We start from the raw sequence: 57671 nt of genomic DNA on the forward strand, positions 1-57671 counted from the left end.
TTAGTTGAGGCCGTGCCCACGGAAAGCGAAGTAATTAGTCGGAGCATTGCCAATATACATCAAACATTTCAAAATAACTACTTGGCTTAACGCAGTCATTGCACTGATTTTATACTTTCTTAACTTACAAAAAATAACTGCCGAGAAAGTTCCTCGACAGTCTAGCTACCTGCACATATATAAATACATCGTCTTACTTCATTTGTTGTAAATCTTGAAAGAACCTAGGATAAGAAGTTGAAACCGGGGAGATATCATCAATCACTACTTCACCATCTGTTATTAATGAGGCAATGGTCGCCATCATAGCCATCCGATGATCGTGATAAGATGCTACTTTATTACCGGTTAGCTTTGACTTACCTTCAACAATTAGTCCATCTTCTCTTTCCTCAATCCTAGCTCCTAAGCTTGTTAAAACTTCTGTAACTGCTTTAATTCGATCTGTTTCCTTTACTCGAAGTTCTTTCGCATCTTTAATTATTGTTCTTCCCTTTGCCTGCGTTGCTAGTAGTGCAATTACTGGTATCTCATCGATTAATCGTGGAATCATATCACCTTCGATAGTCGTAGCGTGTAAATCCTGATAAGTGATTGAGATATTTCCTAATAATTCTCCACCTTTTCTATGGATATTTCCCACTTCGACAGCCGCTCCCATTGCTTTTAATACATCTATAATGCCTGTCCTGCTCTCGTTTAAACCTACATTTAGTAATGTCACATTACTTCCTGGAACAATCGCAGCTGCCACAAGGAAAAATGCAGCAGAAGAAATGTCCCCTGGTACATATATATCGGTAGCAGTAAGCGGTTGTTTTCCTTGTAGTGAAACGGTACTACCTTCAATTAGTATTGACGCTCCAAAGGCTTGAAGCATTGTTTCTGTATGATTTCGCGAAACCGTCGATTCCTCTACAGTTGTTTTCCCATCTGCAAGTAGTCCTGCTAACAATACTGCTGATTTGACTTGTGCACTTTTTACAGGTAAACGGTACTCAATTCCTGTTAAACCATTTCCTCTTATGGCTAATGGAAGTTTACTCCCTTCTAATCTACCATCAATAATGGCTCCCATTAATCGTAAAGGATCAACCACACGATTCATTGGTCTGTTTGTTAGAGATACATCACCGTATGCCGTTGTAAAGAAAGGAAGCCCCGCTAAGACACCTATCATGAGTCTTGCCGTTGTACCAGAGTTTCCAAAATATAAAGGTTCCTTCGGCTCGATTAACGCTTCAGGACCTTTCCCATCAATCAATAAAGAATTTCCTTGCTTTTCAATAGAAACACCCATTTCACGAAAAGCAGTAACTGTGCGCATACAATCTTCACTATCTAGAAAATGACTTACCCTTGTCACTCCATTTGCTAAAGCTCCAAAAATAACGGAACGATGAGAGATTGACTTATCTCCAGGTACCTCTATTTCTCCACGTAGCGGATTTTCAGTAGGAAGTAGTTTTTGCTCCTTCAATCATTCTCACATCCTTTTCTTTAACTGCTGATTACTTTTCAATCATCGTTTCATATCCTTGCTGTTTTAAAATATGTTCACTTGATTTTTGTAACTGCTGAGTAGCAAAACTTAACCGCAATGCTCCCATGATACCTTCACGGATCTCCAGGATTTGTATATTATTGATACTTATACTTTCGTCGGCAAGCAATTGCGTTACCTCTGCTAACGCCCCAGTCTGATCACGAATATCGACATATAAATCATAATACGACGGAATAATCCCTTTATCAGAAGTACCCAATCCATCTCGATAATTTTTAGCACGATCTAAGTATTGAATCATTTCTTTTTTACTGCTAGTATCCACAAGATTTTTGAGAAATTGCATTTCTGTTATCCATTCCTCCAAAAGCTGTGACATTTTCTTACGATTGTGATAAAAAATATCCTGCCAAAGTGTCGGATTACTTGAAGCTATTCGCGTAATATCACGAAACCCACCAGCGGCAAGATTGGGAAGATAGCTATGCGTTTTAGCCCAATGTTCTGCTTGATGCACTAAAGAGGATGCAATTAAATGCGGAAAATGGGATACGACACCGGTCATCTCGTCATGCTCTTCAGCATTTAACGTAATAAATTTACTTTTGGTTGGAAGTAATATTTCTTTCAGCTCTTCTACCTCATTATTTGTACTATTGACAGTAGGTGTTAAAACATAGATTGCATTTTCAAATAAATGGGATTTAGCTGCTTCAATTCCTTTTTTATGTGAACCTGCCATTGGATGGCCGCCAATAAAGACGATCTTCTTATTTTTTAACTGATTTGCTGTATGGATAACTGATTGCTTGACTGATGAAACATCACTTATAATAACTCTATTTGGAAAAGGTACTTCATCTAGCTTTTGCAATAAAGCTATTGTTTCCGATATAGGTGCTGCTAGGATAATATAATCGGCATTGATGGCATCCATAGGGAATTCTGTTATTACTTCATGAACAATATTGTTTTGCTTGGCATATTCTAGAGTGGCTGTATTGATGTCGTAACCAATAATATGATGATCAGCTACCCTAGCCAATCCTTTTGCTATGGATGCTCCGATCAGGCCAAGACCTGCTATAACTATTCTTCGTTTCACATTATGTCTCCTCATTGTTATAAGTTAAAAGTAGTTGCTGTAACTGTTCCATATCCTTTTCTAACCCTAATGTTAAGCGAATCGTATTAGGGATACCTAATAGCTCGCCTGGTCTTACAATAAATCCATGCTTTATTAAATACTCAAATAAATCTATTCCACTCTTAGGTGTGCAAACGAGCAGAAAATTGGTTTCCGATGGATAATATTCCCAACCAATTTGATCCAAAAAGTATTGAAAGGATCGCTTAACACGATTGTTATTCGATATCGTTTGATTTAAAAATTCACCATCTTTCCATGCAATTAATGCTAATTTCTGGGCAATGGAAGTTGTATTAAAAGGGCCTCGAACGACATTTAATTTAGTGATAATTTGCTCAGCTGCTAAGCCATAGCCAATCCGTAGTCCAGCGAGCCCATATGCCTTTGAAAACGTACGTAAAATAATTAAGTTCTTAAAATTGGGCAGTTGTTTTATACTTTCTAAGTCTCTTACTGGATCTAAATATTCATAATATGCCTCATCGAGAACTACAAGCACATGCTCAGGGCACCTTGTTATAAAATCATAAAAGTCTTGTTTTGCCATTGCATTACCTGTGGGATTATTTGGTGAACAAAGCCAAACAACCTGTGTATCATCATCGACAGCAGCAAGTATTGATGCTAAGTCAAGATAGCCACCTTTTGTTGGAATTTCTTTTATTTCCGCCCCTTCAATCACGGCATTATGCTTGTACTGTGGAAAAGTTGGCTTAGGCATAACCGTATTTACTCCCGGATATAAAAACGCGCGACAAATCATTTGAACAATCTCTTCAGAACCACTTCCAAAAACAATCTCAGATTCTTCCACCTTTAACTTTAGAGCAAGAGCAGTGCGTAATTCAGCAGTGTAACCGTCTGGGTACATATCGAAGCCTAGTCTATGTTCCAATAGAAATGCATCGATTTTACTCGAATAACCATACGGATTTTCATTGGATGATAGTTTTACAATTCGATCTATTCCGTATTGATCTTTGATATCCTGTATCTGTTTACCTTGTTGATATGGTTCTAATAACTCAAGTGCCGCTTTACCTTTCATTCTTTTACTCTCCTACCTTTTCTGTTAAATCTGGACGTAAGTTGACTGCTTGATTGTGAAATACATGATCAATTTTATGTTGTGGTGTATCGGTATTTACAACCATCATGATACGTATACAAAGCTTTAAACTATTTGGAACATCAATCTCTGTCATGCACATAACTGGTACATAAGTCCATCCAGTTAATTTTCTTAGTGCTTTTGCAGGAAACGTAGCAGTTATATCCTTTGTTACAGAGATAAAAACATGAGATACCTCTGAGGGATCGATCCCGTTTTTGCTAACCATTTCCTCTATTAATATTTTTGTGTTTTCAATAATAACAGTCGCCTCATTTTTTGGAACCGTTGTCGCCCCTCTAACTCCTCTTGTCACTTAGCCACCAGCTTTCCTACAAAAGATTTTAAATAATGCTCCACTTGCTGATCCGTTACTTCTTTTACAATTGGTTTTCCTATTTCTTCAAGAAGTATCATCTGAATCATGTTTTTCACGTTCTTTTTATCTTTTTTCATTTTCGTAATAATTGATTGCATATCCTCATACTGAAAGTTCAGTGGGTAATTATTTTGTTGTAGCCATTGGAAAAGTGCTTGATACGGTAGATTGCTTGAAAATAGATCTTCACTTACATGTAGCGAAAATAATAGACCGATTGCAACAGCTTCACCATGTGCTAGCGAGCCATAGCCTAATTCAGCTTCAATGGCATGACCAAGCGTATGACCTAAGTTTAAAAATTTGCGAATGCCTGACTCCTTTTCATCGGACTCTACAATCCTAGCCTTTATTTGTATACCTATGCGCAAATGCTCTTGAAGTTCCTCTGAAGATAATGCAAGCAAATTCGTTTTTAAAAAAGAACGAAAAGTGAACTCATCAGAGATCAATGCTTCTTTTATTAACTCTGCATAACCAGAGCGTATCTCTTTTTGATTTAATGTCCGCAATGTTTCCACATCATAGATAACACTTTTAGGAGGGTAAAAGCTGCCAATCAGATTCTTCCCCATTTGATGGTTAATAGCTACTTTTCCACCTACACTACTATCATGAGCCAAGATAGTAGTTGGTATTTGTACAAAATCAATACCACGCATGAATGTAGAAGCTACAAATCCAGTCAAATCTCCAATGACTCCTCCGCCTAAGGCAATCATTAATGACTCCCGATCAAGACCATACCTTATCGCTTCTGTTTGAAGTTGATAAAAATACTCGATACTTTTTGTTTTTTCACCTGACGGAATGATCGAATGAAACACATTCTCCGTGGAAAGTCCGCTTAGAACATCCCTTAAATACAATTTACCCACTTGCTCATCCGTAACAATTAATATGGAAGTATAATCTTTTTTAAGAAAAGATTGTACTTCATAACGAATACCTTCACCTATAATAATAGGGTAGTCATGCGAGCTAGAATGGACGATGATTTCATCTGTTTCCATACTAAAAGCACCTGATTTCTTCTCGATACGCTTCAACAGCTTGTTGTAACTGTGGAAATTGATCGCTTGAGAATTGTTCTGTAAGAGCCTTTGCTAATTCAAAAGCTACAACATGTTCCATAACAACCGCTGCCGCAGGTACAGCACATGCGTCTGAGCGTTCGACAGTTGCTTTGAATGGCTCTTTTGTTTCAATATCGACACTTGTTAATGGTCGCTTCATTAAAGTTGGAATAGGCTTCATAACACCTTTAACAATTATTGGCATGCCGGTTGTCATACCACCTTCAAAGCCGCCAAGTCGATTTGTCTTTCGATAATATCCTTTGTCTTGATCCCAAGCTATTTCGTCATGCACATCACTACCATTTCGCTTCGCTGCTTCAAAACCGATTCCAAATTCCACACCTTTAAATGCATTAATACTAACAACACTTCCTGCAATTCTGCTATCTAATTTACGATCATAATGAACATATGAACCAATCCCAGCAGGCATCCCTTCGACATATACCTCAACAACTCCACCAATAGAGTCTCCTTCTTGTTTTGCTACATCAATAGCATGCATCATATTCTCTTCAACCTGTTTATCTAATACTCTTACAGGGGAATCTTCAGAGATCTGTTGTCGTTCTTTTGCAGTATAATTCGCTTGCTCCACTGCTTCAATACCGGCTATTTCTTTCACATAACCTGCAATTTCTATACCAAGATGCTTTAACAGCGTTTTAGCTACGGCTCCTGCCGCAACACGTGCTGCAGTTTCACGAGCTGAGGAACGCTCTAAAATGTTTCGAATATCCCTATGTCCATATTTTAAAGCACCATTTAAATCTGCATGACCAGGTCTTGGTCGTGTAACCACTCTTCTGATTTTTGTATCAGCTTCGATTGGGTCTTCTCCCATAATGTCTATCCAATGTTTATAATCATCATTATGTATAACGAGTGATAAAGGGGAACCAAGTGTATATCCATGTCTTACACCACTTGTAATTTCCACAAGATCTTTCTCGATTTGCATTCGTTTACCTCTACCATATCCCTTTTGTCTTCTTAAAAGGGAGCTGTTTATATCATCTTTTAACAGTGGCATTTGGGCGGGTACGCCTTCTATAATGGTCGTTAGCTGTTTTCCATGCGATTCTCCTGCAGTTAAATAGCGCACATTACATTCTCCTTTATGAATTTTTCTAATTACTATATCATAACTTATTGTGTTTTTGGAAATAAATTTGAGAAAAAGCATAAAATATCTAAGAAAGAATGAAAAATAAACTCTTATCAAATCGATAAGAGTTTATCTTCGTCCTTTTTTTGGTAAAAAAAGGTATCCAATAATTGCAGATCATAATTATCAGGACTAAATATCTGCTCTGTACTTCCTACGAACAAAACACCGTTATTCGTTAAAGCTCTACTAAAATTACGATAAATCATTTCTTTCGCCTGGTCGGTAAAATAGATCAGTACGTTTCTACAAATAATTAAATCTACATTTGCTGGATACCTATCTGCTAATAAATTATGTTTTTCAAAAGTAATCGAATTTTTTAATTCATCTTTTACATAGTACAAGCCGTGTTCTTGCGTGAAATATTTATTTACAAGCCCTGATGGTAATTCTTTAAGTGCTTGTTCTTGATATACAGCTTGTTTTGCTTTTCCTAATACAGCATTGTCGATATCAGTAGCAATGATTCGATAGTTTATACTTGGAAAGTACTCCTTAAGCATGATGGCAACACTATATGGTTCTTCTCCTGTTGAACAAGCAGCACTCCAAATCGTGAGGGAATTCCTTTCCAAAAGCTGAGGAATAATGGAGGTTTTTAATACCTCCCACCTCTTTGGATTTCGATAGAACTCCGAAACATTAATCGTTATACGATCTAGTAGTTCCTCTAATAGATGTTCATCATTTCGCATCGCCGTAAAGTATTTTGAAAAGCTCGAATATCCTCGTTTATTTCTTAATGAGGTTAGCCTTCTCTTCATTTGTGTTTCTTTATATAAATTCAAGTCAATGCCTGCCATGTTTTTTACGTTGGCAATAAACTCCTTATAGTCTTGTTCCACCTTCTCCCGCCTCTTTCACCTAATTAAGAATCATATAATAAAACCTCCGTCTGTAACGGAGGTAATGGTGTGTCATTAGTATACCCAGTCACTATCCTGTTTTGTATAGGAAGTAAGCTCTTTCTTTTCAAAAAATAGTCCGAGTTCTCGTTCTGCACTTTCCGGAGAATCTGAACCGTGAATGACATTTTTACCTACTGTCATACCATAGTCACCACGAATCGTTCCAGGAGCTGCGTCCACAGGATTGGTTTTACCCATCATCTCACGAGCGATTGCGATTACATTTTCACCTTCCCAAGCCATGGCAAAGACTGGGCCGGAAGTAATGAAATCTACTAATTCTCCAAAAAATGGCCGCTCTTTGTGTTCACCATAATGTTGTTCAGCCAACTCATTTGGTATAACCATTAATTTTGCACCCACTAATTTAAACCCTTTTGATTCAAAGCGATTTACAATTTCTCCAACTAAATTACGTTGAACACCATCCGGTTTAACCATTAAAAATGTTTTTTCCATGCTACACACCTCATCAATTATGTATTTTGTATTTGTCTAACCGATAAAATTCTATCAAAATTATGTAAAAATTACAACGGGACAAGGTGATTATGATCGTCGCTTCCCAATATATTTTCCAATATCCATCAACGTATTTTTTGATCTGCTATCCGGAAGCTCGCTAAGTTTTTGCAAGGCTTTATTTAAATAACGGTTGCTTAATGCATAAGACTCCTCAATTGCATCTGAATTTCGGACATCTTGAACAATTTCTTGAATCTTTTCCTCATTAATCGCCTCTGAATGATTAAATAAATGCTCTATTTTTTCATGAAATGTTTTATTTTTCATCGCTAAAAACACTGGTAATGTTAGATTTCCTTGTAAAAGATCATTTCCAGCTGGTTTCCCTAGTTGTTTTGGTGATGCTGTAAAATCAAGAATATCATCAATGATTTGATAAGACATCCCAATATTATAACCATATTGATAGAGGCGATGTGCATCTCTCTCATTAACACCTGAAGCTATCGCTCCCATTTTACAGCTGGTAGCAATTAATAATGCCGTTTTCCTTTTAATCCTCCGTAAATAATTACGTAAGTCTTGATTCAAGTTAAACTTGTCTCGAATTTGTTCTATTTCTCCCCTGCACACCTCTACAATTGTCTTGGATAAAAGTTGGTGAATTTTTGGATCCCGTAGCATAGTTATCTCTTCTAGTGCTCGAGCTAGAATATAATCTCCCGTGTACATGGCAACACGATTACCATATAGCTGTCTAATCGTTGGTTTTCCACGACGAATTTCTGCATCATCAATAACATCATCATGGACTAACGTTGCCATATGAATGAGTTCTAAAGAAACTGCTACTGTCTTCAATTTTGTTAGATCATACGTACCTACTTGACCTGATAGTAAGACAAATACGGGGCGTATTCGTTTACCACCAGCTTTAAGCAATTCTGTTGATGCTTCGCGCAACACGGAGTGATCTGCTTGTATGACTTGATTTATGGTTGCTTCTATATCTTCTAAATCTTTTCTTAAATATCCATAAGCTTTAGCTAATTTCATGTATGTCACCTTTTTTACTTATTCAACAGTTATCATTTGAAAGCCATATGCATTGCCGCTACACCACCAGTATAACTTTTAACCTGTACTTCAGAAAATCCCGCAGCTAAGAACATTTGCTTTAATTTTTTCTTTCCAGGAAATTCCTTGGCAGACTCTTGTAGCCATGCATACTCCTTATAGCTTTTTGCAAATAGCTTACCAATCAATGGCATCATATAACTAAAATAAAAATAATATAATTGCCGATAAATAGGTATGGAAGGTTGGGAGGTTTCTAAACATACTGCTATACCGCCAGGCTTTAATACACGATACATTTCTTGTAAGACAGTCATGTAATTCTCCACATTTCGAAGTCCAAAGCCAATGGTCACATATTCAAAAGAATTGTCTTCAAATGGTAAGTCCATTGCATTTCCTTGCATAAAACGCAGCTGACTTATTTGTGCTTGCTGTTGTTTCTTCTCTTCGGCAACAGACAACATATTCTTACTAAAATCAAGCCCTAAAACTTCTCCAGTAGGACCAGTTTCTTGAGCAATAGCTAAGGACCAATCTCCCGTTCCACAACAAATGTCTAGAGCTTTAGATCCAGCTTCTACATTCATTCGCTTCATGACATCTTTTCGCCATGCTTTGTGACGTTGAAATGAAATAATCGAATTCATGGAATCATATTTGGAATAAACTTTTTCGAAAACGTGATGGACACGCTCTTCTTTTGATTGCTCTGACATACCTTTACCCCTTTTCCGCAATAGATGTCTTCGTATGAAACACCTCAGTCAATTGTTTTCTGATATGCACAGCTAGTTGCTGGTTACTTGTAAGATTTTTTACTTTCTGGTTAACATGACATATTTTCTTTTGCAAATACTTATCTAAATAACTTATAAGCAATGTTGAATCACTGTCACCATTAGCCCAATTTTTAATTAAAGAAGAAGACTTCCCGTTTTTTAACCGTTTTATATCTTCAACAATATTTCCTACAATTAACCAATCTTCCGCAAGTTGTTCCACTGTAGGAACCTGTAAATACGCTGCAATACGCACAATAAGTAAGGCGTCTATCCGTTTCGTTAATTTCATATATTCTTCGAACGATAAAGCTTCTTGGTAATATAGATCCATTTTATATTCATTGATTTCCTTAATTGCTGTTGCTAATTGATGGATTAAATCAAAATCATCGATTTCGGCTAAGAGCAAATAGTATAGTCCACTATAATAATCGCCAGCTAAAACACGTAATTGCTTTTGCAGTTTCACAGCTGGACTTTCATCCTGTTCTGTTATACTTGGAACAAGATCATGTGTATCTAAAGCTACTTGAACAAGCATTGTCGTTACAATATATCTTTCCTTCTGGTATTCGGATAGTGATGTAGCATTTATGATTTCGTTCAATAACCTTAATTTTTCTTCGTTGATGACGGGCTTGTTTATATATGTTTCTAAAAATGTGTGCTGTAACTCATCTTCTATGCGTGCTTTGAGTTTGTTTACGTCTAATCCAGATGTATTCAAAGAAATCACCTTAGCCCTTTCATCCATTCTCATCATGCTTTAGCTATTATAGCATAATTTATGTAGCATCGTTAATCAAGCATTCTGTTATAAAACGAACTATTCATTTTCAATTTGACCATGGCTTGTTTGAATTATTGCTTTACCGCGAACTTTTACAGCAGACGTATGTTCTGTAAATTGCGCAATCATTACCTCCCCTTTATCTAGCTTTTCAGAATGATGGAATCTTGTATCTGTACCACGTGTTAAACCAATCACATTAACACCGTCTTCTAATGCTTTTATTACAAAAAAATCTGATGTAACACTCGTTTTATCCATTATGCGTCCTCCTTAGTAATCTCTTAATAAATAATGAATTATATATGGGACAATGTCAATCAAGCAATTATCACTAAATAGACAAGAAAAAAAGGATACGCTAATGCGCATCCTTCGCCCTATGTAAAATATTATTTTACGCTATCTTTTAGGGCTTTTCCTGGTTTAAATGCAGGAACTTTACTTGCTGGAATTTCGATCTCTTCTCCTGTTTGAGGATTACGACCTTTACGAGCTGAACGCTCACGTACTTCAAAGTTACCAAATCCGATTAACTGTACTTTTTCACCTTTTTGTAGTGAATCCATGACAGAATCGAAAACTGCATCAACCGCTTTAGTTGCATCCTTTTTAGAAAGTTCGCTTTTTTCAGCTACAGCATTCACTAAGTCTGTTTTGTTCATGACATTCACCTCCTCCCATTAATCATCAATCGACATTGGAACAAAAATGAAACTATCATCATTTGTTCACCATTTTGCCAGTTTTTATACTTCATGTCACATGTTTCTTTAGTGACAAGGCTTATATTAACCGAGTTTGCAGCAAAATTCAACAGTTAGCACCCAATTTTTACTTATTTCTTTATGATTTAACTAGATTTTACAGTAAAATTGGTAATTAATACCAAAAAAATTAAAAACTGTTCTATTCATTGCCAGCAATACATTTCGGCTTTAATAAAGATATACGACACCTAATAGAAATATCCTGCTGTTGGAAAAAATTTTTTTTTAGAAATTGACGATTTTGCTAGAATAACTAATAACCAAGTGAAATAGAAGGTAGCATAAATTAGTCTATTTAAGTGAGATAATTATACCATCTGATGTAGCTTTGCTATTCTCATTAATCCAACCTATGAGGCAAAGAACACAAGCGCCAGATTATAAACTTAGCGACTGGAGCGAGTCAACGGAGAAAAAGGAATCACGGTGTGCTTGCGGAGCCGATGATGAGATTCGTGAAGTCGCATCGTTTCTGGGCGCTGGAGCTGGCTCAACATGCCCATATCTATCCATAGGTTCCAATTTCATAATTTCCTAAACCAATAAAAAAGCAGCCTTTGATCAGCTGCTACAGTATAATCGCTATAAGTCCACCTGAACCTTCGTTAATTATCCGTTCAAGTGTATCTTTTAATTTATATCTTGCATTTTCTGGCATTAGTGCTATTTTTGCTTGAATACCTTCCCTTACAATAGAGCTTAATGACCTTCCAAAAATATCTGATTCCCAAATGGATAAAGGGTCCTCCTCGAAATCCTGCATTAAATATCGAACGAGCTCTTCGCTTTGTTTCTCGGTCCCAATGATTGGGGAGAATTCCGATTCTACTTCTACTTTTATCATATGAATGGAGGGCGCTACTGCCTTTAGTCGCACTCCAAATCTAGACCCTTGTCTTATTATTTCCGGCTCATCCAGAATCATGTCTTCTAATGCAGGTGCAGCTATGCCATATCCAGTTTGCTTGACCATTTGTAAAGCTCCTGAAACCTGATCATATTCACGTTTGGCATGAGCGAAATCCTGCATCAGCTGCAAGAGGTGATCTTTTCCTCTAATTTCTTCACCAACAATTTCTTTTAATACTTCATCATACAAATGATCAGGAGCATGTAAGTCAATCTCTGCTACCCCTTCTCCCATTTCCATTCCAGCCAGACGAGCCTGATCAATATATTCGAATTCAGAAAATTCTCCAACAATATGATCTACATCTCGTAATCGTTTGATATTTTTAACTGTGTCTTGAATGGCGTCTTGATAATTTCTTCTTAACCAATGATCTTCATTAAGAACCATTACCCAGCTAGGTAAGTTAACATTAACTTCTAGGACCGGAAATTCATAAAGCGCCTCACGTAATACATTGTTAACATCATGCTCTGTCATTGATTCAATACTCATAGAAAGTACAGGAATATCATATTTATCCGATAGCTCTTGCCGTAACAGCTCTGTCTCCTGACTACTTGGTCTTTGAGAATTTACAACCATGATGAACGGTTTTCCAACTTCCTTTAACTCATCAACTACTCTAGCTTCTGCATCAACATAATCATTTCGTTCTATTTCACCAAATGATCCATCGGAGGTTACAACTACACCGATTGTTGAGTGCTCCTGAATAACCTTACGCGTGCCAATCTCAGCCGCATCATGAAAAGGAATAGGTTCTTCATACCAAGGTGTATGAATCATTCTCGGACCGTTCTCGTCCTCAAATCCTTTCGCTCCTTCAACCGCATATCCGACACAATCGACTAGGCGCACATTGACATCAAGCCCCTCATCCACATTGACTGATACTGCTTGATTGGGAACAAATTTTGGTTCTGTTGTCATGATGGTTTTCCCAGCTGCACTCTGCGGTAATTCATCATGCGCCCGAGCCCTTTCACTCTCTTCTTCAATGTTAGGCAGGACTACCAACTCCATAAATTTCTTAATAAAGGTGGATTTTCCTGTACGGACTGCTCCTACAATTCCAAGATAAATATCTCCATTCGTCCGTTTCGAAATATCTTTAAAAATATCAACTCTTTCCAAAAGATCCCCTCCCGATCTCCGTTCTTTTTCATTACGAACAAACTACGAATAATTGACATTACAAGTCTATGATGTTGTCCTATCAAAATATGCCTTAAATATGTGCAAAAGATTAAAAAACATAAACGTTCAACCTGTTCGTAAAAGAAAAGACAAATAAACCCTTGAAACAATATATGTTACAAGGGTTTTAATATGATATATTTTTATTTATTTTCAAGTTGAAATACTGGTTCACCATTTTTTATTGTATAAGGGAACGAATATACAGGTACAAACGGCGTGTTATCAGCTAGTATATACCTTATATCATCACCAGGTTTAAAACCATGCTCATACTTATTTAATGCATTATTTAAGTCTATTCGATAGTCAACATAGAGATTACCCTCTACATCCATGATGATTGGTATATGCTGATTAGAATATGGACTAACAACCGTTGGCGACTTATCTAAACCTAGTTTTTCATAATCAATAGAATACACGCCTTCTTCGATTTCTTCACCAAACGGCGGATAAATATGTTCATTTCGGTATATATCTAACTTAACATTTATACTTCGTATTGCTTCAGTAACTTGTAAATCAATTAACTTCACACGTGGGTTATTATCAGGTGTAATTAGTGTATACTGATATATCCCACCATTTTCATACGCATTACCAGGAATTTCAGTTAAAATATTTTCTTCCTTTAACTTTGAAAAATCAACTAAGTATTTTTCGAAAATTGGTGTATCACTACCCTTTGTTCTTATTGGAACCAATCCCTGTGTCTTCTCCTTAAACTGATCGACCGCTGATTGAACCGTTTCCAATTGATCTTGATTTGGCGCTTGATTTTTGGATAGCTGATTCTGCGGGTATAAACACCCAGTAAGTAGGATGGTAACTACTAACACGATTAACATCTTTCCATATGTATACTTCACTATAAAGCCTCCTTGCCTTACACTGTAGGACCGCTAAAAACAATGTAAAAGATAATTAAGCCACCGGTAATTAATGATAAATAGGCAAAAATTGCAACTATTCCGGCCAAAACACCTTTTAGCTTATATCGAGATAACAGAATAAGACCAATTGCTACTAGCAGTAATACCATACCTGCAAATGAAATATACATTTTTAGCATTGATTCCGACATGACACCACTCCTATACAAACAAACTGAACAATATCATTGCAACACGTATTATAACACAAAGACATATACACTCGTCCAAAAAATACGTATTCAAAATATTTCGTCGATGCTACAGACATTTTCATTTGTAGCATAAAAATCCGAGATGAAGGGGGCTACTCCATCTCGGTTTGACTAAATAATTATCCACAGCAACTCTATCCATGAATGCTTGTGCGATTTATTTTATGCGAGTATACGGCTGAATGTATCCTCACTTGCCCAAGTACGCTTATTTTTTAAATAATTGGTTTAACGAATTCATATCCATTGGTACATCATTTTTGACAATAGACTGTACAATTTTATCTTCTTTTTCCTTTGATATAGGCTTATTAGCTAATTTACTTAAATGACGAACTAGCTTTCTAACTGTTTTCTCGTCTTTAAAATTAGCATGTTTAACCGAATCAGCAACTTTGTATACGTCATCAGGATTAATATTTGCCTTTTGCTGTATTTTGTCAAAAAGACCTTTTTGGAAATTATTCACGTACTCGCCTCCCTGCTAAGTTAACTCAACACATTATATGCAGGAAGGAGTTTACGTGTTATCAGGAATACCTCTCCATTAATAATTTAGCTAGATCGTCCATTTCCTCTCTTTTCGTTCGATTCATAAGCTGCTCTACAATGTCCTTCGGATCCTTCTCTTCAAATAAAACTTGATAAATTCCCTTCGTAATTGGCATCTCTACCTGTTGTTCTTCAGCAAATTGATATGCAGCTTTCACCGTACGAACTCCTTCAACTACCATGCCCATCTGTTCAAGCACATCATCTAATTTATGTCCTTTACCTAACAGGTTGCCTGCTCGCCAATTACGGCTATGAACACTAGTACAGGTAACAATTAAATCGCCAACCCCTGGTAATCCTAAAAAGCTTAACGGATTTGCTCCCAGTGAGGTCCCCAATCTCGCAATTTCTGCTAACCCTCTTGTAATTAATGCTGCCTTCGCGTTATCTCCATAGCCTAAACCATCAGAAATACCTGCACCAAGTGCAATAATATTTTTTAGAGCACCACCTAATTCAATCCCTAAAATATCTGGGCTGGTATAGACGCGAAATGATTCATTAATAAACAAATCTTGCGCAACCTTAGCTTTATCCATCTGAACCGAAGAAACTGTAACAGTTGTTGGTTGACGTAAAGCAACCTCCTCAGCGTGGCTAGGGCCAGATAATACAACAATATCTTCTTCCTTATAATTTACTAGCTCCTCAGCAATCATTTGTGATACACGTTTTAACGTCACCGGCTCAATTCCCTTTGACGCATGGATGATTGTTACATCATGATTATGATTAAGCACATCATTCAATGACTTACAAACTTCTCGAATTGCCTTGGTTGGTACTACTATAACAACCGCTGTAACGCTATCCATGGCTTCAGTTAATATATCATATGCCTTAATATTGCTTGGAATTTCAACATCTAAATATTTGTCGTTTCTTCTTGTTTCATTGATTATAGCAGCTTGGTCTTTTCGATGCGTCCATAAGTTTACCTCATGTCCATTATCAGCTAATACAATACTTAAAGCTGTTCCCCAGCTTCCAGCTCCCAATACAGCAATCTTCGTCACAAACTTCTCCTCCTCTATTGTCTTCTTCTCGCAAATAACTTAATTGGTGTTCCAACAAATCCAAATGCTTCTCTAATTTTATTTTCTAGAAATCGTTCATATGAGAAATGCATGAGTTCTGGATCATTCACAAATACAACAAAGCTAGGTGGTTTTACAGCCACCTGTGTAGTATATAAAACTTTTAATCGTTTCCCTTTTAAAGTTGGTGTAGGATTCATTGCAATTGCGTCCATAATCACATCGTTTAGCACATTTGTCGGGATCCGCTTCGCGTGATTCTCACTAGCCAATTTAATCGCAGGAATAAGCGTATGTAGACGTTTTTTTGTCATTGCGGATAAAAATACAATTGGTGCGTAATCCAAATATTGAAAATGAGCCCGTACGTTTGCTTCAAATTCTTTCATGGATTTTTCGTTTGCCTCAACCGTGTCCCATTTATTAACAACAATTACGATAGCACGTCCCGCCTCATGAGCATAGCCGGCAATTTTTTTGTCCTGTTCTCTGATCCCTGTTTCAGCATCAATTAAAACCAATACAACATCAGATCTTTCAATGGCTTTCAATGCCCGCAAAACACTGTACTTTTCTGTAGTTTCATAAACTTTCCCACGTTTTCGCATACCGGCAGTGTCAATAATTACAAAGTCTTGGTCATCCTTATGGAGCTTCGTATCAATGGCATCTCTCGTCGTACCCTCTATCTCACTAACAATAACCCTTTCTTCATTTACTAACGCGTTTACTAATGACGATTTTCCAACATTTGGTCTTCCAATCAAACTAAAATATATTGTGTCCTCGTCCTCATCGATATCTTCCCTTTCAGGAAAGTAGTCAACAACTGCATCTAATAAATCACCTAATCCCAGACCATGTGAACCAGAGATAGGATAAGGCTCGCCAAATCCAAGCGAATAGTATTCATAAATTGATTCACGCATCTCAGGGTTGTCAATTTTATTTACCGCAAGTACAACTGGTTTATTTGATTTATATAATAATTTAGCTACCTCTTCATCTGCACCAGTTATACCTTCTCGTCCATTTACAAGAAATATAATGACGTCTGCTTCATCAATTGCAATTTCAGCTTGCTGACGCATCTGAACAAGTAGCGGTTCATCTCCCATTTCAATACCACCAGTATCAATGATGTTAAAGGTAGTTGCTAACCATTCAACTTGTGCATAAATTCGATCTCTTGTTACTCCAGGAATATCTTCTACGATGGATATCCTTTCGCCAACTAATCTATTAAAAATAGTTGATTTTCCAACATTTGGTCTTCCTACAATTGCTACAACAGATTTCCTCATGAAAGGAACATCCTTTCTCTTTACGTTCAATTTTAATGTTATACCATTTTTTATTGTCCAAATAAGCGATATTGTCGTATCGATAATTATATATTGCAATCATTGAAATAGTTATTTCTATATTTATCGTCACTGCTCTATGACTTTTGAACAATTTCTATAATAGCAAAAGTAGTACATATTAACAATGAAATTCAAAATCGTTAATGCCTGACGATAATAAATAACTCTTCACTTAGCTCATGGGCAATTCCATCGGTGATTGCTTCTAGATTAGCAGCTGTATCCTCAGCTTCCTTTCTATTCTTACAGATGAAAATAGGAGCACCACCATCAATAGCTGATCTATTCGTAGTAATAACAGCCAAAATCGCCTTTTCAATTTGCATTTATGAATTTCCTCCCTTTTTCACCGAACCTGATTCTGAAGGCATGCGAATTGCATTCTCTAATACTGGTACTGCTCCAATGACCTTAATTGCCTTATCAACCTCACGAATTTGTGGCAAAATGAATACGCCTATTCGACCATCATCTAAATCCCTTTTAATCAAAGGTGTAAGTGCTGGTGTACCGGAATCACGGAAAACGCCAAGGGTTACAGATACATCATGTAATATTGCTTGTCGTTGCCCTAGATTTGCAATTGTCGTAATGACATTCATATTCTTAGGGGTTAAGACAAACCCCATACCATACTTCAATATTTCTTCCTGTCTTTCTGGAAGCCCGATATTCATAATATAAATGTTATCGACATAGAGACCGGCCCCTTCAAAATGGAGTTGATGATGTTTTATGTCGACAATATCCTTTATCGTCGATCCACTCATTAATATTCTGCTTATTATTAAACAAGCAATTGCTGCAATCATTGCATAGTACACGTTCCATACAAGAAAAACAAGTGTGCTTATAAAGGAAGTGATAATAACTAAGTAATTTCTACTTTCGAATGATATAGCTATCCCTTCAATATATGTTTTTCCTCTTGGTACTAATTCAAAACTATCTACTTCGGTTAAGGTATTCCGCTCCATATTTCTTACTTCTCTAAACTGGGTTGCTGCAACAGTTAAAAATGTAACTGCAGTAAATTCCAACTCCATGATTGCCGGAATAGCTACCGACCCTAATGCAGCTGCAATAAAGCCCAATGATACATGAATTACCTTTCCATGAAGATATGTAGGGTATTGACGATAATCGGTACGTAACATTAGTATTCTTGCTACAGTTCCTATGATGACACCAAATAGAATTGGTAACGTATATTCATTCATTCTGACACCTCATGCATGCTTTGATTTATCCCGCATATAACTGGCAGTAATTACCCCTACTTCAAGCAATAGAGTGAAACCAATATTGGTAAAAGGGGATTGAACTGTGAGTAAATGTCCGATGGGTTTAAGGGCCTCTAGGTCATACCCTTGTGGTACTAACAATCAATGGGGATAAACAAAACCCTCACTGATTGAAGTTTTACTTTATGACGAAATAATTTACTTCTTCCTTTTTGTAGTATGTCTAAAATTGTTTTTATTACTATGACAAATAGGAGAATATCAAAAAATTGAATGTCGCCAATTTTTTCTAGAAAACCATATGTGGGATAAAATAATAAGCCGCTGTGCACAATTACCGCTTGCTATTAGCATCATAGCTATTTTCAAATAGTGGTATAGAACAAAAGAGCAACCGTCCGATTAGAATCGTATCGACTGGAGCGAGCCAACGGATATAAAAGAATCACGATGAGCTTGCGGCCGATGATGACCTAGATTAGGGCGATTCGTGAAGTCGCATCGTTTCTATTTCCTAGACTACAAAAAAGGTTCTTTCTAAATTAAAGAAAGAACCTTTTTAAACAGCATCTCTATTTATTTGTATTTATTTAATTTATCACCAATAAAGTCTCCTAGTTGAAATCCAGACTGATCTTCATCCTTTTCATATTGCTTATATTCTTTTGCTTCTTGCTCTTGCTCAAGTTCTCTTATACTTAAAGAAATACGCTCTTCTTTTTCATTAACATCGAGTACTTTCACTTTCACGTTCTGACCAACTTCTAATACTTCCTGTGGTGTTCCGATATGACGGGTAGCAATTTGCGAAATGTGAACAAGCCCTTCTACACCAGATTCTATCTCTACAAATGCTCCAAAATTAACTAATCTTTTAACAACGCCTTCTACAATAGCTCCTCTTGAAATACGTTCCTCAATACCTGACCACGGACCTGGAAGTACCTTTTTACGAGATAGTGAAATACGTTCGCTATCTCTATCAACAGATAATACTTCTACTTTAATTTTATCTCCTTCTTTCACCACTTCCGAAGCATGATCAACATGCTCATGGGCAAGTTGAGATATATGAACAAGACCATCAACGCCACCAATATCAACAAATACACCAAAATTAGTTAAACGCTGTACCGTACCCTCGATTACTTGTCCAGATTCCAGTGATTGAAGTAATGATTTTTTCTTCTCTTCTAGCTCTGCTTCCTCGACAGCGCGATGAGATAAAATAACTCGATTTTGCTCTCGAACTAGATCAACAATTTTTACAGTAAGGGTCTTATCTTTATAATCACTAAAGTCTTCTACGTAGTGTGTTTCGACTAGGGAAGCAGGTATAAATCCACGTAACCCTACGTCTACAACTAAACCACCATTAACAATTTCTTTTACCTCTGTTTCAAAAACTTCATTATTTTCATATTTTTGTTGTAAGTCTTCCCATGCTTTATCTGCATCAATTGCTTTTTTAGATAAAATTACATCCTCTTCATCTATTTTTTTAACCTTTAGTGTTAGCGTGTCTCCTTCAGTTACAACATCGCTAGCTTTTTCAATATGAAGATTAGATAGTTCCCCAATTGGCAATATCCCTTCGGCTTTGTATCCGATATCAACAAGAACCTGTTTTTCATCTACTTTAACAACCGTTCCTGTTAGTGTATCTCCTACATTAACATTTGATACTTCATTTTTTGCTTCACTCATATCCATAGCCCTCCTAAATACAATTCGAAACAGAATAACTTATCTTTATTTTTGTTATTCACGTTTCCGTCATTCACCCTAAAACTAATAGAATAATACCAAAAAAAATCCCTTTTTTATAACTTCTAATAATTATAATTATTTGTCAAGTAAAGTAGTTTTAATTATTTTTTTCAATTAGTATGCTTATTTCTTCCATAATTGCATTGGCAGCTTCTTGTGCAGAAGCCTTTTTGATTCGTAATTCTTCCATTCGAACAGGCTCTCCGTATATAACCTGTAATTTGTGAAACGGTTTATATGTGCCCACAATCGCACAGGGAACAATAACTGCCTTAGATCGTAGGGCAAAAAAACCAGCCCCAGCCAGCGGTTCTCCTAGTTTACCCGTCTTACTTCTCGTCCCCTCTGGAAATAATCCAAGTGTACGCCCTTTAGAAAGTATTCCTAACCCTTTGCGAAGCGCATTGCGATCACTCATACCTCTTCGAACTGGAAAAGCTTGGATGCCTAATAATAATTTCCCTAAAAATGGTTTTTCAAACAATTCCTCTTTCGCCATAAAATGAATATCTCTAGGAGAAGTTATTCCAACAACAGGAGGATCTAGGTTGGAAATGTGATTAGAGCATATTATAACTGGACCTTCCTTTGGCACATTTTCTTTACCAGTAACCTTGATTCGATATAGAGGATAAAATATAAGCGCAACAACAAATTTAGCGAATTTATATAACATGAAAGTTTCCCTCTATTTCGTATGTTTTATTTTTTTGGCTTGCTCGAGTATTTGCTGTGCTACCTCGTTTATGGTAAGTGATGTTGTATCAATTTCAAGAGCATCCTCTGCTTTAACTAAAGGTGATGCTTCCCGTTTAGAATCAATTTGATCTCTTTGCTCAATTTCTTTTTTCAATTCTGCTAAATCAGAAGCTATTCCATTTTTTATATTTTCTTCATGCCTTCTTTTTGCTCTTTCTTCAACAGTAGCTACTAAAAATATTTTAACTTCAGCATCTGGAAGTACATGAGTCCCAATATCGCGACCATCCATAACCACATCTCTTTTAGCGGCCAAGGCTTGCTGACGATTAACCATTTCACTTCGGATCTTCGGATGTTTAGCAACATAAGAAACCGTATTAGTGACTTCAAGTGAACGAATTGCTCCTGTTACATCCTGATTGTCAATAAATACCTTTTGTCCCTCTATGGTTTGCTTTAATTCAATAGTTGTTTTTAGTAGTAGTGCCGTTAGAGCTTCTTCATCGTTTACATCTACTGAATGGTTCATTGCTTGTAATGTTAAAGCGCGATACATTGCTCCCGTGTCTATATAAATACAAGCAAGTTCCTTAGCTACCATTTTTGCTACCGTACTCTTTCCTGCTGCAGCAGGTCCATCAATTGCTATTGTTAATGTATCCTTTTTCATGAAATGACTGTCATTCCTCTCATAACGATAAGTTCTATTAAAATAGGTTGAAAAAACTTGGCTAATGCCAAGTTTAAGAAAACAAACCTATTTATTATAATAACATACCCCACAAATATAGGTCTATTTCAAAACGGGGTTAACATGCTGTTATTATTCTAACGACATTTCTTTTTTTCTAGCCTCTCGCTGTTTTTCAAAACAATAACGGATAATATTTTGTTGCTCACTCGTAGACAGTGTCAAAAATTTTAACGCTGCTATTTTTATACCATGTTTTTTTTCCTGTTGAAAAGAAATAAATTCTACAATCGATCGCACATAATAATACGTACCATTTGAGAAAGGGAGCGTAAGCCAAACCTCCGCCTGACATCCAACTATTTTTATATGTTTTGGAATAATAATAGAAATTCCCCCTGCACTTAAATCAGAAGTAATCGTCGTAAATGGTTGACTGTTACTATCGATCATATGCACCGCTACATCAATTGCTGTATTAACTCTAACAAAGGTTCGTCGTTGAATTCGCTTCATATTTTCGTCAGGTAACGCAATTGCCATAGCAGGCACATTAAGCTTTACTCTTGCTATAATTTCTGAATTAAAGTGATAGATAATATCTTCTTCATCACTATAAGTTACCGATAACAACGTACCTTTTACGAATAATGTCGACTTCTGCGTTTTCATATGAACTGGATAGTCAATAAACAAATAGTTTTCGTTTTTTTCAATTACTTTACATCGGTATTTTTCTTTTTCTGTATTCCCAGCTATGGCTATTTCAATATTCAATACCGTACCAATTTTCATATTAACTCACCCTATTTCACTATAATGAACCTTTATACCTATTATTACAGAAAAATCCGAAAAGAGGAAGACAATTTTGTCCTCCTCCTACATACTACTTGCATAGTTTATTTCCGAACCACTCAATTTCTCTACTCTTTCTTCTTTTCCATCCATAGCATTAATAAATATTCGGTACGTTTCGTTTCCTAATATACCAAGAAATTCATAGGTTAAGACTTCTTCACCAAGATCATTATCAATTACGGCTAGAAATTCTTCCTGGATATCGACATTAGGATTAACCATCTCTTTTGCTTCTTCTTCACTGAGCTCTGGCGTTGGTTTTTCTCTCTCTGTATGGTTCATAAAGTAATCATTTGCTGTTAATCCAAGAATATCACCGTTATCTAACGCCACTTTAACTTCCATCGCATCGGAATAATAACGGACCCCATCTTCACTGTATAGGAAAGAGAATGCACCAATATTATCAAATTGCGTACTTTGAAATACAGTCATATTTTCAAAGTCAAATTGCTCTAAATATTTTTGCGCTTTTTTCATGCCTTGATTCAAGCTAATTTGTTTATCATTTACCGGTCTATCTACCAACAGCGTAATTGGATGTCCGCCTTTTTGCGAGAGATCCATATAGGCATTTTTCTTATCATTACGGTAGGAGATGCTGTAAACTGGGACATCTGCGCCTTTTCCGCTCTTTGTTATATTTATTTTTTCATTATTTTTTACGTTAAATAATGATTTAGCTTTTGCCAATGCTTCATCTTCACTTATTTCTTCTCCAGTTAGAAACTTATACTCATGTTTTTTGACGGAGGTATTTGAGATAGAAGCACCACCATTACCCTCTGAAAATCCTTCTACCGTTTTTTCCACAGTCTTAAACCCATCAATAATCGTGTTATCCATCTGTTCATCTTCATTCGCCATTGCTAACTGAACATCCATCCAGCGTAAATTATTTTTTAAAGCTACATGTTGAACTTGCCTTAATTCGTCTTTAATCTCACCTGACTGCTTGTATAAACTTTCTAATGATTTGGTCTCCTTATCTGACAACGGATCAGTCTCTAAATTCCTAACCGCTGTACGATAGGTAAAGTCGCCAATCTCTGAAAGAAATTCTTCCGTTTTATTAAACGGTAGTAATCCTAGCGGTAATTGACCGACATCAGAGAGTGCCTCTGATGTTATACGCCATATTTCTACGAGCTGTGGCGATAATCGTTGATCTGAATTCATAGCTAATGCAGAGCCAATTTTATCATTCAGTAGATCTACGTGATAGGTGAGCTCATGAAAGGCTCGTTGATACGTATTTTCAGCTTGGATAAGAATTGCGTTTTTTTCCTGATGTTCTTGGTAGCCCCAGAAAGCTGTACCTGCAATCCCAATTGCTAAGACAGCGATTAGTATCCAGCGAAACATAATAAACACCCTTTCTATTTACAAAATATATGTTTTCCTATTTTCTTGATTTGTGGTCGTGACCATATCCACGCCGATGTTGCTGTATCTGGATTAAAATAATACTGTGCATTCCCTGATGGATCCCAGCCGTTTATCGCATCTAGCACTGCTTTCCTTGCAGTTTCATTTGGTGTTAACCAAATTTGTCCATCTGCAACAGCAGTAAAGGCTCGAGGCTCAAAAATTACACCAGAAACATTATTAGGGAAAGTAGGACTTTCAACCCTATTCAAAATTACTGCTGCCACTGCAACTTGTCCGACATATGGTTCCCCTCTTGCTTCACCATAAACAGCATTTGCCATTAATTGAATATCATTTTGTGAATATCCCTGCGGCACATTAACAGCTGTATTGCTATCGGCTTGATTACCACCAGTAGCACCTCCACCAGTATCCTGGTTTTTATCTGTTCCACCATAATGGGTAAAGTCTTTTCCTTGATTAATTTGTTGCTTGACATACGACTCATCATATTCACTGGCTTTTACTAGTTTTGCCTTTGTAGCAGCACCGGCAAGCCCATCAATTTCCATACCAAATTCATATTGAAAATTCCGTAAAGCCCAGTATGTTCCCCAGCCAAAAACACCATCAATTTTCCCATTATAAAAACCTAAATATTGTAACCTAGCTTGCAATTCTATAACGTCATCACCGACTGCACCGTGCTGAATTACTTGTGAACTGAAAGCATGGACAGGTTTATCTGGTTGTGATACTTGTATTCCAATAAATAAAAAACATATAATAAATAATGTAATCGGTCGTTTTTTATTCCTCATCTGTTATCCTCCTGCTATCTCATATTGTCTATCTATTTTTTGACTAAATCATGTTTTTATTCATGAATCGTTCACTTGGACTAATACCGGACTTTGAAGTGCATAAAATTAGGAGAAGCACAAGTAAACGTAGCATAACTGTACTTAAAACGCGTGACGTTTTATAAAGTAGCTGAGCCTTGTATTTAATACAAAGAAATACAGACACATCGAATTCTGATATAATTATAAGAAAAACTGAGCAAAATTCGCTCAGTCCTTATCACTACATGCTCCGATTTACGCTCCCTCTAGTAGCTATTATGGAATAATAGCTACTGCTTGACCACCACTCCGGCTGCCCACTTCCCTTTCCGTGGGGGTTGTCCTTCAGCTAACTTTTTTAGCAAAACCCGCTTAAAAAAGTGGATCTTCAGGTCAAACATTTCCCACAGGAGTTGAAGTGGCCGCCCTTCGCTATCATCAGGCTCTACAACGCTAGCATGAAGTAACACAACTGCTTTTATACTCACGGATAGCGATTTTGACTTTACCCATTGTAAAAAAAGTCAATCTATTACTTATGAGCAAGAATTGTTGCACCTTCGCATAGCGGAGACTAATTACGTAGACTCCTGCGGGATTAGCGCGAGCCGAAAATCCACTTTGCAAACGTGTTCTTCTTTGCAAAGTTAGTTGAGGCCGTGCCCGCGGAAAGCGAAGTAATTAGTCGGAGCATTGCCAATATACATCAAACATTTCAAAATAACTACTTGGCTTAACGCAGTCATTGCACTGATTTTATACTTTCTTAACTTAGAACAAAAGCGCAAGCGCCCGATTCGAAACATAGCGACTAGAACGAGTCAATGGAGATAAAAGAATCAAGGTGCTCTTGCGAGCAGATGATGACTTATCGGTGCGATTCGTGAAGTCTCCTAATTTCTAGGAAACTGGAGCTGAACGCGCTCAGCACGCCCATATTTATCCACGTGGAATAATTTTATATTTTCCTAAACTAAAAAAATCCTCTTTACTTAACGTATAAGAGGATTCTTAGCCTTCTTTTCTATTTTGTACATCGACTGTAGATGCTTTATGATCTGTATCTATTAAAAGATAGTGATTCATTGGTTCATTAGCTAATTTTACTCTGCGTAATCCTATAATCCATAGAATAATCATAAATGGGGCAAGCAAAACTACCCAATTACTAGCGACTTCGACAAGAATATAATTATAGGTGCCGTGCAATAAAAAAGGAAACAAAAATGCGAGTAGTAAATTTTTTGGTTTTTGTAACGGGTAAAGCTTCGCCTTCCCAAAATAATAACCCATAATCACTCCAAATAATGCATGAGAGGAAACTGGAAATAAGGCTCTTGTAAATGCATAGCTTATTCCATTTGTAAACAAATATAATACATTTTCAAGCGTCGCAAAGCCAAGACTGATGGCTACTGCATATACAATTCCATCATAATGAGCATCGAATTCTGAATGATGAAATATAGCATACATGAAAATAAACCATTTAAAGAACTCTTCTAATAAAGAAACAAGAAAAAAAGACTGTAAAAAATTATTAGTAATCAACTCTTCAGATTGAAATACATATTGAATAAACATGATTGGAAACACAAGTAACATACCTAGAACAAAGGTACGAATAATTAATGGCAAGGGTTCGCTATAACGATCCTTTAAATAGAAAAATGACATTAAAGCTAATGCTGGTGCTATTCCAGCAGATAAAATTGAAAACATAGCTTTTAACCTCTTTCACTTCCAATACAATAATCGTATCATTAAGTATAGTGAATGAAAATAGAAAATTATAGCAGGTGATTAAAATGAAGAAAATACTTATCCTCCATACTGGCGGGACCATCTCAATGGTTGAAAATAAAGAGACAGGTGCAGTAAATACAACTAGCCAGCATCCACTAACAGATTTAACCCACCACTTAAAAGCATATGCAAATATCGATGAGCGTATTGAGCTTTCATTACCCTCACCACAAGTAACACCGAAGCATATGTTACAATTAGCCAAAATAACAGAAGAGATGCTACCGTTCTATGATGGTATTGTAATTACACATGGAACAGATACATTGGAGGAGACTGCCTATTTTATTGATCTTTTACTCGATACTGATAAACCAATAATAATAACTGGTGCAATGCGTTCAAGTAATGAAATTGGTTCAGATGCTCTATACAATCTAATTAGTTCAGTTAGAGTTGCTGTATCCGATCAGGCGTCTAACAAGGGCGTGTTAGTAGTTATGAATGATGAAATTCATACGGCTAAAAATGTGACGAAGACTTCAACTAGTAATGTAGCTACCTTCCAAAGCCCACAATATGGGCCGCTTGGAATAATTACTAAAGACTCTATTATTTTTCATCACACCGTCATTAAACGATATGCTTATCCAATTAACCAAATTGAGAAACAGGTTTTTTTATTAAAAGCTTATGCTGGTATGGACGCAACAATCCTTGAGGCTATTCATAAAATAAATCCAGACGGTATTGTAATCGAGGCATTAGGGCAAGGAAATCTTCCAAAAGAAACAATTGTACCAATACAGCAAATGGTCCAGCAACATATACCTGTAATTTTAGTATCTCGATGCTACCAAGGTGTTGTACAGGCTACATACGGATACGATGGCGGCGGAAGACAATTAAAGGATATGGGAGTTATCTTCGCGAATGGCTTGACTGGTCCAAAGGCTAGAATTAAATTACTCATTGCACTAGAAACAACTAAGAATATGGCTGAATTACAATATATCTTTGAAAATGAATTTTAGCTTTCTACAAGTCAGGAACCTACATTGTCGGAACAGAACATAATAACCCAAAGCCGAACGAAGAGGTAGTTACCCCAGAAGTTAGACTTTTCACACTAATTTCTGGGGGCGTACCAATCCATTCGGCTTTTTCTACTCAAAGCTATTTTATGGTAGTCTAGGAAATGATAAAATTTGCCCATGTGGATAAAAGGGGCGTGTTGAGCAGCGTCCTTCAACTTACACACAGTGCCATTATTTTATAATTTCTTTCCTGTTCTTGTTCGTCTATAGAGAGGCGAGCATTGATGTTGTTCCCATCCTCAACTTTTGCTGTGGATTGATTTTGCAATTGCTTCTCCATGGAAACGTCCATTTTCAATAAAGATTTTATTATTATTAAATCCTGCTGCAACTACGCCAGCTATATAAATACCGGGTATATTAGTTTCATAATTTCTTTCATTAAACCTCGGCATCCCTGAATCTTTATCTATTTCTACTCCCATAGAAGTAAGTAAAGAAATATCAGGTCGATATCCTGTCATTGCAAAAACATAATCATTCGGGATAGTTTTAGTTTCCCCATCCACTTCATATACAATCGCTTCCTCAGTTACGTTACAAACCTTACCATTAAAGATCATATTCACTTCTTCTTTTCGAACAAGTGAATCAAATTCTGGCAAAATCCAGGGCTTAATACTCTCCGAATAATTACTACCTCTATATATAACGGTTACTTCTGCACCTGCTTTATGCAATTCAAGTGCTGCATCTACGGCTGAGTTCTTTCCACCGATCACTACTACACGCTTTCTAAAATAAGGATGACCTTCCTTGAAATAATGCATCACCTTATCCAACTCTTCACCTGGAATGCCCATCATATTTGGTTGACCATAATAACCAGTAGCAATTACAACATTATCTGCTTCATACTCTTGTTTTTCGGTTCTCACATGAAATCCATTATTCGTTTTCTTAACGGAGGTTACCTCTTCAAATGTATTTATACGTAATTGCTTACGCTCCGCAACAGAGCGATAATAAGCTAATGCTTGATTGCGGACTGGTTTGTGCTTTTCGGTAATGAAAGCTACATCGCCTATTTCTAGCTTTTCACTTGAGCTAAAAAAGGTTTGATGCGTTGGGAAATTATAGATAGCATTGACGATATTTTCTTTTTCAATTACTAGTGGACGATATCCAAATTTTTGAAGTTCAATAGCACAGGACATACCACAAGGTCCAGCACCTACGATAATAACTTTTTCTTGTTGCATGAATAAAACACTTCCTTCTAACTAGAATTCCACGAGAATATTCACGAATAATGAGAAAAACTCTTACCTTACTTACTTGGATAAGAGTTTTCCGTCATTAATCATCTACTCATGGTTTTCTTTTTTATACCCAGCCGCGGAATCTCGAAGCCTCAGCCATTTTTCGAACACCAATCATATATGCAGCTAAACGCATATCTACTCGTCTCGTCTCAGCTGTATTATAGATAGAGTTAAAAGATTTAACCATAATTTCATGAAGTTTCTTATCAATTTCTTCTTCTGTCCAATAATAACCTTGATTATTTTGAACCCATTCAAAATAAGAAACAGTTACACCACCTGCAGAAGCTAATACATCGGGTACTAACAATATGCCTCGTTCACTCAGTATTCGTGTACCTTCCATTGTGGTAGGTCCATTTGCAGCTTCAACTACAATGCTTGCTTTGATCTTATCAGCATTCTCTCCAGTAATTTGATTTTCAACAGCAGCTGGTACTAGGATATCACAATCAAGCTCTAATAGATCTTTATTTGAAATTGTATTATTAAATAATTTGGTAACCGTTCCAAAACTGTCTCTTCTATCCAGCAGGTAATCAATATCAAGTCCTTCTGGATCATAAAGAGCTCCATATGCATCGGATATACCTACAACTTTCGCACCAGCATCATGCAAAAATTTAGAAAGAAAGCTTCCCGCATTCCCAAATCCTTGAACTACTACTCTTGCTCCCTTAACATCTATTCCTTTTTTCTTTGCAGCTTCGTTAATACAAATTGTAACACCTTTCGCAGTTGCAGATTCCCTACCGTGTGAACCTCCGAGAACAATTGGTTTACCAGTTATAAACCCAGGACTATTAAATTCATCAATACGGCTATATTCATCCATCATCCATGCCATAATCTGAGAATTTGTAAAAACATCTGGAGCAGGAATATCTTTTGTAGGACCTACAATTTGACTGATAGCTCGTACATATCCTCGACTTAATCCTTCTAACTCACGGAAGGACATTTCACGGGGATCACAAATAATTCCACCTTTTCCTCCTCCATATGGTAAGTCTACAATACCTGCTTTTAAACTCATCCATATAGATAATGCCTTCACTTCTTTTTCTGTTACATCCGGGTGGAATCTTACCCCGCCCTTTGTAGGGCCTACTGCATCATTATGCTGTGCACGATACCCAGTAAAAACCTTAATTGACCCATCATCCATACGAACTGGAATTCTTACTGTCATCATTCTGATCGGGTCTTTTAACAACTCAAAAACTTCATCAGGGTAACCCAATTTCTCCAATGCAGTTTTTACAACAGTTCGTGTTGAACTTAATACATCCATTTTCTTATTCGTGTCTTTGGTAGAGTCTGCTGCGTTATCGGCTACCATGAATTTACCTCCTAGAATATCTATAAATATTTAGTAATAGCTGTACTCAGAGATTAGTATACACCTTCACTACAAATATGCAATAAAATCACTTCATTTTTTATAATAATTATCCTCTTGTCGGAATTGACTGATTATTCTTATGCAAAATAAAAGAAAACGCTTTACTTTTTCAAAAAATAATTGCCGAAGCTCTCTATTTTAGCTGTAAATTACTGTAAAAGCTTCGGTATATATTTTTGATCTAATTAAGTAGCACATTAAAGATTAAAAGCACTTTTTTCTTCCACTTCTTTGTGGGTATATTTTCCTTCATATCAATTTATTTAAATTTAGCTCTAATTTGTTCGACCGCATGAGATGGAAAAATTATCTTACCATACTCTTTTAAGCGATGTGACGTTATAATACTTGGATAGGCATATTCTGACATGACAGCTATAATATCTTCACGGTTATGATTCTCTAAATCATCATCTTGAAGTAGCATATAATATGTGCTATCCATATGATAAACTTGGCCGCCTTCTATGGATAGTGCGGACAAATTATTAGAAACATGTATGACATCTTCGAAATCTAAAAATGAGAAAAGTAGCTCTTTACTTTCATCTAACGTAACTTTCATCTCAATGAAATCATCATCCCAATGCAGGGTTTCGATATTTTGAGTTACAATTACATGCATCCCTTGCGCCTGCATTAAATGCACTTGTACCAGTAGCATGCCTTCAAGTTCAAAACCCAGCTCCGAGCTTGCTTCATACATCATATCACTAAATAAATTTCGGACACCTGATGCATCATACCATAAATCCTCTTTCGTAAATCCTCGTTCAATTAAATCATCAAATGTCAAAAAAATTGTAAACTGATTATCGGACACTCGTTCAATACGCATATAGCATCCTCCTTTATGAGCTGTATTTTCATTTACAAACATAACTCCATGCTATTTATAACATACGTTACTAAGCTGCACAATACAATATAATCATTCTATTGTAGTTCTTTTATACACTATATGCTAATGGAGTTATTCTTGAACTTGACAACGTCACTTTTACGTTAATTTTTCAAATGTAATCACATGACATTGAGAATTGGTTCCTAATCGAAAAGGTAATGATGAATAACCATATCCTTCACTAATTAATATCTTCGTATTTTTATATTTATCTAAGCCTCCGCGTTCATATGGTCCAACTCCCATTATTCGAATTTGTCCTCCATGTGTATGCCCCGCTAACGCAATATCAATTGATTGTAACTCTTGATCAGATAAGAGGTAGAAGGCCTCAGGATCATGGGTGAGTAGAATCATAAAGCTTCCCTGCGCGCCCTGCATCGCCAAATCTAATCTCGGCTCTCCATATGTAAAACAATCTAGTCCAAGTATGCTAATTGTTCGATTACCCCGAATTATGGTATCATTCGAATTCGTTAAAATGATTACATTTTCTTGTCTAAGCATTCGTTCTAATCGATCTGGTTGTGCTTCATAATCGTTATTTCCCCAAATGAAATAAATAGGTTGTTGCCATTTTTTTAAACGCCTAATATTTTTTATTGTTCGCTGCAATGGTACAAATTTTTCTGTAATGTCTCCACCAATAATGATAATATCAATAGGTTCTTTTATTTTCTCAATCGTTTTTTTATTTATTCTTCGACGATGAATGTCAGATATAAAAAAGATACGAAAATTAGTGAATTGGTCTGGAATTTGCTTATCTGTTACATGGTGATACAGCAATCTATCGTGATGTGCTAAAAAGATCATTCTAAAAACAAGAACCAAACCCGCACAAATAATTATCCCAAGAATAGCCAATCTCTCATACCCCTTTACGTTTACCGTTAGCTAAAAAATCAACCTGTTTTATCCCGCATATAACTGGCAGTAAGCCCCCTCTTCAAACATTTAAGTGAAACCAAGGATGGGTTAGTGAGGGTTCAACTGCCAGTAAATGTCCGATTGGTTCTACTTACCATCCGTGGAAAATACAAAATCCCACGGATGGAAGTTTCACTTTACCCCGCATATAACTGGCTGTAAGCCCCTCTTCAAACATTTAAGTGAAACCAAGGATGGGTTAGTGAGGGGGCAACTGCCAGTAAATGTCCGATTGGTTCTACTTACCATCCGTGGAAAATACAAAATCCCACGGATGGAAGTTTCACTTTATCCCGCATATAACTGGCTGTAAGCCCCCTCTTCAAACATTTAAGTGAAACCAAGGATGGGTTATGAGGAGGCAACTGCCAGTAAATGTCCGATTGGTTCTACTTACCATCCGTAGGGAAAAATAAAACCCCACGGATGGAAGTTTCACTTTATCCCGCATATAACTGGCAGTAAGATCCCTCTTCAAACATTTAAGTGAAACCAAGGATGGGTTAGTGAGGGGGCAACTGCCAGTAAATGTCCGATTGGTTCTACTTACCATCCGTGGAAAATACAAAATCCCACGGATGGAAGTTTCACTTTCTTAGTTAATGGTGCTATCCATGACATTATTCATGAGCTGTGGTATATCTCCCCCAAATAGATAGTATACCCCAATTAGGATTATGATTAATAGGAATATAATTAAAATAAATCGTCTGAATGGTAAACTTATTTTTATATGTGTATGCTGCTTTTTATTTCCGTGAACTTCTTTGCGGGGAGGTAAATTAAGGATATCTACTTCCCTTTGTTCAAGCTGTACTTCTTCTGATTCTATAGATTTATTCATTTCAGGATCTTTAATACTTTCTACTTCATTTAATAATTTCCTTAATTCTTCCGCCTGATCTTCTTGTTTGCTTAATTGCTGGCTCATTGTTTCCACACCTCACTTTTAAAACGTATAAATAACCCCAGTAAACTATCTATTAGAAAATGAGTAACAATGGTTACTATTAAATTTTCGGTTACATAGAACAGATACCCAAGATAAAAGCTAACAATGACTACGGAGATAAGAAGTACAGGTTTTTTTAGGTATCTAATGTGAACGACTGCAAAAATAATGCTTGCACTTATGTAACCAAAGGTGGTTTGCAGCAAACCGCGAAAAAGCAATTCCTCCGCTATAGCTACTAGCAATGCTATAAAAAAAATAAAGAAAATGGGCTGCTTATGGAATAGTTTGTAATTAATACCACCATCATCATAATACGTTGTAGGAAGGATGACGATTAGTATAATTTCAATTCCAGCAATTAATAAACCAGATAATACCCCATAAAAAACGATTTCTGAAAAATCCCAGCTAAATAATTCACGCCATTGCTCTTCAATAGGATCGAATACGAAGACACTTCCAATAAAAGCAATAAGAAGTAATAGAAGCTGCGATATAACTAGGTGCTTCCGTAACGATTTATCTTCCATCTGTAATATCAATTGTTCACGTTGTTTCATGTATATCTCCATGTAAAAGCTTTTCCTGTAATTTTTCTCTCCATGTTTTTGGTTCTGTACGTTTGATTGTCGTCTGTACCGGATTCCATTCATCCCAAGAAAATCCACAATTGCTACAACATAGAGAAGTCGGGGTTGCATAAGATGTCTGGAACTCTTGGTATAAATGCTTGCGAAAACACGCTTTTTGCTGAATCCAATGAATCATTTTTGTTAGCTTCTGTTCTTTTAAATGTGTACGACTGTTACGATGTTCAATTATTTTGTGCAAAGCACGCTGCCAATTACGTTGATCATAAAAAATACGATTTTTTTTAATAATACCATGTTTTTCTAATTGATACTGCATAAATCGCCACTGTACTTCATTCATTTGAAAAATCCCCGCTCGTTCGTCCATCTGTTCTGGTAAGCTTTGATTTGATGAAAATAACGTGAATAGTCGTTTAAATACAGAAGTGATATCGGATTCCAATGGCAATTCTTTCTTTATTATATTCTTCGGCAAGTGAATGTCTTTTATGGAGAATAATAGTAAACTTATACTTTGCTCACCATCTCTCCCTGCTCTTCCCACCTCTTGAATGAATGCTTCCATTTGTGGAGGCATGTGGTAATGAATAACCAAACGTATGTTAGACTTGTTTATCCCCATTCCAAATGCACTAGTGCAGCAAACAATATCTAATTGATTGTTCATAAATTGCTGTTGAATGGTAACTCGATCATGCTGTTCCATTCCACCATGATAAACAGCTATTTGATAGGAAAGCTTATTAGATAGCTCATGTGCTACGTCTTCAGCCACTCTTCTACTGGAAAAGTAGATTAGTGTTGGAACTCGGTATCTCTTGAATAAACGAGCCATCGTATCTAGTTTTTCGCTATCATCATTTACATGCTGGATATAAAACGCAATATTGTCTCGATCCATGTCATGAACATGTTTAATCGTTCCTTTTCTACCTAATGCTTCAATAATATCTTCTTGCACTTTTGGTGTGGCGGTAGCACTCAAAGCTAATACTGGTGGATTTCCATAACTTTCTATACTCTGACTTAACTTTAAGTAATCTGGTCTAAATTCATGTCCCCATTGCGATATACAATGCGCTTCATCGATAACAAATAAGCTGATTTGCAGCTGACGAAGCTTCCTTTGTAGCTTATCCTGTTGCAATAGTTCAGGAGATAGGTAAATTAATTTATATGTATGTAGTTGATTCCATACAGTATACCGTTCAGACCTATTCATAAAACTGTTAATAGCAACTACCTGCTTAAAATTCATAGCCTTTAGATGTTTTACTTGATCAATCATTAAAGATATGAGAGGTGACACTACAATTGTTACTCCATCCAGCAGTTTAGCTGGAAGCTGATAGCAGATCGATTTGCCAGAACCAGTTGGTAATATGCCTAATACATTCTCCCCCCGCATAACATCTTCAATTATTTCACGTTGTCCTTTACGAAAAGCATCATATCCAAAGTGCTTCTTCAACTCATGTCTTAAATTTAATTGATTTTCTACATTATTCACCTATTTTCACTCCATGGTTTAAAACTGCTAATACTAATCGAATTTGAAAATAATCGATACGATTAGGAACATGTTCTTTAATTACACTTAATTTATACGAATTAGTTTCAACATGAGCATTAATAATTTCTTGTTGATCTGCTTGGGATACGTACTTTTCTATAGGGAAATGAACGTCGTACAAGGCAATTTCCACAATATGATCCTGAATCGTATTTATTTTAAGATTTCTGATACGTGCTATCCTCTGCACCGGCATTCCGTTTTTCAGTAATTGATAAGTAGCTTGAGCTGTCTTTGTTAATGATGTATTCGCTGATAAATCATCTGCTATACTGGCCAGATAAGGGAAACAATCTTTTTCTCTTTCAACGGTTTCCAATATATAGTGTAAGTAAGCTGTAATTTGGAGCTGTATCTCATCTTTTTGTACACCATACTGCTGTGCTAATTGATAAACACTTTTGCCAAAGTTCTTATACCCTGTTAACCGATCAACAAACATTTCGGCAACAATATCAGGAAATCGGCTAAGCAACATTTCTAATTCCTCATAGAAATGTAGTAAGACCTTTGATCGTGTTGGCTTTATTTTTATATAGTACCACTTCACCCATACTTCCACTTCCTTATTTTCAATTACAGGGATAAAGTTAAAATTGCTCATCCTACTATTTATCAATGTTTGGAGTAATAATCGTAACCTATCGAAATAAATTTTTTCTAACCTGGCAAAGCGAAAACCGTTCAATAATTTTAACGTTGAGCTTTCTCCCACCTCGTTTAATCGCCTGCTTCCTACAGGAGTCAGTTTATATATTTGTTTTTCTTCATTACATATCCTTAAACAGTCTTCCTTTATTAAATAACGTATTTGTTTTTGGAAAACCGCTTTATCCAAACTGGGATAAACACCATAAAAACTTTTTAATTGGTACATGTGAATATCTTGTACAGTCTGAATCGATTTTTTACCTGTTATAATGTGAAAGATAGCTGATATGGATCGCTCTTTGTTTAAATATGAGGTGCTCGTCAAAATGATCCCATCTAGTATCATTTTTATCCCCCCTTTTTCAATCGATTCTTCGAACGATAACATTATAGGTAATGACACTATTTATTTTCCAGTTTACACTATTGCAGGAGAAAGATAGCATACTTCAAAGAGCTAGGAGATATAAATCATTGCAAAAGTAGATAGAGAAAATATACTGCTTGTGGTACAGTAGTCACCTGTGACTATGATTATGATAAGGTAAGTATCCCTTATGTTGGACATGGCGAGAATCGTGGCATTCTTCCATTACAAGCATCATCTATTAGATATTTACTAAGCTACATCTCACCTATCCAACCGTTTCGTAACTTCTGTTTACAGAAACTCTTTACAGTAGATAGACTATACATATAGTTTACAACAACCCAAACCATAGAAAAAGGGCTGTCCCAAAAGTCATGAAATAGGAGGTAATCCAAATAAATGCAAATAAAGAAGAAAACCGACCTGTTAAAATTATCACGATCGGTTTTTAAGATTTAAGACAGTGTCTTTATTTTTTTATTGGATTTGCGGCAACAGGTACCGGAATTGGCTTTGTTAAATCATATTCCCCTACACGTTCTATAGAAGCATTTTCAAATTGCACTTCCACATATCCATAGCTCTTGGCTGTCATTAATATTGATTCAATCATCGTTATTCCTTCTTCATTATTTGTCAAGCTAGAGTCATTTCTAAACTCCAACCGTAAAGACTGATCATTTGAATGGATCGAGAATTGCATATCTTTAGGAATCGTTCGCTCAACATGATACGATTCTTCACTTGTTTTTAGCTTATTAATCGCATCAATAATTGTTTCATGTTCCTCATTCGGTACTTGTATAAGCCTTTTTTGTGCTGCTTGATCGTATAATTTATAACTAAACGTTTTCGTTTCTTTTATCGACATTTCCTTCACTCGGCCCATCTCACCAAAGTCCACGTTATCTAAATTCCCAGTAAATTTAACCCTTTCTATTTGGTAGGGCTGAAACATTACAGCTAACATTCTCTGGAACATTCCAGCAGTAGCTGTACCATTACCAAGTGAAAAGCCATTCGGTAAATTTAAGCTAACTTGATTATTCTCCTCATCAAATTGGTACTTGATATCCCGGAATAAATAGATGTCGTTGTCTTGATTAGTGGTTGCTATCAACTGATCCAATTGATTATAAGCCTCATTTACACTTGAGTCAGGAACAATGAAGGTTAGAGGAATGATATACTGCATTTGTTTTTCTGCGACAGCTGCATATACGAGTTGATCTGAAGATTCCGTTTCATTAACAACTAACGAGCTATTCACAGTTGAACTATCTTGTTTCTCCAATATATTTCCTTGACCAGCCATGCCTTGCTCCTCTCCTTCTAAGCCTAAACCACTTTCCTCTTTGCTTTCCTGATTAAATTGCTTTACATCGTTAACAGATTTATCACTCATCTCTTGCTGGTTCCTATCCATGATCGACGGAGCTATCATGAAAAACAGGATAGCTACTGCTGTAACAAGGCCAAGTACTGGAAAAATTTTATGTGACTTTTTAGTATGTTGCGCAGAGGAAATACGTTGATAAATCTCTTCTTTAGATCGTTTATCTTCAATTTTAGGTAATTGGTTAAGTTGTTCAATTAAGTGTTTATCCCGATCATCATTGTGATTCATCTACGTTCTCCTCCTTCATCTTGATTTTCTATATATGTACGCAATGCCTTTAAAGCACGATGCTGGGTTGTTTTCACTTTACTTTCACTAAAATTTAATATTTCCGCCGTTTCCTTTATAGAAAATGACTGCATGTATCGTAAAATAATGACACTCTTTTGATCAATTGTACATTGATCTAAACAGTTGTAAATTTGTTTCAGTTCCTCACTCTGAATCGCTACTTCATCAGGCAATGGATGAACATCCTCGATTTTTTCTCCTTTTGTTGTCCAATCAAAAAACGTAAGTATTCGTTTTCTTTTTCTGTTTTGCGACCGAAAATAGTCAATGGTTACATGTCTCGCAATAGAAAATAACCAAGTTCTAACACTACTATCACCTTTAAAATGATGGTGTGATTTTAGTACTTTAATATATACTTCCTGAACGAGATCTTCAGTTGTCAACCTATCCTTTACCATATAAAAAACAAACTGATATAAATCTTTATGATACTTTTCATACAATTCCTCAAAAACGATCTCCATTAAGATCCCCCGTTCACCTTCAATAGTCGCTTAAACCAATAAAAAGGTTACATTCAATTATCTATAACTATAAATTGACAGGAGCATATGTGCAAGGATACACGACATAATTTTAAAGAGAACAAAAGCACAGGCGCCAGATGAGAAACGTAGCGACTGGAGCGAGTCAACGGAGATAAAGGAATCACGGTGTGCTGGCGAGTCGATGATGACTTAGATTAGGGTGATTCGTGAAGTCACCTAGCTTCTGGGCGCTGGAGCTGGACGCGGCTCAACACGCCCATCTTTATCCACTTGGGCTAATTTTATAATTTACGAGTCTATAAAAAAATACTGACTCAACGGTCAGCATTTTTCTTAGCAAATGTATCTGCTGCATATTTCTTTACTAAATAGCTAATAAAAGGATAAAAAAACATCATAAACACGGCATTACCAATTGCGTGGTTTGTATCAAATAAAAGACCACTAAAATAGTAAGCCCAAAACTCCCCACTTATCTGATAGTTTGTTAATGAAATAATCAAACCATAAAAATACCCACAAAAAATTGAAAAAAATACAATAAAAGGAAAAGATATGCGGGTGAAAACATTTCCGATAATTCCACTTATTAAACCGATAATCCCCCAAGCAACGGTTTGCCATATCACCCAAATCCCCATACCCAACAGCATATTAGAAACAAATGTTATAAGTAACGATAGTATTACAGCAGCACCCGGCCCCAAGATCAAACCAGTAATAATTATAATGGACGTAACGGGCTGTACATTTGGGATAAAAACGAAGGCGTATCTCCCAACAATAGCTAGTGCTGCTAAAATCGCTAATAAGGTTAATTTATATGGGTTCAATTACATCATTCCCAAGCTTGGAAATCAAAAACGACCTTATCATCAGGCTTTAGTTCATACTCAGCAGCACCTACCTTTGCCATTTCTCCATTAACTGTATAAATCCAGCCCTTCTTTTCTCCTTCTTTAGCAGCTACCCTTTCAATTGAAGTAATGAACGTACCATTCTGTTCTGTTTCAATGTAGAAGTTCTCCTCCATGACATCCATTAAGATATCACCTTCTTCAATGGGTACCTCCTTTTCGTGAATATATTCCTCACCATGATCTTTTGTAATGGTTATTAGGACTGTTTCTTCAGACTGCTCTGTGTTACTCCCTTGATTTTCTGTTGTATTATTTGCTTCTTTCTGTGTAGCTTGATCTGTTGAATCTTCAGTACCACATCCAGCTAATAATACAACAACCATAAACACAGCTATCAACCGAAACATCCATTGCTTCATTGTTATCCTCCCCATTCCTTCCATATTTGCAAACATATCATAACATAAATTTAACTTTCCTTGTTTTTCGGTATTTTAAAACTAAAGGCTGTACCTTGATTTATTTTACTATTCACATTAATGATTCCATTATGTGCATCAATAATATTCTTTGCAATGGCTAAGCCTAAGCCAGTACCTTTTTTCTTCTTATCTCTCGTTCTTGATTTATCGGCTTTATAAAAACGTTCAAAAACAAAAGGTAAATCTTCTTCAGGAATTCCGCTACCACTATCTTCAATCTCAACCTGAAGTCCATGTTCATCATTAGAAACTTTTACTTTAACAAATCCCTGTTCACTTGTATGACGAATTGCATTATCAATGAGATTTGTAAAAACTTGTTCAATTCTGTCTGGATCAATTTGTACATATGCTTCACTTAGCTGCTTATCTAGCGAGAGAGTAATTTGATTATCTAAAGCTAATCCATTAAATTTCTTTAGGATTCTCTCTACATATTTTTCTACTTCTACGGTTTCTAAATTTAAGTGAATATGACCTGCCTCCATTCGGGCAAGATCCAATAATTCATTGACTAGTCTTCCCATACGTAAAGACTCTTCATGAATGATTTGTGCGAGCTCATTCTTTTCTTCTTTTGATTCAGCTATATCATCTACAATGGCTTCACTATACCCCTGAAGCATCGAAATCGGCGTACGTAATTCATGTGAGACATTAGCAATAAAGTCCTCCCTAAGTTTATCCATTCTTCTTTCTTCTGTCATGTCACGAATCACGGCAACCGCTCCTCTTACATAGGATTGATCATATAATGGGGTCATTACCATTACCCAATTTCTACCTTGTAAACTAAGCTCGTGAATCGCTTCCTTTTCACCCTCTATAACTTCTTGTAAAATCTCATTTAATTCGCTAGGAAGCTTTCGTTCTTCTTGCTGATTTTGCATATTATTTTCATAATACCAATCTTCGATAAATCGTTCTGCAGGTGAATTTGTTACAATCATATCTCCACTACGGTTTAGTGTAATAACACCATCTGCCATAGAACTTACGATACTTGATAATTGTTCTTTCTCTTGCCGTAATGCATTTAAATGGAATTTCAATTGTCTGCCCATACGATTAAATGCTAACGCTAGTTCTCCAATTTCATCATGTGTTAGTATTGGGACCTTTGTATTAAATTCTCCTCTAGTTAAATCAAATGCTGCTTCACGCATCTTGATTAACGGGGAAGTTATTCTCGTCGATAAGAAAAAGGCAAAAATAGTAGTCAAAACAATTGCAATTCCTGCTGCAAGAAATATTCTTTTTGTCGTCTCTGCTTTCGTTTGATCAATTACATCTAACGATTGATATACAAAAACTGCACCCTCTTGGTTTTCTATAGGAATTCCAACAATCATAGCTTCCATTTGATTCCCTGGTAGAAAGAGTTGTTTTCTTACTTGCCTATTCGTGGTTAAAACTTCTGATAAGTCTTCTTCGCTTTCAATCCACTCTTTTTGTAATTTTAACAGATTTTTATCTTCACTATTCGACACCCATAGTTCCCCATCTTCAAAAACGATAGCAACTCTGCTTGCTGGGTCTTTTACACGTTCGGTCGTCTCCATAACATTGGACTTTTGTTGGGATTGAACAAGTACAGATACCTTCGTTGCTGTTTGGTGCATATCTTGCTCTGCTTCCTGAATATGAAAATCCTCAAAAAATTGTAATAGTAAAATAGTCAAAATAAACAATACAAAAGAAACTAGCAATAGGATGGTTATTGCTAGTTTACCAACAACACTTCGCCAAAACATTATTATTCATCCACCTCAAATTTATAGCCTACACCCCATACTGTCACGATCATTTTTGCTGCCTCTTTAGAAACATGATTCAGCTTCTCTCTTAATCGTTTAACATGGGTATCAACTGTCCGTAAATCTCCAAAGAATTCATATTGCCATACTTCCTTTAGCAAATGTTCACGATTAAATACTTTATCAGGAGATTTAGCTAAAAAACACAATAACTCATATTCTTTTGGAGTTAGACTTACTTCTTTTCCGTCAGCAGTTACTCGATGTGCATCATGATCAATCGTAATATGTGGGAAGACCATAATATTTTTTGTCGCAGATTCTGTTTCATTAAACGATGAACTGGTCACCCTACGAAGGATTGCTTTCACACGTAATACCACTTCACGTGGACTAAACGGTTTAACAATATAATCATCAACACCTATTTCAAATCCTTGGACACGATTAGCTTCTTCCCCTTTTGCCGTCAGCATAATAACAGGTGTGTCTTTTTCTTTCCTTAGCTCCTGGCAGACTTCGATTCCATCCATTTCTGGCATCATGATATCCAACAGAATAACATCATAGTCATTATTTAATGCGAGCTCTAATGCATCCGTTCCATTTTCTGCTTCTTCCACAGTAAAACCATCACGCTCCATATACATACGTAATAATCGTCGAATTCTTTCTTCATCATCTACTATCAAAACTTTAGCTTCTATATCCATGCTAGTTGATCCCCCTTAACGTTACCTATTCTATTATGAGTATAAACGAAGATGTTCAAAAAGTATAAGAAAAAACAAGGCATCACTAGAAGTATAATGATGCCTTGCTATCATTTCATGTTATGCATAAGAGTGTAGCCCTGCAAGTACAAGGTTTACAACAATTAAATTAAACATAATGATTGCAAACCCAACCGCTGCTAACCAAGCGGATTTTTCTCCATGCCATCCTCTTGATAATCGTAGATGTAAAAACGCTGCATAGAAGAACCAAGTAATGAGAGCCCAAACCTCTTTCGGATCCCAGCCCCAGAATCTACCCCAAGCTTCTTCTGCCCAGATTGCCGCAAAGATTAGTCCACCTAAAGTGAAAGCTGGGAAGCCAATTGCGACCGCTCGATAACATATCTCGTCAAGTAGATCTGGTCTTGCATTTTTAAGTAACGGTTGGATTACCGCACCAATCCTTTTTCTGAAAACAAGAAATAATAAAAGATAGAGACCTGTACCGAAGATGAATGACCAAATAAGCGTGTTTAATTTTCTACCTGCATCAGCTCCATGCATCCATTCCGGTGTCTCAAACCACGGGTTCATGACATCTTTTGTAATTAATGTACTATCATTCGGACTAGCTATCGCCGGCATATGATATTCTACTTCAACAACATTATTACCAGTAGTAGGTTGTTCAAATGAAACATTGTAATTCATCACACTAAATAGGGTCGAAGCTAGTATAAATCCTACAAAGAGTATTAATGAATAAAGAATAACTTCTAATGAAAATGATCTTCTTGTAAGTTTGGTTTGATCAATTTGTCTTATTAAATAAATTAATCCCGCAACAAAGCTGATCGTTAATATTCCCTGTGCAAGTGACACAGTTGTTACATGTATATATAACCAATGACTTTGCAGTGATGGAATAAGAGGCGATACCTCGGTTGGGAACATACTCGCATACGCGATGATAATTAGTGCTACTGGTAGAGCAAACAACCCCAGTACAGGAAGTTTGTAAATAAAATAAATAATGATAAACCCTAACACAATTGCCATACCAAAGAACGTCATGAATTCGAATAAGTTACTAACAGGAGCATGTCCACTCCCCATCCATCTTGTGATAAAGTATGACACCTGTGCTAAAAAGCCAATTATTGCTAAAGTAATTCCTATTTTTGCTGCCTTTCCATCTGATTTCCGTTTACTCCCAATTGTAAAAGAGAAAAACACCGTTGCTATTAAGTAAAGGAAAAAAGCAGTATAAAGCAGCGTACTGCTTAATTCAATGAAATTATTACTCATATAAACCCTCCTTATAGCTTATTAGCTATTCATCCAGTTCTTGCTGATCTGAAACCATTTTTACTTTCGTACCTGCAATTACCTTTTCTATATCTTTTTTTACTCCATGCCAATTTTTGTTCGTATGTGCAGCTAGTAATATTCCACCATCTTTAGGCCGAATCCAGATTCTCCGATGTTGCCAATACATTCCTTGTATAACTCCAATCATAAAAATTACTGCCCCAACCATGAAATACGGTAATGAGTAATCACGTCTAATCCGTAACCCACTCACATCATGCATTTCAAAATCAGTAATTCCTACGTTGTAATCATTTTCACCTGTTGCATCAATATTTTTACCAATCCCTAAGAAGCTAATTTCTGGCTCTTCCCCGTTTGGAGGATGTACTAGCATAACAAACGCTGGATTTCTAGGATAATTCGTTTCTGAGGCTGGTACACCATCATCATCCAAATAATAATCTGGATAGTATTTATTAATTTCTACTCGAAAGCCATTTTCTAGCTTGTATTCCGACTTAGGGGAAGTTAAATCAATAGTAAACGAGCCCAGAGCCTTTTCATCAGGATCATCTGTTTTATGCACCTTAAACGACATACTAGTAAATTCGTTTAATTGATAGCCTTGTTGATAAACAGCATAACCATCAAATTTAACAGGCTTATTCATGCGAATGTCGTCCTCGATAATTTTTTCTAATTCAGGTTCTGCCCCAGTTACTTCTGGTTGCTTTGCCTTATAAATAATGACGTCAGTTTGGTAATTACTAGGTACTTCTCCCCCCTCTTTGGAGATTGCCTCTTTAAAACGTGTATCATTCGGATCATGATTATCAATGATAAAATCTTTATTCTTTATATAATATTCCTGATCTGTCCCTGGCAGCACGAGCTGTTCGCCCTCACGTATCCATACATATTCATCCATATAAAAAAGCGGAGTTGTTCGTAGCAAGGCTGCAAGTAGAATAATGATTAAACCGATATGATTAACATACGGACCCCATCTCGAAAATCTCCCCTTTTCCGCGAGAAGATGTCCATCTTCTTCTGTCATTTTATAGCGTTGTTTCTTTAAGCCTTCTTTAAGGGCAGCCCAGTCTTCAGAAGATACAGTTTCTGTTTCACTAAATAGCCGTTGCCTGCTTAGAAAAGTCTCATGCCGTTTCGCCCGTTGTTTTCGAAGTGCTTTAAACAATGGCACGAACCGATCGAGACTACAGATTACGAGTGATACACCAATCAAAGCGATTAAAATCATATACCACCATGAGCTGTATAGATTATGAAAACCAAGTTGATAGAATATTAATCCAAAAATGCCATAGCGCTCTTCATAAAAAATAGCGGGATCACGTGAAACTGCATTTTGAGGTATGTACATTTCTTGCGGAAATATGGAGCCAATCGCCGATGCTACTAAAGCAATAACAATTAGCCAAACCCCTACCTTCACCGAAGAGAAAAAGCTCCATATCTTATCCACTATCGATTTATTGTATGTTTGTGATCTGCGCGCGGTACCATCATAACGCATGTTAAGTAATTTTTTCTTATCATTGCCGTCTATGTGTTGGTTTCCTTCTATTGGTTTACCACATGCCTCGCAAAGCACAGTACCTTCTGGATTTACATGACCGCATTCACATTTAATTTTTTTCATTTAAATCTCTCCATAATTATAGACTCTGTTGCTATTTCGGCTCTATTTCCTGAAGGTATCCTTCTAATCGATCTAATGTTAAAGCACCGTTCACTACTTCTTCAATCTTTCCTTCTGGATTAATGAATACAGTACTAGGAATCGGACCTACTTTATACAAGTCCCTTACTTGTCCACTTTTATCAAAAGGAATAGGGAAAGTTAAATCATACTCTTCTATAAATCGATCGACAACCAATTTTGTCGAATCTAGACTGACTGCTACAATCTCTACTCCCTTCTCTTTGTATTTAGGGTACAATTTCTGCATATAGGGCATTTCGGCTTTACAAGGTTCACACCACGTACCCCAAAAATTAAGCATTACACCTTTTCCTTCTAGGTCACTTAACCGAATCGTTTCAGTCTCGTTGTTTTTATTAATTTGCTGCAACTGGAAATCAGGTGCATCGTCCCCTACTTTATAGATAATCTTATCCTCTTTTAGATTTGATATCACAGCAAAAACAACAGCAGCTACTAATATTGCTAAAATAACAGACCTAAAAATTAAGCGGTTTCGCTTTTTGCTCTTCTTCTTTTTTTTCATTTCTTCAAGACTCAAACGAATCAACTCCCAGAGTCATTATATCATTTTGCTTGCTATTATTTTTTGACTATTCTTCAACATTTTTTGTTGCCAAATTACGCATTTGCTTTACTTCCTTAGGGGTTAATGGGCGATATTCCCCTGGTTTTAATCCATCCAAGGTTAAAAGCCCATAATTTTCCCTCTTTAGCTTTAATACAGGGTATCCTAACCCATCCATCATTCTGCGTACATGTCTATTTTTGCCTTCACGTAAGGTTAGTTGCAAAATCATATGATTATTTTTCCTGTCGGTAGATAGTACGCGATACTGGATTGCCTTCAATAGATCACCATCTGAGCGTACTCCTTTTCTTAATTGAGCTAATTCCGATTTCTCTGGAGTACCTTTGACTTTTGCTATATATACTTTGTCAACCTCATAACGTGGGTGCATTAGAAGATTAGCAAATTCACCATCATTCGTTAGTATCAGTATTCCAGATGTATCATAATCTAATCTTCCAATTGGAAAAACACGCTCGTCTACTTCACCAAGTAAATCGGTTACCACTTTTCTTCCTTTATCATCTTGTAAGCTGGATATTACTCCTCTTGGCTTGTATAACATAAAATAAACTGGAGCTTCTTTTTCCAACGGCATACCATCTACCTCTATTTCATCATTTGCAGTCACTTTTGTTCCAAGCTTCGTCACTACTTTTTGATTCACCTTAACTTTTCCTTCTTGTATTAACTGTTCAGCTTTACGCCTTGAGGTTATACCGCTTTGTGCAATTACTTTTTGTAAACGTTCTTTGGAATTTGACATTTTATCACCATTACCTATATATTTTCAACCATTATAATAGCGTTAACAAGAAGTTAACGCCACTCTTAAGTCTTATCCAAATAATATGGATACAATAACGATTGATGCTATTATACCAATTAAATCAGCTAATAGTCCAACTTTCAACGCATATCGCATCTTTTTAATTCCAATAGCACCAAAATATATTGTTAAAATATATAGTGTTGTATCCGTACTGCCCTGCATCGTTGATGCTAACCTACCAATAAATGAATCGGGGCCGTGTGTATCAATTAATTCTGTTGTCATTCCCAGTGCAGCAGTACCTGATATAGGTCTTACTAAAGCTAGGGGAATGATATCGGGTGGTATCCCAACCATCGTTAACAAGGGGGATATCAACTGAATAAAAGCTTCTAGTGCACCAGAGCTACGAAGTATGGATATTGACACAATCATACCAACTAAAAAAGGAAGTAAGGAAAATGCCATTTTGACTCCTTCCTTTCCTCCTTCAACAAATAATTCATATGAGGGAACTTTCTTAAACGTAGCTGTAACCAAAACAATTGCAATAAAACAAGGGATTAACCAGGCGCTCACTGTCGTTATTAATTCCATCACTTATGTCCTCCACTTGCTCTTATAATGAAAAATACGATCAATTACTATGGCACTTAAAGAAGAAACCAATGTAGCTAATATCGTTGCCCCTACAATTTCTGTAGGAGAAACGGAATTGTACTGCATTCGAATAGCAATTACCGTAGTTGGTATTAACGTGAGGCTAGATGTATTTAAGGCCAGAAATGTAATCATCGATCGTGAAGCAGTATCATCTCCACTTAATTGTTTCATTTGCTCCATTGCTTTTATTCCCATAGGAGTAGCTGCATTTCCTAAACCAAATATATTGGCAGTAAAATTAGAAAGTATATAACCAATAGCTGGATGATCTTTGGGGATATCCGGAAATAACCGGACGACTATTGGACGAAAGAGCCTTGCAAGGATACTTAGAATACCTGCTTCTTCAGCAATTTTCATAATACCTAACCAAAATACAAGCACACTTATTAGCCCAATGGACAATGTTACGGCTTCATTTGCACTTTCGAAAATTGCCTCGTTAACCTTGTCCATTGTTCCATTTAGCATGGCGTAGAAAATTCCAACTAGTGCCATAGCAGCCCAAATCACATTTACCATTTGACACCAACACCAACTACTTGTTGAAGCAACGATATAAATGACTCAAAAATAGTTTTCCGCTGTTCTAATTTTTGTTCATTTCGTAATACATCCGTTTCGGCAATTTCTTTGCCATCTAAGTAGAATACATTTTTACCGATTCGTTCACTGGTTATTTCCGATGCATCCTTTACTATATACAATTGATTTGTTACTTTCGCTTTTTCTTTATCGGTTAGGGGGTACGCAATATCATCCTGCATATAGCCGGACATTACTTTGGAGCTTTCATTTAACTTAAAGGATATAGATTTCTCCTCTGCAATTTTTTCCATATCATAATTCGTAAACCCCCATTCAAACATCTGGATATGATCACGCCAATCATCTGGAGCATCTAATGTTACAGCTATAAGGCTCATTCCATCCTTTTCAGCGGAAGATACGAGTGTTCTTCCCGTTTTTTTGGTATAGCCTGTTTTTCCACCAGTGCAATAATCATAATATTGCGTTAATAATTTATTTTTATTTTGCCAGCTGTATGTTCGATTTTCTGACAAATACGATTGGGCACCTGTAATTTTTCTAAACGTTTTATTTTTCATTGCGTAGCTCATTAAGATTGCCATATCGTATGCAGAAGAATAATGGCTATCCGAATCAAGACCATGAGGGTTATCGAAGTGTGTATGATTCATCCCAAGCCATTTCGCTTTTTCGTTCATGAGATAAACAAACCCCTCTTCACTCCCGCCAATATGCTCACTTATAGCAACAGCTGCATCATTCCCTGATCGAAGCATAAGCCCATAAACCAGATCGTTAATTGTCATTTTTTCTCCCTGCTCTAAATAAATCGAGGAGCCCTCCGTGTATATTGCTTTTCGGCTTGTCTTTGCCTTCTCTTGCATTTTCCCTGATTCAATTGCAATAATCGCGGTCATAATTTTCGTAATACTCGCAATCGATTCTGGATCATGAGCATTCTTTTCAAATAATACTCTACCAGTAGATTGCTCCATTAATATCGCATTTTGACCAGATATTTCCGGCTTTGCTTGTCCAATGGAAGGGAAAAATAGCAAGATAATAAGTACTATTATACCAACTGTTACAATGCGCATAAGCAGGTTTCCTCCTACGGTGGTGTTGTCTATACAGTTTATGCATGTACAATTGAAATATGATTAAAAGAAACAGTTTCGCGTTAGATATTCTATTATGATTGACTTACATTATTGTTCTTTACTGGTTTTTAGGATTTATCCCTCATATAACTGGCAGTAAGACCCCTACTTCAAGTAATAAAGGAAAAGCAATATGGGAAAGTGTGGAGTCCACTGCCAGTAAATGTCCGATTGGTTCAAGGACCTTTAGGTCATACTCTTGTGGTACTAACCATCCGTAGGCGATAAACAAATCCCCCACGGATGGAAGTTTCTCTTTATTGAATATGCGATGTGAATTTATAGAGCGTGGGCATGAGTGAAGAATTAGATATATATATAAAAGCAAATGAGACGTCTGTATGCATGAAAGCTAATGGAAGCATTTCATATCGAACCTTTAGTAATGGAGATCCTTTAACAGTTCAAAAAAAGCCTAACACGTTGAGGCATGGACAAAAGTACTTTATTTTTTAATCTGTTTACTTCAAAGAAGTTCTATCATCACTCCATCCAAAATACTTCACTTTCCGCGGGCATGGCTTCAACTTCCTCGCACAGCTAAGAACGCCCTCAAATGCATTAACAATATACCTATGCCAATTGTTCATTAAAGGAACAGCAGTTTATAACCTACTTTTGTAATTTATAGATACTGCACATCAATTAGAATAAGTTCCACATTAGACTTTTGGCTTTTTTATACCTATTATTTACATTATTCCAATTGACAACATTCCACCAATTCTCGATATATGCTTTTTTGTCGGTTTTATATTGCAAGTAATAAGCATGTTCCCACATATCTAATACTAATAAGGGGATGATATCAGCAATTTGAAAGAATTGATGTTTTTCAAAGGACTGAACCCCTAGCTTTCCGTTCCTCGGGTTCCAATATAGAAGAGCCCAACCATCTCCTTCAACGGAGGTTGCAGTTTTGGTAAACAACGCTTTAAATTGCTCCCATGTGCCAAAATCGTTGTTTAATTTTTGCGATAATTCACCTTCTGGCTGCTTTGTTGAATTGGGAGTCATATTGAACCAAAAAATGGTATGCAGTTGGTGTCCTGATCCATGAAAAGCTTGTTCCCTAAGCCAATATTTCATAAATTTAGCATCTGGCTTTTTAATATATAGTTCTTTCTCCGCTTTATTTAATCCATCGACATAACCTTGATGATGCTTGTCATGATGTAATCGCATTATTTCTTCACTAATGTAAGGTTCGAGCGCATTGTATGCATATGGCAGAGCCGGAAGTTTCCGTTGTCCATATGGAATTCCCTTATTTCTATTGTTTATTTGTTTCGAATGTTTGATATCAAACAAAATTCGCTCTCCTTCTGCATTTATTGCTGTTAAGTCATGTTGACTGATGAATTGTTCCGATTCCTTTAAGTGAAGAATGGTAGATTGCCAACTTCTTAAGCGTTCCAATATTTGTTCATTTTTGTCTTGCGATAGAGATTCATCTAACCCCCGACTTATGTCATTTCCCCAATCCATAAGATCATTTAAATATTGATGTACTGTATTATCCATATTAACCACCTCTATGTACCATATGCCCATTTGCTCTGTCTGTGCATATAGGTAAAGAGGACAGATTACTTATTAGAATGGTTTTTAATCGTTCGACATTCTGCTTCACCGCATAAGAAAAACGGAGCAAAATTCGCTCAGTCCTTATCACTAAATGCTCAGATTTACGCTTCCTCTAGTAGCTATTATGGAATAATAGCTACTGCTTGACCACCACTCCGGCTGCCCACTTCCCTTTCCGTGGGGTTTGTCCTTCAGCTAACTTTTTTAGCAAAACCCGCTCAAAAAAGTGGATCTTCAGGTCAAACATTTCCCACAGGAGTTGAAGTGGCCGGCCTTCGCTATTATCAGGCTCTACAACGCTAGCATGAAGTAACACAGCTGCTTTTATACTCACGGATAGCGATTTTCACTTTACCCATTGTAAAAAAAGTCAACCTATTTACTTATGACAAGAATTGTTGCACCTTCTCATAGCGGAGACGAATTACGTAGACTCCTGCGGGAATTGCGCGAGCCGAAAATCCACTTTGCAACGTGTTCTTCTTTGCAAAGTTAGTTGAGGCCCGTGCCCGCGGAAAGCGAAGCAATTCGTCGGAGCATTGCCAATATACATCAAACATTTCAAAATAACTACTTGGCTTAACGCAGTCATTGCACTGATTTTATACTTTCTTAACTTAGAACAAAAGCGCTAGCGCCCGATTAGAAACGTAATTACTGGAGTGAGCCAATGGAGATAAAGGAAATCACGGTGAGCTTGTGAGCCAATGAGGACTTAGATTAGGGCGATTCATGAAGTCGCTACGTTTCTGGGTGCTGGAGCTGGACACGGCTCAACACGCCCATATTTATCTACATAGGCAATTTTTATAATTTCCTAGACTACAAAAAAACGCTTGCCGCTTCTTCAAGGAACTTGCACTTCCAGTTGAAGGTATATTGCAACGCGCTTTTTATTTAAATGAATCAGTACATTCGTTACTTTAAAGCAACATATAGCATATTAAATTAGTCTGTATTTCTATTCGATAGGTTTTCGCTGAATCGTTCAAAAAACAAATCCGCCTCCGATTCCAGCTCATCTGACTCTGTATTTTCTGGAAGTGGTGGTAACTCCTCAAGTGATGTCAAACCAAAATAAGTTAAAAACTCTTTAGAGGTAGCAAATAATATGGGTTTTCCTACGCTATCCTTTCTCCCCACCTCTTCAATTAAAAGCCGAGAAAGAAGCGTTTGAACTGGTCGATCACTCTTTACTCCTCTAATTTCTTCTATTTCTGTTCTTGTAATTGGCTGCTGATAGGCAATAATTGCAAGAGTTTCTAACGCGGCTTGAGACATCCTTGTCGTTTGAGGAGTTTCTAACAGCTTTTTATAATAAGGACTATGCTCTGGTTTTGTTGTTAAATGATATACTTCATGAGCCTGCATGATCATAATGCCCCGATCGGTATTGTCATAGTCATACTTAAGCTCTTCAATTAAGTGTTCGACTGTTGCTTCCGTAATTTCTAATACTTTAGACAACTGTTTAATCGTTATTCCTTCATTTCCTGAAGCAAACAACAGACCTTCAACAATTGCCTTTAATTTCGTAATTTCCACCTTTATTCCTCCATGTTATACACATATAAAGCTTCCAACTGTTCCGTTTGTTCACAATATACTTGATTCTCTTTCATTAATTCTAAAAGAGCAATAAATGTTACAACGATGTGTGATCGTGATTGATATATAAATAGATCATCAAATAATATTCCATCCTTTGCTTCATTTACAACACGTAAAACCTCTTCCATTCTTTGCTCAATAGATATTTCTGCTCGCTTAATTTTTGTATCTAGTGGTTGATTCCATTTCTTTCGCTCTAACATTTTATTCAATGCATTTAACATATCATATACGGAGGTATCACCTTGAACGACTGCAGGGACTTCCTGTACATAATTATCAAATTCGATAGGTGGCCTTGTGAAAATCTGATTTGCTTCTATTTCCTTCTCCTGTAGCTGGACAGCTGCTTCCTTATACTTTCTATATTCTATTAATCGCTGCATCAATTCTTCCCGTGGGTCTTCCATATATTCCTCCGATTCTTCCTCTAACTCGGGCTTTGGTAGTAGCATTTGACTTTTAATCTCAACAAGCGTCGCTGCCATAACTAAATATTCACTTGCAATATTTAATTCAAGGCGTTGCATTGTATGAATATAAGTCATATACTGCTCTGTAATTGTTGCAACCGGAATATCATAAATATCAATCTCGTATTGATTAATCAAATGCAGTAATAAATCAAGCGGGCCTTCAAATGTATCTAATTTAACCTGGTAAGCTTGATTCAACTTATTCCGTCCCTTCATTCAAAAATTATATCATTAATTATAAACGCCCATACACGAATTGATCTACCGTCATACGTTATTAATGTAAGATAAATGTTATCACAAAACATTTATGCTAAGAAGAAAAAGGAGGTATTTCATCATGAGTGGTGGATATGGATACGGCGGAGGATTCGCGTTAATCGTTGTATTGTTCATTTTATTAATTATTGTCGGTGCTGCTTGGCTCTAAGTAAATAACTTACATGTTAACCAGCACACGAAAATAAAAGCCGGCCCCAATATAGGGCTGGCTTTTTATTCCTTATCCTTCTCTTCCTTAAATGCATCGCATTTTGAATAAAAATGCTGTATCTCCTCTTCAGCACAAACAGCATATTTATCCTGATAAAGGCGAGTTACTTCGTTCATCATCTTTTTGCCAATCCCGAGATTACGATGTGAAGGGTTCACAGAAACATGCTGAATAACAGCGTTAATTTCGCCTTCAACCCTAACCCCTATAGCACCTAAAATATCTTCTTCTTTCCACAAATAAAGATGCCAATCTGGATTTGTTTCATATTCTTTTATCGTTTGTTGCAATTTTTTTACATCTTTTTCTTCTGGCATAAAAGATAATAAACCCATTGCAATTTTTTCTAAGTTCTTCTTAAAGCGTATTAACATAGATACCCCTCATTAACGTTATAACTTATGAAAACTTTGGGAAGTTAATTATATTCCGCGTAGTTAGACGTTGTAAATTTCTGTAGTATTATTCCATAAGCTACAGTTGGAGTTTGTAATTATATTTATGCATGTAAAAACGTATTTGTCAAATTTAGAATTACTATTTATATGTGAATGTTATTTGTTAATCCATTTTTTCTTTCGTACAAGCCGTAACATTTTATACCCATCTGTCTGTTTCCCTTTGTATGCAAAAGGTAACAAATTCATTAAAGCTATCCAACCGTTAAATAACATCGATAGATGAATAAAGGGGTTAGGATGGCTCTGATGAATAGCCCAAAGTATAACAGATACACATCCACTCATAACTGGGCCAAACAGCGAAATAAGAATCTTTTCACGTGGTCGATAACTAGGAGTCCGCTCACTTAATGCGATCCCACCCAAGAAAAATAGTGGAAACAGCGTAATATAAAATTTATTGAAATTAAAGGATATTCCTTTTTTGCCTGTCCCAATAGATATATAGATTCGGTCTGCACCAACCAACCATGCAGCTATAGCATGGCCAAATTCATGTATAAATATACTAATTGGAGCAATTATTGCTAGTAAATAAACAAGCATTATCAATTCCATCTATTCCATCCTTTAGGAAAAACAAACCTATTCGCTGTACACTTTTACTTCCTTCATCACATCGCCATTTTGCATTGATTTAGCAAATTCAATACCAGATGTCACTTGTCCAAAAACGGTATGAACCCCGTTAAGATGTGGTTGTGGCTCATGTACAATGAAAAATTGACAGCTTCCTGTATCTTTACCAGCATGAGCCATTGATAGTGATCCTTCTAAATGTTTATGTGGATTACCTTCTGTTTCACACTTAATCGTATATCCTGCTGAACCAGTTCCGTTACCATTTGGGCAGCCTCCTTGACTTACGAAACCTGGAATTACACGATGAAATGTTAAACCATTATAAAATCCATCATTCACCAATTTTTCAAAGTTAGCAACTGTATTTGGTGCTGCGTCTTCATATAAATCAAATTCAATTTTATTATTATTTTCCATTACAATATATCCTTTTTTAGCCATGTTTAAGTCTCCTTTTCTATTTTCAACTATCGTACATTTTATCACTTAATTTAACGAAAGAAAAGAATTGTTGTTGACATCAGTACTATTCGTAACTTAAATCGTGACTAATAATATCTTGATAGCTCTCACGTTTAACAACTAATTTATCTTGGCTATCCTCTACAAAAACGACAGCTGGTTTAGCAAAACGATTATAGTGATTTGCCATCGAATATCCATACGCACCAGTTGAAAAAACAGCGAGAATATCGCCATGATCTACTTTCGGAAGAGGAAGATCCCAAATTAACATGTCGCCTGATTCACAACATTTACCAGCGATTGATACTTCGCTGATTGGAGGAGCACTGGCTTTATTTGCTATTACAGCCTCGTATTTAGCTTGGTATAACGCTGGCCTTAAGTTATCTGTCATACCGCCATCGACAGATACATAATTTCTAATACCAGGGATATGTTTAATAGCACCTACTGTATATAGTGTTAGTCCTGCATTTCCAGCAATAGCTCTTCCTGGCTCTAACCATATTTCAGGCATTGGTATTGCTAGCATTTGTACATGTTTTTTGACTTCTGTCACCAGTTCTTTAACATAGATATCATAAGAAATTGGCGATTCTTCTGAAGTATAGCGAATTCCATAACCTCCACCTAGATTTAATACTTCAGGTATGAATCCATACGTATTCTTCCAGTTTTTAAGTTCTTGGAATAATACCTCTGTAGCGATCAAGAAACGATCTGTTTCGAAGATTTGTGATCCTATGTGGCAATGTAATCCTTTAAACTTAATAAATTCATGATTCCACAATAATTTAAAGGCTTCTTCAGCTTGGCCGTTATTCAGATTAAAGCCGAATTTTGAATCTTCATTACCAGTCATTATGTATTGATGCGTCTTCGACTCTATTCCAGGTGTAACACGCATTAAAACATCCATTTGCTTGTTATATTCCTTTAATAATCTTCCAATAAGCTCAATTTCTCGAAAATTATCAACCACTATACAACCAATATCGTTTTCAATTGCCATGCGCAGCTCATTCAAACTTTTATTATTTCCATGGAGATGGATTTTTTCAGTTGGAAATTCTGCTTGCAGCGCTGTGTACAATTCGCCCTCAGAAACCACATCTAAACACATGTTCTCCTGTTTCATTATTTGTAACATAGCAATACTTGAAAAAGCTTTACTTGCATAGGCAACTTTAGCTGTAACCTCCATTTTATCAAAGGTCTCGATAAATGCTTTGCAATTGTTACGTATTATATTTACATCATAGACATATAGTGGTGTGCCATACTTTTGTGCAAGTTCGACAGCATCTGCCCCACCTATAACTAGATGCCCTTTGTCGTTTACCTCAAATGGATGGTTATCAATAATCATTGTGAAAGTCCTCCATAATGGTTTTCTGAATTTATAATTAAAAACTTTATCATAATAAAATATAAATGAAAAGAGGATGGCTCAAAAGTATATTATTCACATCATAATTCGAACGATTAAAACTAGTCTCACTATAACTCTAAAAGAAAAATAATGGGTGAAATCATTGGTTGATGACTTTACCCACTACCATTAGTATGTTTATTTGTTCTATTTTTTTGAGGGTTGACGGTAATTATTTTTCGGGTGGACAATACTAGGTCGACTATTTGTAAACGGCATAGGGATTCGCACAATCGTATGTAGCATGGCTTTTGCATTAAATGGCATAAACGGCCATAAATAAGGTGTTTTTAAGGATTTTAAGCTTGCTAATACGATGAGGTGAACCAAGAATAACCCAATAAACCCATAAAGTCCAAACATGCCGGTAATAATAACAAACAGGATGTTAACAATTTTATTCGAGATACTAAGCTCATAACTTGGTGTTACATAAGATCCAATTGCGCTTATAGAGACATAGAGGATTACTTCCGGACTAAACATTCCCACATCAATAGCAATTTGTCCAATCAATACAGCAGCAATCAATCCCATCGAGGTTGAAAGCGGATTTGGCGTATGGATTGCTGCCATTCGTAAAAATTCAATTCCGACCATCGCCATTACAATTTGAACCGGAATAGATATATTACCGTCTTCATTTGGCCCGATAAAAGCCAACTCTTTTGGTAATAGCTCCGGCTCCATTACAAATAATAACCATAATGGTAACAAGTACATGGAAGCAAAAACTGCAAAAAATCGAATCCAACGCACAAACGTTCCGATGGCTGGTGTTTGTCGATATTCTTCAGCATGCTGTAAATGATGAAAAAAAGTCGTTGGTAATATGATCACACTGGGCGATGTATCAACCGTAATTAATACATGACCTTCCAGTAGGTGATTAGCTGCTACGTCCGGTCTTTCTGTATAACGAACGAGTGGGTATGGTATCCATTTACGATTTATGATAAATTCATCAATTGTTTTATCTGCCATCGAGATACCATCAATTTCAATTGCCTCAATTCGTTCTTTTATAAGATGTATTAATCCTTCATCCGCAACGTCCTGAATATAACTAAGACATACGTCTGTTTTTGATCGCTCACCCACTTTTAACATTTCATTCCGTAGTCTAGCATCTCGAATCCTTCTTCTAGTCAAAGCAGTATTTTCAATAATGTTTTCCGTGTATCCATCACGTGAACCACGAACAACACGTTCTGTATCAGGTTCTTCTGGGGTTCTTCCCGGATAATTCCTAACGTCAACAATAAATGCGTAATCCTCACCATCTACAAACACAACAATGAGTCCTGATAGCATTTGATCCACTGCTTCATCCATTGTTTTTGCTTGATTCACCTGTTGATGGAGTAAACGATTTTCTATAATCTCTGGTAGCTTTTTGCTATTTGACTCATGATCATTTAAATTCACTAATTCTTTTATTAAATCT

Annotated in this window: 61 protein-coding genes (1 of these 61 running past the window's edge); 2 read left to right on the forward strand and 59 right to left on the reverse strand. The window is 36.4% G+C overall.

Features of this window, described 5'->3' with window-relative positions:
* Positions 1 to 193: 193 nt before the first annotated feature.
* The 29 genes from aroA to prsW all read right to left on the reverse strand — a co-directional run bounded on the left by aroA (position 194) and on the right by prsW (position 26617).
* On the reverse strand, positions 194 to 1480 hold the full coding sequence (aroA, locus tag RVS70_RS04070; protein ID WP_026681009.1) for a 3-phosphoshikimate 1-carboxyvinyltransferase: 1287 nt from the start codon (positions 1478 to 1480) through the stop codon (positions 194 to 196).
* A gap of 31 nt (positions 1481 to 1511) precedes the next feature.
* Entirely contained in the window at positions 1512 to 2612 is a 1101-nt protein-coding gene (locus tag RVS70_RS04075; protein WP_026681010.1) for a prephenate dehydrogenase, read from the reverse strand.
* A 1-nt stretch (position 2613) separates the two neighbouring features.
* A complete protein-coding gene (gene hisC / locus RVS70_RS04080) occupies positions 2614 to 3705 on the reverse strand; it encodes a histidinol-phosphate transaminase (RefSeq protein WP_026681011.1) in 1092 nt (363 codons plus the stop codon).
* A gap of 4 nt (positions 3706 to 3709) precedes the next feature.
* Positions 3710 to 4084: a chorismate mutase gene (gene aroH, locus RVS70_RS04085; RefSeq protein ID WP_026681012.1), complete on the reverse strand. Its 375-nt coding sequence runs from the start codon at positions 4082 to 4084 to the stop codon at positions 3710 to 3712.
* Entirely contained in the window at positions 4081 to 5160 is a 1080-nt protein-coding gene (gene aroB, locus RVS70_RS04090) for a 3-dehydroquinate synthase (RefSeq protein ID WP_121605091.1), read from the reverse strand. The genes aroH and aroB overlap by 4 nt, the downstream gene beginning before the upstream one ends.
* A 1-nt stretch (position 5161) precedes the next feature.
* Complete coding sequence (aroC, locus tag RVS70_RS04095) at positions 5162 to 6331, reverse strand: chorismate synthase (RefSeq protein WP_166530094.1); 1170 nt, start codon at positions 6329 to 6331, stop codon at positions 5162 to 5164.
* Between the two features lie 116 nt (positions 6332 to 6447).
* The gene (locus RVS70_RS04100; RefSeq protein WP_026681015.1) at positions 6448 to 7242 is read right to left on the reverse strand and encodes a CheR family methyltransferase; all 795 of its coding nucleotides are present in this window, start codon (positions 7240 to 7242) and stop codon (positions 6448 to 6450) included.
* A 75-nt stretch (positions 7243 to 7317) separates the two neighbouring features.
* On the reverse strand, positions 7318 to 7764 hold the full coding sequence (gene ndk / locus RVS70_RS04105; protein ID WP_026681016.1) for a nucleoside-diphosphate kinase: 447 nt from the start codon (positions 7762 to 7764) through the stop codon (positions 7318 to 7320).
* 90 nt (positions 7765 to 7854) lie between these two features.
* Complete coding sequence (gene hepT, locus RVS70_RS04110) at positions 7855 to 8826, reverse strand: heptaprenyl diphosphate synthase component II (protein WP_166530093.1); 972 nt, start codon at positions 8824 to 8826, stop codon at positions 7855 to 7857.
* A 32-nt stretch (positions 8827 to 8858) separates the two neighbouring features.
* Positions 8859 to 9566: a demethylmenaquinone methyltransferase gene (locus RVS70_RS04115; protein WP_321132550.1), complete on the reverse strand. Its 708-nt coding sequence runs from the start codon at positions 9564 to 9566 to the stop codon at positions 8859 to 8861.
* A 4-nt stretch (positions 9567 to 9570) separates the two neighbouring features.
* Entirely contained in the window at positions 9571 to 10359 is a 789-nt protein-coding gene (locus tag RVS70_RS04120) for a heptaprenyl diphosphate synthase component 1 (protein WP_321132551.1), read from the reverse strand.
* 99 nt (positions 10360 to 10458) lie between these two features.
* A complete protein-coding gene (gene mtrB / locus RVS70_RS04125) occupies positions 10459 to 10683 on the reverse strand; it encodes a trp RNA-binding attenuation protein MtrB (protein ID WP_026681019.1) in 225 nt (74 codons plus the stop codon).
* A 131-nt stretch (positions 10684 to 10814) separates the two neighbouring features.
* Entirely contained in the window at positions 10815 to 11087 is a 273-nt protein-coding gene (locus RVS70_RS04130) for an HU family DNA-binding protein (RefSeq protein WP_021291258.1), read from the reverse strand.
* Between the two features lie 673 nt (positions 11088 to 11760).
* On the reverse strand, positions 11761 to 13239 hold the full coding sequence (spoIVA, locus tag RVS70_RS04135) for a stage IV sporulation protein A (RefSeq protein ID WP_026681021.1): 1479 nt from the start codon (positions 13237 to 13239) through the stop codon (positions 11761 to 11763).
* Between the two features lie 206 nt (positions 13240 to 13445).
* Positions 13446 to 14174, reverse strand: a complete 729-nt coding sequence (locus tag RVS70_RS04140; protein WP_026681022.1) for a hypothetical protein — start codon at positions 14172 to 14174, stop codon at positions 13446 to 13448.
* Between the two features lie 17 nt (positions 14175 to 14191).
* Positions 14192 to 14389 carry a DUF2768 domain-containing protein gene (locus tag RVS70_RS04145; protein ID WP_026681023.1) on the reverse strand — a complete coding sequence of 66 codons (198 nt, stop codon included), beginning with the start codon at positions 14387 to 14389 and terminating at the stop codon, positions 14192 to 14194.
* Positions 14390 to 14660: 271 nt separating this feature from the next.
* Positions 14661 to 14921 carry a stage VI sporulation protein F gene (locus RVS70_RS04150; protein WP_026681024.1) on the reverse strand — a complete coding sequence of 87 codons (261 nt, stop codon included), beginning with the start codon at positions 14919 to 14921 and terminating at the stop codon, positions 14661 to 14663.
* Between the two features lie 61 nt (positions 14922 to 14982).
* On the reverse strand, positions 14983 to 16023 hold the full coding sequence (locus tag RVS70_RS04155) for an NAD(P)H-dependent glycerol-3-phosphate dehydrogenase (protein ID WP_321132552.1): 1041 nt from the start codon (positions 16021 to 16023) through the stop codon (positions 14983 to 14985).
* Positions 16024 to 16037: 14 nt separating this feature from the next.
* Positions 16038 to 17348, reverse strand: coding sequence for a ribosome biogenesis GTPase Der (gene der, locus RVS70_RS04160; protein ID WP_026681026.1), 1311 nt, complete (start codon positions 17346 to 17348; stop codon positions 16038 to 16040).
* 203 nt (positions 17349 to 17551) lie between these two features.
* Positions 17552 to 17737 (reverse strand): capping complex subunit for YIEGIA, encoded by a 186-nt coding sequence (locus RVS70_RS04165; RefSeq protein WP_026681027.1) that lies wholly within the window; start codon positions 17735 to 17737, stop codon positions 17552 to 17554.
* Positions 17738 to 18631 (reverse strand): YIEGIA family protein, encoded by an 894-nt coding sequence (locus RVS70_RS04170; RefSeq protein WP_026681028.1) that lies wholly within the window; start codon positions 18629 to 18631, stop codon positions 17738 to 17740.
* A gap of 600 nt (positions 18632 to 19231) precedes the next feature.
* Complete coding sequence (gene rpsA / locus RVS70_RS04175) at positions 19232 to 20362, reverse strand: 30S ribosomal protein S1 (RefSeq protein ID WP_026681029.1); 1131 nt, start codon at positions 20360 to 20362, stop codon at positions 19232 to 19234.
* Positions 20363 to 20522: 160 nt separating this feature from the next.
* Positions 20523 to 21101 carry a lysophospholipid acyltransferase family protein gene (locus RVS70_RS04180; protein ID WP_026681030.1) on the reverse strand — a complete coding sequence of 193 codons (579 nt, stop codon included), beginning with the start codon at positions 21099 to 21101 and terminating at the stop codon, positions 20523 to 20525.
* A gap of 12 nt (positions 21102 to 21113) precedes the next feature.
* Positions 21114 to 21797 (reverse strand): (d)CMP kinase, encoded by a 684-nt coding sequence (gene cmk / locus RVS70_RS04185; RefSeq protein WP_121605086.1) that lies wholly within the window; start codon positions 21795 to 21797, stop codon positions 21114 to 21116.
* Positions 21798 to 21950: 153 nt separating this feature from the next.
* A complete protein-coding gene (locus tag RVS70_RS04190) occupies positions 21951 to 22613 on the reverse strand; it encodes a flagellar brake protein (RefSeq protein ID WP_026681032.1) in 663 nt (220 codons plus the stop codon).
* 87 nt (positions 22614 to 22700) lie between these two features.
* The gene (gene ypeB, locus RVS70_RS04195) at positions 22701 to 24044 is read right to left on the reverse strand and encodes a germination protein YpeB (RefSeq protein ID WP_321132553.1); all 1344 of its coding nucleotides are present in this window, start codon (positions 24042 to 24044) and stop codon (positions 22701 to 22703) included.
* A 14-nt stretch (positions 24045 to 24058) separates the two neighbouring features.
* Positions 24059 to 24871 (reverse strand): spore cortex-lytic enzyme, encoded by an 813-nt coding sequence (gene sleB / locus RVS70_RS04200; RefSeq protein WP_026681034.1) that lies wholly within the window; start codon positions 24869 to 24871, stop codon positions 24059 to 24061.
* Between the two features lie 314 nt (positions 24872 to 25185).
* Positions 25186 to 25383, reverse strand: coding sequence for a hypothetical protein (locus tag RVS70_RS04205; RefSeq protein WP_321132554.1), 198 nt, complete (start codon positions 25381 to 25383; stop codon positions 25186 to 25188).
* A 523-nt stretch (positions 25384 to 25906) separates the two neighbouring features.
* Entirely contained in the window at positions 25907 to 26617 is a 711-nt protein-coding gene (prsW, locus tag RVS70_RS04210; protein WP_051388308.1) for a glutamic-type intramembrane protease PrsW, read from the reverse strand.
* 86 nt (positions 26618 to 26703) lie between these two features.
* Between prsW and RVS70_RS04215 the strand changes: the two genes are divergently transcribed.
* Positions 26704 to 27675: an asparaginase gene (locus tag RVS70_RS04215; protein WP_026681035.1), complete on the forward strand. Its 972-nt coding sequence runs from the start codon at positions 26704 to 26706 to the stop codon at positions 27673 to 27675.
* 302 nt (positions 27676 to 27977) lie between these two features.
* On the opposite strand, the gene RVS70_RS04220 is transcribed toward RVS70_RS04215, so the two are convergent.
* From RVS70_RS04220 to RVS70_RS04340, 25 genes are all read right to left on the reverse strand, one after another.
* Positions 27978 to 28940, reverse strand: a complete 963-nt coding sequence (locus RVS70_RS04220) for a YpdA family putative bacillithiol disulfide reductase (protein WP_026681036.1) — start codon at positions 28938 to 28940, stop codon at positions 27978 to 27980.
* A gap of 124 nt (positions 28941 to 29064) precedes the next feature.
* On the reverse strand, positions 29065 to 30297 hold the full coding sequence (locus tag RVS70_RS04225) for a Glu/Leu/Phe/Val family dehydrogenase (protein ID WP_371414014.1): 1233 nt from the start codon (positions 30295 to 30297) through the stop codon (positions 29065 to 29067).
* A gap of 370 nt (positions 30298 to 30667) precedes the next feature.
* Positions 30668 to 31246 carry a genetic competence negative regulator gene (locus RVS70_RS04230; protein ID WP_026681038.1) on the reverse strand — a complete coding sequence of 193 codons (579 nt, stop codon included), beginning with the start codon at positions 31244 to 31246 and terminating at the stop codon, positions 30668 to 30670.
* A gap of 162 nt (positions 31247 to 31408) precedes the next feature.
* Complete coding sequence (locus RVS70_RS04235) at positions 31409 to 32179, reverse strand: metallophosphoesterase (RefSeq protein ID WP_034678942.1); 771 nt, start codon at positions 32177 to 32179, stop codon at positions 31409 to 31411.
* A 658-nt stretch (positions 32180 to 32837) separates the two neighbouring features.
* Positions 32838 to 33173, reverse strand: coding sequence for a hypothetical protein (locus RVS70_RS04240; protein WP_026681040.1), 336 nt, complete (start codon positions 33171 to 33173; stop codon positions 32838 to 32840).
* Positions 33170 to 33757, reverse strand: coding sequence for a CPBP family intramembrane glutamic endopeptidase (locus tag RVS70_RS04245; protein ID WP_026681041.1), 588 nt, complete (start codon positions 33755 to 33757; stop codon positions 33170 to 33172). The genes RVS70_RS04240 and RVS70_RS04245 overlap by 4 nt, the downstream gene beginning before the upstream one ends.
* Positions 33744 to 35300 (reverse strand): RecQ family ATP-dependent DNA helicase, encoded by a 1557-nt coding sequence (locus RVS70_RS04250; RefSeq protein WP_026681042.1) that lies wholly within the window; start codon positions 35298 to 35300, stop codon positions 33744 to 33746. Before RVS70_RS04250 ends, RVS70_RS04245 begins: the two co-directional genes overlap by 14 nt.
* A complete protein-coding gene (locus RVS70_RS04255; protein WP_205388519.1) occupies positions 35293 to 36360 on the reverse strand; it encodes a helix-turn-helix domain-containing protein in 1068 nt (355 codons plus the stop codon). Before RVS70_RS04255 ends, RVS70_RS04250 begins: the two co-directional genes overlap by 8 nt.
* A 493-nt stretch (positions 36361 to 36853) precedes the next feature.
* Entirely contained in the window at positions 36854 to 38011 is a 1158-nt protein-coding gene (locus RVS70_RS04260) for a hypothetical protein (protein WP_121605083.1), read from the reverse strand.
* The gene (sigX, locus tag RVS70_RS04265; protein WP_026681045.1) at positions 38008 to 38541 is read right to left on the reverse strand and encodes an RNA polymerase sigma factor SigX; all 534 of its coding nucleotides are present in this window, start codon (positions 38539 to 38541) and stop codon (positions 38008 to 38010) included. The genes RVS70_RS04260 and sigX overlap by 4 nt, the downstream gene beginning before the upstream one ends.
* A 338-nt stretch (positions 38542 to 38879) precedes the next feature.
* Positions 38880 to 39398 carry an ECF transporter S component gene (locus tag RVS70_RS04270; RefSeq protein WP_121605082.1) on the reverse strand — a complete coding sequence of 173 codons (519 nt, stop codon included), beginning with the start codon at positions 39396 to 39398 and terminating at the stop codon, positions 38880 to 38882.
* A gap of 5 nt (positions 39399 to 39403) precedes the next feature.
* On the reverse strand, positions 39404 to 39844 hold the full coding sequence (locus RVS70_RS04275) for a DUF4430 domain-containing protein (protein ID WP_121605081.1): 441 nt from the start codon (positions 39842 to 39844) through the stop codon (positions 39404 to 39406).
* 50 nt (positions 39845 to 39894) lie between these two features.
* Positions 39895 to 41661, reverse strand: coding sequence for an ATP-binding protein (locus RVS70_RS04280; protein WP_026681048.1), 1767 nt, complete (start codon positions 41659 to 41661; stop codon positions 39895 to 39897).
* A 2-nt stretch (positions 41662 to 41663) separates the two neighbouring features.
* Positions 41664 to 42377: a response regulator transcription factor gene (locus tag RVS70_RS04285; RefSeq protein ID WP_026681049.1), complete on the reverse strand. Its 714-nt coding sequence runs from the start codon at positions 42375 to 42377 to the stop codon at positions 41664 to 41666.
* A 120-nt stretch (positions 42378 to 42497) separates the two neighbouring features.
* Positions 42498 to 43688: a c-type cytochrome biogenesis protein CcsB gene (ccsB, locus tag RVS70_RS04290; RefSeq protein WP_026681050.1), complete on the reverse strand. Its 1191-nt coding sequence runs from the start codon at positions 43686 to 43688 to the stop codon at positions 42498 to 42500.
* 25 nt (positions 43689 to 43713) lie between these two features.
* Positions 43714 to 45357, reverse strand: a complete 1644-nt coding sequence (locus RVS70_RS04295; protein ID WP_026681051.1) for a cytochrome c biogenesis protein ResB — start codon at positions 45355 to 45357, stop codon at positions 43714 to 43716.
* Between the two features lie 31 nt (positions 45358 to 45388).
* Positions 45389 to 45946 carry a thiol-disulfide oxidoreductase ResA gene (resA, locus tag RVS70_RS04300; RefSeq protein ID WP_371414013.1) on the reverse strand — a complete coding sequence of 186 codons (558 nt, stop codon included), beginning with the start codon at positions 45944 to 45946 and terminating at the stop codon, positions 45389 to 45391.
* Positions 45947 to 46013: 67 nt separating this feature from the next.
* Positions 46014 to 46757 (reverse strand): pseudouridine synthase, encoded by a 744-nt coding sequence (locus tag RVS70_RS04305; protein ID WP_026681053.1) that lies wholly within the window; start codon positions 46755 to 46757, stop codon positions 46014 to 46016.
* Positions 46758 to 46829: 72 nt separating this feature from the next.
* The gene (locus tag RVS70_RS04310; protein ID WP_026681054.1) at positions 46830 to 47360 is read right to left on the reverse strand and encodes a spore maturation protein; all 531 of its coding nucleotides are present in this window, start codon (positions 47358 to 47360) and stop codon (positions 46830 to 46832) included.
* A gap of 3 nt (positions 47361 to 47363) precedes the next feature.
* Entirely contained in the window at positions 47364 to 47948 is a 585-nt protein-coding gene (locus tag RVS70_RS04315; RefSeq protein ID WP_026681055.1) for a nucleoside recognition domain-containing protein, read from the reverse strand.
* A complete protein-coding gene (locus tag RVS70_RS04320; RefSeq protein ID WP_026681056.1) occupies positions 47942 to 49054 on the reverse strand; it encodes a D-alanyl-D-alanine carboxypeptidase family protein in 1113 nt (370 codons plus the stop codon). Before RVS70_RS04320 ends, RVS70_RS04315 begins: the two co-directional genes overlap by 7 nt.
* A 708-nt stretch (positions 49055 to 49762) precedes the next feature.
* On the reverse strand, positions 49763 to 50641 hold the full coding sequence (locus RVS70_RS04325) for a superoxide dismutase (RefSeq protein WP_026681057.1): 879 nt from the start codon (positions 50639 to 50641) through the stop codon (positions 49763 to 49765).
* A 199-nt stretch (positions 50642 to 50840) separates the two neighbouring features.
* Positions 50841 to 51038: a hypothetical protein gene (locus tag RVS70_RS04330; RefSeq protein WP_121603754.1), complete on the reverse strand. Its 198-nt coding sequence runs from the start codon at positions 51036 to 51038 to the stop codon at positions 50841 to 50843.
* Positions 51039 to 51652: 614 nt separating this feature from the next.
* Positions 51653 to 52249 carry an SMC-Scp complex subunit ScpB gene (gene scpB / locus RVS70_RS04335; RefSeq protein ID WP_026681058.1) on the reverse strand — a complete coding sequence of 199 codons (597 nt, stop codon included), beginning with the start codon at positions 52247 to 52249 and terminating at the stop codon, positions 51653 to 51655.
* A 2-nt stretch (positions 52250 to 52251) separates the two neighbouring features.
* Complete coding sequence (locus RVS70_RS04340; RefSeq protein WP_321132555.1) at positions 52252 to 52989, reverse strand: segregation/condensation protein A; 738 nt, start codon at positions 52987 to 52989, stop codon at positions 52252 to 52254.
* Positions 52990 to 53131: 142 nt separating this feature from the next.
* Between RVS70_RS04340 and RVS70_RS04345 the strand changes: the two genes are divergently transcribed.
* Positions 53132 to 53221, forward strand: coding sequence for a YjcZ family sporulation protein (locus RVS70_RS04345; protein ID WP_021291215.1), 90 nt, complete (start codon positions 53132 to 53134; stop codon positions 53219 to 53221).
* Positions 53222 to 53286: 65 nt separating this feature from the next.
* On the opposite strand, the gene RVS70_RS04350 is transcribed toward RVS70_RS04345, so the two are convergent.
* The 5 genes from RVS70_RS04350 to RVS70_RS04370 form a co-directional block, all read right to left on the reverse strand.
* Positions 53287 to 53658 (reverse strand): GNAT family N-acetyltransferase, encoded by a 372-nt coding sequence (locus RVS70_RS04350; RefSeq protein ID WP_026681060.1) that lies wholly within the window; start codon positions 53656 to 53658, stop codon positions 53287 to 53289.
* A gap of 180 nt (positions 53659 to 53838) precedes the next feature.
* Entirely contained in the window at positions 53839 to 54303 is a 465-nt protein-coding gene (locus RVS70_RS04355) for a M50 family metallopeptidase (RefSeq protein ID WP_026681061.1), read from the reverse strand.
* Between the two features lie 27 nt (positions 54304 to 54330).
* Positions 54331 to 54768: a peptidylprolyl isomerase gene (locus RVS70_RS04360; protein WP_026681062.1), complete on the reverse strand. Its 438-nt coding sequence runs from the start codon at positions 54766 to 54768 to the stop codon at positions 54331 to 54333.
* Positions 54769 to 54853: 85 nt separating this feature from the next.
* Positions 54854 to 56161, reverse strand: a complete 1308-nt coding sequence (gene lysA / locus RVS70_RS04365) for a diaminopimelate decarboxylase (protein WP_121605080.1) — start codon at positions 56159 to 56161, stop codon at positions 54854 to 54856.
* A 210-nt stretch (positions 56162 to 56371) separates the two neighbouring features.
* Positions 56372 to 57671: the 3' portion of a spore germination protein gene (locus RVS70_RS04370; protein ID WP_121605079.1), read on the reverse strand. Its footprint extends 179 nt past the window's final position; the window shows 1300 of its 1479 coding nt (coding positions 180-1479); its start codon lies off the right edge, out of view; its stop codon occupies positions 56372 to 56374.

Source organism: Virgibacillus sp. M23 (assembly GCF_034190895.1).
GTDB lineage: Bacteria > Bacillota > Bacilli > Bacillales > Amphibacillaceae > Virgibacillus > Virgibacillus salarius.

What these genes read in the sequence shown, in the direction of transcription:
- hisC (WP_026681011.1), bottom strand. Translation starts at nt 3,705, where the DNA reads ATGAAAGGTAAAGCGGCACTTGAGTTATTAGAACCATATCAACAAGGT.
- aroB (WP_121605091.1), bottom strand. Translation starts at nt 5,160, where the DNA reads ATGGAAACAGATGAAATCATCGTCCATTCTAGCTCGCATGACTACCCT.
- ndk (WP_026681016.1), bottom strand. Translation starts at nt 7,764, where the DNA reads ATGGAAAAAACATTTTTAATGGTTAAACCGGATGGTGTTCAACGTAAT.
- hepT (WP_166530093.1), bottom strand. Translation starts at nt 8,826, where the DNA reads ATGAAATTAGCTAAAGCTTATGGATATTTAAGAAAAGATTTAGAAGAT.
- RVS70_RS04115 (WP_321132550.1), bottom strand. Translation starts at nt 9,566, where the DNA reads ATGTCAGAGCAATCAAAAGAAGAGCGTGTCCATCACGTTTTCGAAAAA.
- mtrB (WP_026681019.1), bottom strand. Translation starts at nt 10,683, where the DNA reads ATGGATAAAACGAGTGTTACATCAGATTTTTTTGTAATAAAAGCATTA.
- RVS70_RS04130 (WP_021291258.1), bottom strand. Translation starts at nt 11,087, where the DNA reads ATGAACAAAACAGACTTAGTGAATGCTGTAGCTGAAAAAAGCGAACTT.
- RVS70_RS04145 (WP_026681023.1), bottom strand. Translation starts at nt 14,389, where the DNA reads ATGTCGGAATCAATGCTAAAAATGTATATTTCATTTGCAGGTATGGTA.
- der (WP_026681026.1), bottom strand. Translation starts at nt 17,348, where the DNA reads ATGAGGAAATCTGTTGTAGCAATTGTAGGAAGACCAAATGTTGGAAAA.
- RVS70_RS04165 (WP_026681027.1), bottom strand. Translation starts at nt 17,737, where the DNA reads ATGCAAATTGAAAAGGCGATTTTGGCTGTTATTACTACGAATAGATCA.
- RVS70_RS04170 (WP_026681028.1), bottom strand. Translation starts at nt 18,631, where the DNA reads ATGAATGAATATACGTTACCAATTCTATTTGGTGTCATCATAGGAACT.
- rpsA (WP_026681029.1), bottom strand. Translation starts at nt 20,362, where the DNA reads ATGAGTGAAGCAAAAAATGAAGTATCAAATGTTAATGTAGGAGATACA.
- RVS70_RS04180 (WP_026681030.1), bottom strand. Translation starts at nt 21,101, where the DNA reads ATGTTATATAAATTCGCTAAATTTGTTGTTGCGCTTATATTTTATCCT.
- cmk (WP_121605086.1), bottom strand. Translation starts at nt 21,797, where the DNA reads ATGAAAAAGGATACATTAACAATAGCAATTGATGGACCTGCTGCAGCA.
- RVS70_RS04190 (WP_026681032.1), bottom strand. Translation starts at nt 22,613, where the DNA reads ATGAAAATTGGTACGGTATTGAATATTGAAATAGCCATAGCTGGGAAT.
- ypeB (WP_321132553.1), bottom strand. Translation starts at nt 24,044, where the DNA reads ATGTTTCGCTGGATACTAATCGCTGTCTTAGCAATTGGGATTGCAGGT.
- sleB (WP_026681034.1), bottom strand. Translation starts at nt 24,871, where the DNA reads ATGAGGAATAAAAAACGACCGATTACATTATTTATTATATGTTTTTTA.
- prsW (WP_051388308.1), bottom strand. Translation starts at nt 26,617, where the DNA reads ATGTTTTCAATTTTATCTGCTGGAATAGCACCAGCATTAGCTTTAATG.
- RVS70_RS04215 (WP_026681035.1), top strand. Translation starts at nt 26,704, where the DNA reads ATGAAGAAAATACTTATCCTCCATACTGGCGGGACCATCTCAATGGTT.
- RVS70_RS04220 (WP_026681036.1), bottom strand. Translation starts at nt 28,940, where the DNA reads ATGCAACAAGAAAAAGTTATTATCGTAGGTGCTGGACCTTGTGGTATG.
- RVS70_RS04225 (WP_371414014.1), bottom strand. Translation starts at nt 30,297, where the DNA reads ATGGATGTATTAAGTTCAACACGAACTGTTGTAAAAACTGCATTGGAG.
- RVS70_RS04230 (WP_026681038.1), bottom strand. Translation starts at nt 31,246, where the DNA reads ATGCGTATTGAACGAGTGTCCGATAATCAGTTTACAATTTTTTTGACA.
- RVS70_RS04240 (WP_026681040.1), bottom strand. Translation starts at nt 33,173, where the DNA reads ATGAGCCAGCAATTAAGCAAACAAGAAGATCAGGCGGAAGAATTAAGG.
- RVS70_RS04245 (WP_026681041.1), bottom strand. Translation starts at nt 33,757, where the DNA reads ATGAAACAACGTGAACAATTGATATTACAGATGGAAGATAAATCGTTA.
- RVS70_RS04255 (WP_205388519.1), bottom strand. Translation starts at nt 36,360, where the DNA reads ATGATACTAGATGGGATCATTTTGACGAGCACCTCATATTTAAACAAA.
- RVS70_RS04260 (WP_121605083.1), bottom strand. Translation starts at nt 38,011, where the DNA reads ATGAATCACAATGATGATCGGGATAAACACTTAATTGAACAACTTAAC.
- sigX (WP_026681045.1), bottom strand. Translation starts at nt 38,541, where the DNA reads ATGGAGATCGTTTTTGAGGAATTGTATGAAAAGTATCATAAAGATTTA.
- RVS70_RS04275 (WP_121605081.1), bottom strand. Translation starts at nt 39,844, where the DNA reads ATGAAGCAATGGATGTTTCGGTTGATAGCTGTGTTTATGGTTGTTGTA.
- RVS70_RS04280 (WP_026681048.1), bottom strand. Translation starts at nt 41,661, where the DNA reads ATGTTTTGGCGAAGTGTTGTTGGTAAACTAGCAATAACCATCCTATTG.
- RVS70_RS04285 (WP_026681049.1), bottom strand. Translation starts at nt 42,377, where the DNA reads ATGGATATAGAAGCTAAAGTTTTGATAGTAGATGATGAAGAAAGAATT.
- ccsB (WP_026681050.1), bottom strand. Translation starts at nt 43,688, where the DNA reads ATGAGTAATAATTTCATTGAATTAAGCAGTACGCTGCTTTATACTGCT.
- RVS70_RS04295 (WP_026681051.1), bottom strand. Translation starts at nt 45,357, where the DNA reads ATGAAAAAAATTAAATGTGAATGCGGTCATGTAAATCCAGAAGGTACT.
- resA (WP_371414013.1), bottom strand. Translation starts at nt 45,946, where the DNA reads ATGAAAAAAAAGAAGAAGAGCAAAAAGCGAAACCGCTTAATTTTTAGG.
- RVS70_RS04305 (WP_026681053.1), bottom strand. Translation starts at nt 46,757, where the DNA reads ATGTCAAATTCCAAAGAACGTTTACAAAAAGTAATTGCACAAAGCGGT.
- RVS70_RS04310 (WP_026681054.1), bottom strand. Translation starts at nt 47,360, where the DNA reads ATGGAATTAATAACGACAGTGAGCGCCTGGTTAATCCCTTGTTTTATT.
- RVS70_RS04315 (WP_026681055.1), bottom strand. Translation starts at nt 47,948, where the DNA reads ATGGTAAATGTGATTTGGGCTGCTATGGCACTAGTTGGAATTTTCTAC.
- RVS70_RS04320 (WP_026681056.1), bottom strand. Translation starts at nt 49,054, where the DNA reads ATGCGCATTGTAACAGTTGGTATAATAGTACTTATTATCTTGCTATTT.
- RVS70_RS04325 (WP_026681057.1), bottom strand. Translation starts at nt 50,641, where the DNA reads ATGGATAATACAGTACATCAATATTTAAATGATCTTATGGATTGGGGA.
- RVS70_RS04345 (WP_021291215.1), top strand. Translation starts at nt 53,132, where the DNA reads ATGAGTGGTGGATATGGATACGGCGGAGGATTCGCGTTAATCGTTGTA.
- RVS70_RS04350 (WP_026681060.1), bottom strand. Translation starts at nt 53,658, where the DNA reads ATGTTAATACGCTTTAAGAAGAACTTAGAAAAAATTGCAATGGGTTTA.
- RVS70_RS04355 (WP_026681061.1), bottom strand. Translation starts at nt 54,303, where the DNA reads ATGGAATTGATAATGCTTGTTTATTTACTAGCAATAATTGCTCCAATT.
- RVS70_RS04360 (WP_026681062.1), bottom strand. Translation starts at nt 54,768, where the DNA reads ATGGCTAAAAAAGGATATATTGTAATGGAAAATAATAATAAAATTGAA.
- lysA (WP_121605080.1), bottom strand. Translation starts at nt 56,161, where the DNA reads ATGATTATTGATAACCATCCATTTGAGGTAAACGACAAAGGGCATCTA.